56 protein-coding genes, 1 tRNA gene and 4 pseudogenes (1 of these 61 cut by a window edge) are annotated in these 56329 nt (G+C 51.1%); 28 read left to right on the forward strand and 33 right to left on the reverse strand.

Annotated features, from left to right (window positions below; all coding sequences use genetic code 11):
* Window positions 1-240 precede the first annotated feature (240 nt).
* Window positions 241-1752, reverse strand: a complete 1512-nt coding sequence (pepA, locus tag RT197_RS20540; protein WP_312953043.1) for a leucyl aminopeptidase — start codon at window positions 1750-1752, stop codon at window positions 241-243.
* A 263-nt stretch (window positions 1753-2015) separates the two neighbouring features.
* Between pepA and lptF the strand changes: the two genes are divergently transcribed.
* The 3 genes from lptF to RT197_RS20555 all read left to right on the forward strand — a co-directional run bounded on the left by lptF (window position 2016) and on the right by RT197_RS20555 (window position 5939).
* A complete protein-coding gene (gene lptF / locus RT197_RS20545) occupies window positions 2016-3116 on the forward strand; it encodes an LPS export ABC transporter permease LptF (RefSeq protein WP_312953044.1) in 1101 nt (366 codons plus the stop codon).
* Window positions 3116-4198: an LPS export ABC transporter permease LptG gene (gene lptG, locus RT197_RS20550; RefSeq protein ID WP_312953045.1), complete on the forward strand. Its 1083-nt coding sequence runs from the start codon at window positions 3116-3118 to the stop codon at window positions 4196-4198. Before lptF ends, lptG begins: the two co-directional genes overlap by 1 nt.
* A gap of 100 nt (window positions 4199-4298) precedes the next feature.
* Entirely contained in the window at window positions 4299-5939 is a 1641-nt protein-coding gene (locus tag RT197_RS20555) for a dihydroxyacetone kinase subunit DhaK (protein WP_312953046.1), read from the forward strand.
* Window positions 5940-5975: 36 nt separating this feature from the next.
* On the opposite strand, the gene RT197_RS20560 is transcribed toward RT197_RS20555, so the two are convergent.
* The 4 genes from RT197_RS20560 to RT197_RS20575 all read right to left on the reverse strand — a co-directional run bounded on the left by RT197_RS20560 (window position 5976) and on the right by RT197_RS20575 (window position 10338).
* Window positions 5976-7391 (reverse strand): Na+/H+ antiporter NhaC family protein, encoded by a 1416-nt coding sequence (locus RT197_RS20560; RefSeq protein ID WP_312953048.1) that lies wholly within the window; start codon window positions 7389-7391, stop codon window positions 5976-5978.
* Window positions 7392-7647: 256 nt separating this feature from the next.
* The gene (locus RT197_RS20565) at window positions 7648-8667 is read right to left on the reverse strand and encodes an NAD(P)-dependent alcohol dehydrogenase (RefSeq protein ID WP_312953049.1); all 1020 of its coding nucleotides are present in this window, start codon (window positions 8665-8667) and stop codon (window positions 7648-7650) included.
* Window positions 8668-8749: 82 nt separating this feature from the next.
* Window positions 8750-9328, reverse strand: a complete 579-nt coding sequence (locus tag RT197_RS20570; RefSeq protein WP_312953050.1) for a class I SAM-dependent methyltransferase — start codon at window positions 9326-9328, stop codon at window positions 8750-8752.
* Complete coding sequence (locus RT197_RS20575) at window positions 9328-10338, reverse strand: HNH endonuclease domain-containing protein (RefSeq protein WP_312953051.1); 1011 nt, start codon at window positions 10336-10338, stop codon at window positions 9328-9330. The genes RT197_RS20570 and RT197_RS20575 overlap by 1 nt, the downstream gene beginning before the upstream one ends.
* A 252-nt stretch (window positions 10339-10590) precedes the next feature.
* Here RT197_RS20575 and RT197_RS20580 point away from each other — a divergent pair.
* Together RT197_RS20580 and RT197_RS20585 are read left to right on the forward strand one after the other, a co-directional pair.
* A tRNA-Leu gene (locus tag RT197_RS20580) sits at window positions 10591-10675 on the forward strand.
* Between the two features lie 163 nt (window positions 10676-10838).
* Window positions 10839-12126: pseudogene (locus tag RT197_RS20585) on the forward strand (tyrosine-type recombinase/integrase).
* Between the two features lie 34 nt (window positions 12127-12160).
* On the opposite strand, the gene RT197_RS20590 reads toward RT197_RS20585, so the two are convergent.
* The 4 genes from RT197_RS20590 to RT197_RS20605 form a co-directional block, all read right to left on the reverse strand.
* Entirely contained in the window at window positions 12161-13054 is an 894-nt protein-coding gene (locus tag RT197_RS20590) for a Kiwa anti-phage protein KwaB-like domain-containing protein (RefSeq protein WP_312953052.1), read from the reverse strand.
* An 8-nt stretch (window positions 13055-13062) separates the two neighbouring features.
* The gene (locus tag RT197_RS20595) at window positions 13063-13578 is read right to left on the reverse strand and encodes a hypothetical protein (protein WP_312953054.1); all 516 of its coding nucleotides are present in this window, start codon (window positions 13576-13578) and stop codon (window positions 13063-13065) included.
* 222 nt (window positions 13579-13800) lie between these two features.
* Window positions 13801-14136: a hypothetical protein gene (locus RT197_RS20600; protein WP_312953055.1), complete on the reverse strand. Its 336-nt coding sequence runs from the start codon at window positions 14134-14136 to the stop codon at window positions 13801-13803.
* 97 nt (window positions 14137-14233) lie between these two features.
* Window positions 14234-15390, reverse strand: a protein-coding gene (locus RT197_RS20605; protein WP_312953056.1) for an IS3 family transposase whose coding sequence is annotated in 2 segments (ribosomal slippage) — window positions 14234-15129 and window positions 15129-15390 — 1158 coding nt in all. Because the reading frame shifts where the segments join, the coding sequence is not laid out codon by codon here.
* 67 nt (window positions 15391-15457) lie between these two features.
* Between RT197_RS20605 and RT197_RS22050 the strand changes: the two are divergent.
* The 3 genes and pseudogenes from RT197_RS22050 to RT197_RS20620 all read left to right on the forward strand — a co-directional run.
* Window positions 15458-15544: pseudogene (locus RT197_RS22050) on the forward strand (dipicolinate synthase); the annotation flags it as partial.
* A 19-nt stretch (window positions 15545-15563) separates the two neighbouring features.
* Window positions 15564-15878: a hypothetical protein gene (locus tag RT197_RS20615; RefSeq protein WP_312953057.1), complete on the forward strand. Its 315-nt coding sequence runs from the start codon at window positions 15564-15566 to the stop codon at window positions 15876-15878.
* Between the two features lie 479 nt (window positions 15879-16357).
* Window positions 16358-16561, forward strand: a complete 204-nt coding sequence (locus RT197_RS20620; RefSeq protein ID WP_312953058.1) for a hypothetical protein — start codon at window positions 16358-16360, stop codon at window positions 16559-16561.
* Between the two features lie 552 nt (window positions 16562-17113).
* Here RT197_RS20620 and RT197_RS20625 read toward each other — a convergent pair.
* Both RT197_RS20625 and RT197_RS20630 read right to left on the reverse strand, forming a co-directional pair.
* Window positions 17114-18004 carry a hypothetical protein gene (locus RT197_RS20625; protein ID WP_312953059.1) on the reverse strand — a complete coding sequence of 297 codons (891 nt, stop codon included), beginning with the start codon at window positions 18002-18004 and terminating at the stop codon, window positions 17114-17116.
* A complete protein-coding gene (locus RT197_RS20630) occupies window positions 17994-18236 on the reverse strand; it encodes a helix-turn-helix domain-containing protein (RefSeq protein WP_064358203.1) in 243 nt (80 codons plus the stop codon). The genes RT197_RS20625 and RT197_RS20630 overlap by 11 nt, the downstream gene beginning before the upstream one ends.
* A 129-nt stretch (window positions 18237-18365) precedes the next feature.
* On the opposite strand from RT197_RS20630, the gene RT197_RS20635 reads away from it, so the two are divergent.
* Window positions 18366-19622 carry a site-specific DNA-methyltransferase gene (locus RT197_RS20635; protein WP_312953060.1) on the forward strand — a complete coding sequence of 419 codons (1257 nt, stop codon included), beginning with the start codon at window positions 18366-18368 and terminating at the stop codon, window positions 19620-19622.
* A gap of 64 nt (window positions 19623-19686) precedes the next feature.
* Here the strand turns inward: RT197_RS20635 and RT197_RS20640 are convergent, their stop codons facing one another.
* Window positions 19687-20103, reverse strand: coding sequence for a hypothetical protein (locus tag RT197_RS20640; RefSeq protein WP_409529708.1), 417 nt, complete (start codon window positions 20101-20103; stop codon window positions 19687-19689).
* A gap of 463 nt (window positions 20104-20566) precedes the next feature.
* Between RT197_RS20640 and RT197_RS20645 the strand changes: the two are divergent.
* Window positions 20567-20840: pseudogene (locus RT197_RS20645) on the forward strand (Arm DNA-binding domain-containing protein); the annotation flags it as partial.
* A gap of 146 nt (window positions 20841-20986) precedes the next feature.
* On the opposite strand, the gene RT197_RS20650 reads toward RT197_RS20645, so the two are convergent.
* Both RT197_RS20650 and RT197_RS20655 read right to left on the reverse strand, forming a co-directional pair.
* Complete coding sequence (locus RT197_RS20650; protein WP_312953062.1) at window positions 20987-21160, reverse strand: hypothetical protein; 174 nt, start codon at window positions 21158-21160, stop codon at window positions 20987-20989.
* A gap of 25 nt (window positions 21161-21185) precedes the next feature.
* Window positions 21186-21887: a pirin family protein gene (locus RT197_RS20655; RefSeq protein WP_312953063.1), complete on the reverse strand. Its 702-nt coding sequence runs from the start codon at window positions 21885-21887 to the stop codon at window positions 21186-21188.
* 105 nt (window positions 21888-21992) lie between these two features.
* Between RT197_RS20655 and RT197_RS20660 the strand changes: the two genes are divergently transcribed.
* A complete protein-coding gene (locus tag RT197_RS20660; RefSeq protein ID WP_312953064.1) occupies window positions 21993-22889 on the forward strand; it encodes a LysR family transcriptional regulator in 897 nt (298 codons plus the stop codon).
* Window positions 22890-23111: 222 nt separating this feature from the next.
* On the opposite strand, the gene RT197_RS20665 is transcribed toward RT197_RS20660, so the two are convergent.
* The 12 genes from RT197_RS20665 to RT197_RS20720 all read right to left on the reverse strand — a co-directional run bounded on the left by RT197_RS20665 (window position 23112) and on the right by RT197_RS20720 (window position 30824).
* A complete protein-coding gene (locus RT197_RS20665; protein WP_312953065.1) occupies window positions 23112-23480 on the reverse strand; it encodes a DUF805 domain-containing protein in 369 nt (122 codons plus the stop codon).
* Between the two features lie 99 nt (window positions 23481-23579).
* The gene (locus tag RT197_RS20670; protein ID WP_312953066.1) at window positions 23580-23942 is read right to left on the reverse strand and encodes a DUF805 domain-containing protein; all 363 of its coding nucleotides are present in this window, start codon (window positions 23940-23942) and stop codon (window positions 23580-23582) included.
* Between the two features lie 86 nt (window positions 23943-24028).
* Window positions 24029-25015: a glutathione S-transferase family protein gene (locus tag RT197_RS20675; protein ID WP_312953068.1), complete on the reverse strand. Its 987-nt coding sequence runs from the start codon at window positions 25013-25015 to the stop codon at window positions 24029-24031.
* Window positions 25016-25091: 76 nt separating this feature from the next.
* Window positions 25092-25484 carry a DoxX family protein gene (locus RT197_RS20680; RefSeq protein ID WP_181012933.1) on the reverse strand — a complete coding sequence of 131 codons (393 nt, stop codon included), beginning with the start codon at window positions 25482-25484 and terminating at the stop codon, window positions 25092-25094.
* Between the two features lie 223 nt (window positions 25485-25707).
* The gene (locus tag RT197_RS20685; RefSeq protein WP_312953070.1) at window positions 25708-26004 is read right to left on the reverse strand and encodes a YqjK-like family protein; all 297 of its coding nucleotides are present in this window, start codon (window positions 26002-26004) and stop codon (window positions 25708-25710) included.
* Window positions 26001-26399: a phage holin family protein gene (locus RT197_RS20690; protein WP_312953071.1), complete on the reverse strand. Its 399-nt coding sequence runs from the start codon at window positions 26397-26399 to the stop codon at window positions 26001-26003. Before RT197_RS20690 ends, RT197_RS20685 begins: the two co-directional genes overlap by 4 nt.
* A 2-nt stretch (window positions 26400-26401) precedes the next feature.
* Window positions 26402-26707, reverse strand: a complete 306-nt coding sequence (locus RT197_RS20695) for a YqjD family protein (protein ID WP_312953072.1) — start codon at window positions 26705-26707, stop codon at window positions 26402-26404.
* Window positions 26708-26747: 40 nt separating this feature from the next.
* Window positions 26748-27116 carry a DUF1090 domain-containing protein gene (locus RT197_RS20700; protein ID WP_312953073.1) on the reverse strand — a complete coding sequence of 123 codons (369 nt, stop codon included), beginning with the start codon at window positions 27114-27116 and terminating at the stop codon, window positions 26748-26750.
* 138 nt (window positions 27117-27254) lie between these two features.
* Window positions 27255-27638 (reverse strand): EnvZ/OmpR regulon moderator MzrA, encoded by a 384-nt coding sequence (mzrA, locus tag RT197_RS20705; protein WP_312953074.1) that lies wholly within the window; start codon window positions 27636-27638, stop codon window positions 27255-27257.
* Complete coding sequence (gene yqjA, locus RT197_RS20710; protein WP_312953075.1) at window positions 27638-28306, reverse strand: DedA family general envelope maintenance protein YqjA; 669 nt, start codon at window positions 28304-28306, stop codon at window positions 27638-27640. The genes mzrA and yqjA overlap by 1 nt, the downstream gene beginning before the upstream one ends.
* A gap of 324 nt (window positions 28307-28630) precedes the next feature.
* Window positions 28631-29407: a transcriptional regulator ExuR gene (gene exuR / locus RT197_RS20715; RefSeq protein ID WP_312953076.1), complete on the reverse strand. Its 777-nt coding sequence runs from the start codon at window positions 29405-29407 to the stop codon at window positions 28631-28633.
* A gap of 115 nt (window positions 29408-29522) precedes the next feature.
* Window positions 29523-30824: an MFS transporter gene (locus RT197_RS20720; RefSeq protein WP_312953077.1), complete on the reverse strand. Its 1302-nt coding sequence runs from the start codon at window positions 30822-30824 to the stop codon at window positions 29523-29525.
* 475 nt (window positions 30825-31299) lie between these two features.
* On the opposite strand from RT197_RS20720, the gene uxaC reads away from it, so the two are divergent.
* The 6 genes from uxaC to RT197_RS20750 all read left to right on the forward strand — a co-directional run bounded on the left by uxaC (window position 31300) and on the right by RT197_RS20750 (window position 37679).
* Window positions 31300-32712 carry a glucuronate isomerase gene (uxaC, locus tag RT197_RS20725; RefSeq protein WP_312953078.1) on the forward strand — a complete coding sequence of 471 codons (1413 nt, stop codon included), beginning with the start codon at window positions 31300-31302 and terminating at the stop codon, window positions 32710-32712.
* 18 nt (window positions 32713-32730) lie between these two features.
* The gene (locus tag RT197_RS20730; protein ID WP_312953079.1) at window positions 32731-34218 is read left to right on the forward strand and encodes an altronate dehydratase family protein; all 1488 of its coding nucleotides are present in this window, start codon (window positions 32731-32733) and stop codon (window positions 34216-34218) included.
* Between the two features lie 164 nt (window positions 34219-34382).
* Entirely contained in the window at window positions 34383-34937 is a 555-nt protein-coding gene (locus RT197_RS20735; protein WP_312953080.1) for a YgjV family protein, read from the forward strand.
* Between the two features lie 148 nt (window positions 34938-35085).
* On the forward strand, window positions 35086-35556 hold the full coding sequence (locus tag RT197_RS20740; protein ID WP_312953081.1) for a MarR family winged helix-turn-helix transcriptional regulator: 471 nt from the start codon (window positions 35086-35088) through the stop codon (window positions 35554-35556).
* Between the two features lies 1 nt (window position 35557).
* Window positions 35558-36625, forward strand: coding sequence for an HlyD family secretion protein (locus RT197_RS20745; RefSeq protein ID WP_312953082.1), 1068 nt, complete (start codon window positions 35558-35560; stop codon window positions 36623-36625).
* A complete protein-coding gene (locus tag RT197_RS20750; protein ID WP_312953083.1) occupies window positions 36615-37679 on the forward strand; it encodes a DUF2955 domain-containing protein in 1065 nt (354 codons plus the stop codon). The genes RT197_RS20745 and RT197_RS20750 overlap by 11 nt, the downstream gene beginning before the upstream one ends.
* Here the strand turns inward: RT197_RS20750 and RT197_RS20755 are convergent.
* Both RT197_RS20755 and RT197_RS20760 read right to left on the reverse strand, forming a co-directional pair.
* Entirely contained in the window at window positions 37666-38553 is an 888-nt protein-coding gene (locus tag RT197_RS20755; RefSeq protein WP_312953084.1) for an SdiA-regulated domain-containing protein, read from the reverse strand. The two genes, RT197_RS20750 and RT197_RS20755, sit on opposite strands and share 14 nt — an antisense overlap.
* 156 nt (window positions 38554-38709) lie before the next feature.
* Window positions 38710-39993, reverse strand: a complete 1284-nt coding sequence (locus RT197_RS20760) for a DUF445 domain-containing protein (RefSeq protein WP_312953116.1) — start codon at window positions 39991-39993, stop codon at window positions 38710-38712.
* Between the two features lie 256 nt (window positions 39994-40249).
* Between RT197_RS20760 and RT197_RS20765 the strand changes: the two genes are divergently transcribed.
* The 6 genes from RT197_RS20765 (at window position 40250) to RT197_RS20790 (ending at window position 46994) form a co-directional block, all read left to right on the forward strand.
* Entirely contained in the window at window positions 40250-41458 is a 1209-nt protein-coding gene (locus RT197_RS20765; RefSeq protein ID WP_312953085.1) for an ester cyclase, read from the forward strand.
* 213 nt (window positions 41459-41671) lie between these two features.
* Window positions 41672-42931 (forward strand): MFS transporter, encoded by a 1260-nt coding sequence (locus RT197_RS20770; RefSeq protein ID WP_312953086.1) that lies wholly within the window; start codon window positions 41672-41674, stop codon window positions 42929-42931.
* The gene (locus RT197_RS20775) at window positions 42928-43146 is read left to right on the forward strand and encodes a hypothetical protein (protein WP_312953087.1); all 219 of its coding nucleotides are present in this window, start codon (window positions 42928-42930) and stop codon (window positions 43144-43146) included. The genes RT197_RS20770 and RT197_RS20775 overlap by 4 nt, the downstream gene beginning before the upstream one ends.
* 16 nt (window positions 43147-43162) lie before the next feature.
* Complete coding sequence (locus RT197_RS20780) at window positions 43163-44737, forward strand: sodium:solute symporter family protein (protein WP_312953088.1); 1575 nt, start codon at window positions 43163-43165, stop codon at window positions 44735-44737.
* Window positions 44738-44892: 155 nt separating this feature from the next.
* Complete coding sequence (locus tag RT197_RS20785) at window positions 44893-46266, forward strand: NAD-dependent succinate-semialdehyde dehydrogenase (protein ID WP_312953089.1); 1374 nt, start codon at window positions 44893-44895, stop codon at window positions 46264-46266.
* A 308-nt stretch (window positions 46267-46574) separates the two neighbouring features.
* Window positions 46575-46994, forward strand: a complete 420-nt coding sequence (locus RT197_RS20790; protein ID WP_312953117.1) for a ricin-type beta-trefoil lectin domain protein — start codon at window positions 46575-46577, stop codon at window positions 46992-46994.
* A gap of 47 nt (window positions 46995-47041) precedes the next feature.
* Here RT197_RS20790 and RT197_RS20795 read toward each other — a convergent pair whose 3' ends face one another.
* Complete coding sequence (locus tag RT197_RS20795; RefSeq protein ID WP_312953090.1) at window positions 47042-48454, reverse strand: PLP-dependent aminotransferase family protein; 1413 nt, start codon at window positions 48452-48454, stop codon at window positions 47042-47044.
* Between the two features lie 177 nt (window positions 48455-48631).
* On the opposite strand from RT197_RS20795, the gene RT197_RS20800 reads away from it, so the two are divergent.
* The 3 genes from RT197_RS20800 (at window position 48632) to RT197_RS20810 (ending at window position 49481) form a co-directional block, all read left to right on the forward strand.
* Complete coding sequence (locus RT197_RS20800; protein ID WP_312953091.1) at window positions 48632-48796, forward strand: DUF1127 domain-containing protein; 165 nt, start codon at window positions 48632-48634, stop codon at window positions 48794-48796.
* Between the two features lie 108 nt (window positions 48797-48904).
* Window positions 48905-49192 (forward strand): BrnT family toxin, encoded by a 288-nt coding sequence (locus tag RT197_RS20805; protein WP_312953092.1) that lies wholly within the window; start codon window positions 48905-48907, stop codon window positions 49190-49192.
* The gene (locus RT197_RS20810) at window positions 49179-49481 is read left to right on the forward strand and encodes a BrnA antitoxin family protein (RefSeq protein WP_312953093.1); all 303 of its coding nucleotides are present in this window, start codon (window positions 49179-49181) and stop codon (window positions 49479-49481) included. The genes RT197_RS20805 and RT197_RS20810 overlap by 14 nt, the downstream gene beginning before the upstream one ends.
* A 144-nt stretch (window positions 49482-49625) precedes the next feature.
* Here the strand turns inward: RT197_RS20810 and yjiA are convergent, their stop codons facing one another.
* The 3 genes from yjiA to RT197_RS20825 are packed head-to-tail and all read right to left on the reverse strand — an operon-like array spanning window position 49626 to window position 52990.
* Window positions 49626-50582, reverse strand: a complete 957-nt coding sequence (yjiA, locus tag RT197_RS20815; RefSeq protein ID WP_312953118.1) for a GTPase — start codon at window positions 50580-50582, stop codon at window positions 49626-49628.
* A 12-nt stretch (window positions 50583-50594) separates the two neighbouring features.
* On the reverse strand, window positions 50595-50789 hold the full coding sequence (locus tag RT197_RS20820; RefSeq protein WP_312953094.1) for a YbdD/YjiX family protein: 195 nt from the start codon (window positions 50787-50789) through the stop codon (window positions 50595-50597).
* Window positions 50790-50839: 50 nt separating this feature from the next.
* Window positions 50840-52990, reverse strand: a complete 2151-nt coding sequence (locus tag RT197_RS20825; protein ID WP_312953095.1) for a carbon starvation CstA family protein — start codon at window positions 52988-52990, stop codon at window positions 50840-50842.
* Window positions 52991-53342: 352 nt separating this feature from the next.
* Here RT197_RS20825 and tsr point away from each other — a divergent pair, with 352 nt between their 5' ends.
* Both tsr and RT197_RS20840 read left to right on the forward strand, forming a co-directional pair.
* The gene (tsr, locus tag RT197_RS20830) at window positions 53343-55001 is read left to right on the forward strand and encodes a methyl-accepting chemotaxis protein (RefSeq protein ID WP_312953097.1); all 1659 of its coding nucleotides are present in this window, start codon (window positions 53343-53345) and stop codon (window positions 54999-55001) included.
* Between the two features lie 556 nt (window positions 55002-55557).
* A pseudogene (locus tag RT197_RS20840) lies at window positions 55558-55821 on the forward strand (SIS domain-containing protein); the annotation flags it as partial.
* 49 nt (window positions 55822-55870) lie between these two features.
* On the opposite strand, the gene opgB reads toward RT197_RS20840, so the two are convergent.
* Window positions 55871-56329, reverse strand: partial view of a phosphatidylglycerol--membrane-oligosaccharide glycerophosphotransferase gene (gene opgB, locus RT197_RS20845; RefSeq protein WP_312953099.1) — the 3' portion only. It continues 1833 nt past the right edge of the window; the window shows 459 of its 2292 coding nt (coding positions 1834-2292); its start codon lies beyond the right edge, outside the window; the stop codon is at window positions 55871-55873.

Raw genomic sequence — 56329 nt, forward strand, 5'->3', positions numbered from 1 at the left:
CTCACGTAAACGCCCTCTCCCTAACCCTCTCCCCCAGGAGAGGGAACTGTCCGCGTTCGTGATGACGTTCGGTTTTCTCCCTCTCCCCCAGGAGAGGGAACTGTCCGCGCTCGTGATGACGGTCGGTTTTCTCCCTCTCCCTTGAGGGAGAGGGCCGGGGAGAGGGGGCGCGTTTATCCTCCTTACCCTACAAAACAGACCGTAACGGCAAACGCCTTCTCACTGGGGAAAAGTGAACACTCACTCTTCGCCGCTAAAACCCGCGCGATTCAACAAAAACTGCGACAGCAGCGCGACCGGGCGACCGGTGGCCCCTTTCGCCTTCCCTGAGCGCCAGGCCGTACCGGCGATATCCAGGTGCGCCCAGTTGTATTTACGGGTAAAGCGCGACAGGAAGCAGCCTGCGGTAATTGCCCCGCCCGGACGCCCGCCGATATTCGCCATGTCCGCAAAATTGGATTCCAGCTGATCCTGGAACTCATCGCCCAGCGGCAAACGCCAGGCGCGGTCACCCGCCTGCTCGGATGCGCCAATCAGCTCGTGCGCCAGCGGGTTATGGTTCGACATCAGCCCGGTAAGATGATGCCCCAGCGCAATCACACACGCGCCGGTGAGCGTTGCCACGTCAATCACCGTTTCCGGCTCAAAACGCTCGACGTAGGTCAGCACGTCGCACAGCACCAGACGGCCTTCGGCGTCGGTGTTCAGCACCTCAACCGTCTGCCCGGACATGGTGGTCAGCACATCGCCCGGACGATAGGCACGCCCGCCCGGCATGTTTTCACATCCCGCCAGAATACCGACAACGTTAATCGGTAGCTGTAGCTCTGCCACCATGCGCATCACGCCGTAAACTGCCGCCGCGCCGCACATATCGTACTTCATCTCGTCCATGCCTTCGGCTGGCTTGATAGAGATGCCGCCGGAGTCAAAGGTCAGCCCTTTGCCGACCAGTACAATCGGACGCACGTTTTCATCGGTGCTGCCTTTATACTCAATCACCGACATCAGCGATTCGTTCTGCGAACCCGCGCCGACCGCCAGATAGGATTGCATCCCCAGCTCGCGCATCTGCTGCTCGCCAATCACTCGCGTGACGACGTTTTTGCTGTAGCTGTCCGCCAGTTGACGCGCCTGCGATGCCAGGTAAGCAGCGTTACAGATATTCGGCGGCATATTGCCGAGGTCTTTCGCGGCCTTGATCCCGGCGGCAATCGCCAGACCGTGCTGAATGGCGCGCTCACCGCTGGTCAGCTCGCGGCGGGTCGGGACGTTAAAGACCATTTTGCGCAGCGGACGACGCGGCTCGCTCTTGGTGGTTTTCAGTTGATCGAAGCTGTACAGCGTTTCTTTCGCCGTCTCGACCGCCTGACGCACCTTCCAGTAATTGTTGCGCCCTTTGACGTGCAGCTCGGTCAGGAAACAGACCGCTTCCATCGAGCCGGTATCATTCAGGGTATTGATGGTTTTCTGGATCACCTGCTTATACTGGCGCTCGTCCAGCTCGCGCTCTTTGCCGCAGCCAATCAGCAGAATACGTTCTGACAGGACGTTCGGCACATGATGAAGCAGCAAAGTCTGCCCCGGTTTTCCCTCCAGCTCGCCGCGACGTAGCAGGGCGCTGATATAGCCGTCGCTGATTTTATCGAGCTGTTCGGCAATCGGGGAGAGGCGACGCGGTTCGAAAACGCCGACGACGATACACGCGCTCCGCTGTTTCTCCGGGCTACCGCTTTTTACACTGAACTCCATGCACTACGCTCCTGAATCTTAAAGACAACAGCGGAAGCTGCGGCTAGAATTGCAAGCTTTCGTAACTCATGTCCGCTGTTGCGGTGACTTCGTGATAATCTTACTGTGACGGTTTAAACACCTCAGAGCGTTCCTGAAGCGCATAGCCGCTAAGTAAAACTATCTTAGCGATGTTTTCAACGACTCAAGAGCATAAATGACGTTTAAGCCATGAAACAAGCGATTTTCCAGCAAAAAGACGGGTTTTTACAGGCGTATTTAAAGTGATAATCATAAGATATCTGGTGCGGGAGACGCTCAAAAGCCAGCTGGCGATCCTTTTCATCCTGCTTCTGATCTTCTTCTGTCAGAAACTGGTACGAATTCTGGGCGCAGCGGTGGACGGCGAAATTCCGACAAACCTGGTGTTCTCGCTGTTAGGACTGGGCGTGCCTGAGATGGCGCAGCTTATCCTGCCGCTGAGCCTGTTCCTTGGGCTACTGATGACGCTGGGCAAGCTCTACACCGAAAGTGAAATTACGGTGATGCACGCCTGCGGCCTGAGTAAAGCCGTGCTGGTGAAGGCCGCGATGATCCTCGCCCTGCTGACCGGCATCGTGGCGGCGGTTAACGTGATGTGGGCGGGGCCGTGGTCCTCCCGGCATCAGGATGAAGTGCTGGCGGACGCCAAAGCCAACCCAGGCATGGCGGCGCTGGCGCAGGGGCAGTTCCAGCAGGCCACCGACGGTAACTCTGTGCTGTTTATTGAGAGCGTCAGCGGCAGTAGCTTCAACGACGTTTTTCTGGCCCAGCTACGCCCGAAAGGCAACGCGCGCCCGTCGGTGGTGGTCGCAGATTCCGGTCAGATGGCCCAGCATAAAGACGGCTCCCAGAGCGTGACCTTAAATAAAGGCACCCGTTTTGAAGGCACCGCGATGCTGCGCGATTTCCGCATTACCGATTTCCAGAACTACCAGGCAATTATCGGCCATCAGGCGGTGACGCTCGACCCTGACGACACCGAGCAGATGAACATGCGCACCCTGTGGAACACCGATACCGATCGTGCCAGGGCCGAGCTGCACTGGCGCTTCACTCTGGTGGCGACGGTATTCATTATGGCGCTGATGGTTGTGCCGCTTAGCGTGGTGAACCCGCGTCAGGGCCGCGTACTTTCCATGCTGCCCGCGATGCTGCTGTATCTGATTTTCTTCCTGTTACAGACCTCGCTGAAGTCTAACGGCGGCAAAGGCAAGCTGGACCCGATGCTGTGGATGTGGGCGGTGAACCTGCTGTACTTCGCGCTCGCCGTCGGTCTGAACCTGTGGGATACGGTGCCGATGCGCCGTCTGCGCGCCGGTTTTACGCGTAAAGGAGCGGTATAATGCAGGCATTTGGCGTACTCGACCGCTATATCGGTAAGACCATTTTCAACACCATCATGATGACGCTGTTCATGCTGGTGTCGCTCTCCGGCATCATCAAGTTCGTTGACCAGCTTAAAAAAGCCGGGCAGGGGAGCTACGACGCGCTGGGTGCCGGGATGTTTACCGTGCTGAGCGTGCCGAAAGATATCCAGATCTTCTTCCCGATGGCGGCGCTGCTTGGCGCGCTGCTGGGGCTGGGGATGCTGGCGCAGCGCAGCGAGCTGGTGGTGATGCAGGCTTCCGGCTTTACCCGTCTTCAGGTGGCGTTGTCGGTGATGAAAACCGCGATCCCGCTGGTGCTGCTGACCATGGCGATTGGCGAATGGGTCGCGCCGCAGGGTGAGCAGATGGCGCGTAACTATCGCGCGCAGGCGATGTACGGCGGTTCGCTGCTGTCCACGCAACAGGGCCTGTGGGCGAAAGACGGCGACGATTTTGTCTACATCGAGCGCATCAAAGGCGACGATGAGCTGGGCGGGGTGAGCATTTATGCTTTCAACGAACAGCGCCGGTTACAGTCGGTGCGCTACGCGGCGTCGGCAAAATTTGATAAAGAGCACGGGCAGTGGAATCTGTCGCAGGTGGATGAATCCAACCTGAAAGATCCGAAGCAGATCACCGGCTCGCAGACCGTCAGCAGCACCTGGAAAACCAACCTCACGCCTGACAAACTTGGCGTGGTGGCGCTGGAGCCGGATGCGCTCTCGATCAGCGGTCTGTACAGCTACAGCCATTATTTGCAGGCCAGCGGCCAGGACGCCGGGCGCTATGAGCTCAGAATGTGGAGCAAAATCTTCCAGCCGCTGTCCGTGGCGGTGATGATGCTGATGGCGCTGTCGTTTATCTTCGGGCCGCTGCGCAGCGTGGCGATGGGCGTGCGGGTCGTCACCGGTATCAGCTTCGGCTTTCTCTTCTACCTGCTGGATCAGATTTTTGGTCCGCTGACGTTGGTGTATAACATCCCGCCTGTCTTTGGCGCGTTGCTGCCCAGCGTGCTGTTCTTCATCATCAGCCTGCTGCTGATGGTCAAACGGTCCTGACGCTATTCCCTTCATTCGCTGATGCGGATGAAGGGTTTTCTCGGTTTATCCCGCTATGCGGACTATGCTTTTCCTGTGATCCACTTATAACAGGGAAATTATGTCCAGATTCTTTTTTAATGACCGCAAACAGCTGGTCAACGACGCCATTGAGGGCTTAGTCCTCTCCGCCCCGCACGCTAACCTCGTGCGTCTTGATATCGATCCGGCTATCCGCGTGGTTGCCCGGGCCGACTGGGATAAAAGCCGCGTGGCGGTGATTTCCGGCGGCGGCTCCGGGCATGAACCTGCGCACGCAGGCTTTGTCGGCAAAGGGATGCTGACCGCTGCCGTTTGCGGCGATCTCTTTGCCTCGCCGAGCGTCGATGCCGTTCTCAATGCCATCGTTGCCGTCACCGGCGATCGCGGCTGCCTGCTGATTGTCAAAAACTACACCGGCGACCGGCTTAACTTCGGCCTCGCCGCCGAGAAAGCCAAACGCCACGGACTGAAAGTCGAGATGGTGATCGTCGCCGACGATATCGCCCTGCCGGACAACAAACAGCCGCGCGGCATTGCGGGCACGGCGCTGGTGCATAAAATCGCCGGTTACGCCGCCGAGCACGGTAAAAGCCTGAGCGAAGTCCGCGCGATTGCGCAGGAAGCCTGCGATAACCTGTACAGCCTCGGCGTGGCGATGCAGACCTGCAACCTGCCGGGCAGCGACGATGAAGAAGGACGCATCGCGCCAGGACAGGCCGAGCTGGGGCTGGGCATTCACGGCGAACCGGGCGCATCGACGCTCGACACGCATAACAGCAAGGCGATTATTGATGCGCTGGTCACGCCGCTGCGCGAACAGGCCGGCGACGGGCGCTTTGCGGTACTGATCAACAACCTCGGCGGCGTTTCCGCGCTGGAGATGGCGCTGCTCACCAAAGAGCTGGCGCACTCGGCGTTAAAAGAGCAAATTGCTTATCTGATCGGCCCCGCGCCGCTGGTCAGTTCGCTGGATATGAAAGGCTTTTCCCTCTCGCTGCTGCGTCTTAACGAGCGCTTTGAACAGGCGCTAAACGGCAGCGTTGAGACCGTCGGCTGGCAAAAACCGGTGGCTTTCGCCCCGTTAAAAACCGTGCCGCACAGCAAAATTCATGACAGCGTGGAGACGCAGCCCTCGGAGAACCTGCTGGTCGGCGCACAGGTCAACGCCGCCACGCGCACCCTGATTGAGCTGGAAAGCCGTCTTAATGCGCTGGATGCAAAAGTCGGCGATGGCGACACCGGCTCCACGTTTGCCGAAGGCGCACGCGATATTGCGCAACTGCTGGAGCACGGCAAACTGCCGCTCAACAACAGCGCGCAGCTTTTGCAACTGGTCGGCGAACGTCTGGCGACGGTGATGGGCGGCTCCAGCGGCGTGCTGATGTCGATCTTCTTTACCGCTGCCGGACAGGCGGTTGAGAAGGGCGCTAAGCTGCCGGACGCGCTGCTCACCGGGTTGAATCAGATGAAACACTACGGTGGCGCTGAGCCGGGCGACCGCACGCTGATCGATGCGCTCCAGCCTGCGCTGGAAGCCCTGCGCGACGGCGACCTGCACGCGGCGGCACAAGCCGCACAGCGGGGCGCGGAAAGCACCGCCAGTATGCAGAAGGCGGGCGCGGGGCGCTCCTCCTACGTCAACAGCCAGAACCTCGACGGCGTGACCGACCCTGGCGCAGTGGCGGTGGCGGAAGTGTTTGCGGCGCTGGTTAAACAGTAAGAGGGCAATGGCCGGGCTGACCCGGCCATTTTCAGGTTAAGCGCTAAATCCCAGCACCAGATATACCAGCAGGGTGATCAACCCGGTCACCAGCGCGTACGGGAATTGCGTTCTGATATGCTCAATATGATCGCAACGGGTTGCCATGGACGCCACGATGGCATCGCTGGAGATGGGTGAGGTCATATCGCCAAAAATTGACCCGGCGATAGCGGCCCCGATCATATACTCCGCCGGAATGCCCACCGAGACGCCTGACTGTACGCCAATCGGGATCATAATCGCGAAGGTGCCCCACGATGTGCCGGTCGCCAGCGACATAATGGCGGCGATCACAAAAATAAATCCTGTCGCCACACCGCCGGGTATCACCCCGGACGTCACCGCCGCAATGTACTGTCCGGTATTCAGATCGGCAGACACCTGCCCCATCAGGAACGCCAGCACCATTACCGAACTGATTTTCACCATGCTGGCGTAGCCGATGTACAGTTCCTTAAAGAAGTTTTCAACGCTCAGGATGCCGCGCAGGGTAAACCAGATAAACGATACCACGGTGCCGAACATCACCCCGGCGTACACCGACATCGAGCCGCTGCCTCTGGAGAACTGCCCGTCGCCGGTGATATACAACGCGATCGGCACCATCACCACCGTCGTCAGGATCGGGATAAAAAAGTTCCACAACGAGTTGCAGGCCGGGTGATCGATAACCTCTTCGTCCTGCTCATCCTGAAGGCTGACGTGCTCCTCCACGCACTCGTTAAAGCGCACTTCTGCTTTTTTCATCGGCCCCCAGGCGAACCCGGAGATAATGTAGAACAGCACTGAGGCCAGCGACAGCCACGCCATCACGTTCCACACCATCGAGCGGGCGAGGATTTCGAACGGCTCGCCGGTGATATAACCTTTGGCGATCTGCACGCCGATCACGCCCATCATCGCCGCGCCCCAGCCGTTAATCATTACCGATGAGCATACCGAGACGCAGGATGTCTGGATAATATAAGCCATCTTTTCCGGCGATACGCGATAACGGCGGGCCAGATCCTTCGATGACGAACCGGCAATCAACTGGTTGATGGAGCTTTCAATAAAAATCAGCGAAGTGACCAGCATCGCCAGCAACTGCACGGAGCGTTTGCTGGTGATGTAATTATTCTTTTCCGTTAAAAACTGCACCAGTCGCCGCACGCCGCTGGTCACGACAATAAGGCGCATAATACCGCCTGTAATCACCATAAATATCACCGTGCGGGTATTTCCCGGTGAGGCGAAGGTGTCAATAATACCATTCAGCGTGGCACCGATACCGCCGAACAGACTGTGTGTCATCACGATAAAACCGACGATAATACCGGACAGCAGCGAGAGAATAACCTGACGAGTAAATATCGCTAAAAAAATAGTCACCAGCGGCGTAATCACCGTCCATATTCCATAATCGTGCATTTGTAAATCCCTTTATTTTCAAAACGGTCAGGCCAGTTTTTTTAGCTTATCCGCTTCATACGGGAAGGCATAATTCTTTTCAGCGTTATTAAAAAGAGTTATTCAGACCGTGAGGTTATTTGCGGGTATTATAATATTCGCGGTGAATGAATTGTGTGTATTAATAATTGAGGGTTATGTATTTAAGGCGTAATTATAGTTCCAGCGGTACAATAATTCCCGACGCGCCAGGCGTCGGGAACGTGATTTCAGACGATTAAAAATCCGCTTTCAGCACCACGCGATAGCGGGCTTTGCCCTCGCGTACATGTTTCAGCGCTTCGTTAATCCGCGACATCGGGTACTCTTCGGTAGTGGGCGCAACTTTTGCGCGTCCGGCAAACTTCATCAGCTTGCGCAGCTCATACGGCGTACCGGTTGCAGAACCGGAGATGCTGCGATCTCCGCCAATCAGGGTAAAGGCAGGCACCGGCAGCGGCTTCAGCACCGCGCCGACGGTGTGGAAATTGCCGCCGTAGGCCAGCGCTTCGAAGTACGGCTGCCAGTCAAGATCGACGTTCACGGTGTTAATGATCAGATCGAACTGACCCGCCAGCGCTTTCAGGGCTTGCGGATCGCGGCTGTTCACCACTTTGTCCGCTCCCATCGCCAGCACTTCCTGTTCTTTCGCCGGGTTTGAACTGAACGCGGTCACTTCGCAGCCCATTGCGTGCAGCAGCTTGATGGCGATATGCCCCAGCCCGCCGATACCGATCACCCCGACGCGGCTGGTGGCGGTGACGTGATGCATCAGCAGCGGTTTGAAGACGGTGATCCCGCCGCACAGCAGCGGGCCTGCAGATTCAATATCAATACTTTCCGGCAGCGGAATGACCCATTGCCAGTCGGCGCGCAGCTTATTCGCAAAACCGCCACGGTTCAAAATGGTCGGCACCGCGCCTTCCAGACAGTTAATCTGATTACCGCTAATACAGGCATCGCAGTGCCCGCAACTACGCGCGGTCCAGCCGATCCCCACGCGCTGGCCCACTTTCAGCCCTTTATCCTGCGCTGCGCTGCCGAGCGCCGCCACGCGGCCAATCACCTCATGACCGGCAACCAGCGGATACTGCGACATGCCCCATTCGTTATCGATCATCGACAAATCCGAGTGGCAGATCCCGCAGTAATCAACCTCAACCTCGACATCCCCCGCCTTCAGTTCGCCCGCGTCATACTCGTACAGTTCCAGATCGCTACCGGCTTCTTTTGCGGCATAGCTTTTGATTGTGGACATGGTTTACCCCTCGTTTGGTGTTGAATGGGAAGTGTAGAGCATCAGGGGGCAAGTCGCTTGGCTGAAGAGGGGATTGTGGGGATCAGGCTTTGCGCAGCAGCGCGTTAAGCCACTGTTCGTGGCGATCCGGGCGTTTATCCTCCGTCTGCCACTGCGAGACGATGCGCACCGCGCCGAGTGGCGCAACCAGCTTCGCCAGCGCGATTTCATTCAGATCGGTAAAATGCCGCCCCTCATGAACCCGCTCTCCCGCGCCGTATTTAAACGAGACGTACCAGATGCCATCAGGTTTCAGGGCACGCGCCAGCCGCTGCATTACTGCCGGTAAATCGTGCTGGCTGATGTGCAGAAGCGACGCGCAACACCAGATCCCATCATAACGATTCACTTCTGCGAGATCCTGGAACGTTTTTTGCTCAACCGAGATCCCGGCATAGCCCGTTGCCAGCGCCACCATTTCCGGCGACGCATCAAAGGCATCCACCGCATAGCCCCGCGCTTTAAATGCTTTCGCGTCGCGCCCGGAACCACAGCCCGCGTCCAGGATCTTCCCGCCGACGGGCAGCGCTGCTAAAAAAGGCTGATACAGGGAAGACATATCCACCGTGGCGGTGGAGTTAAAAAAGCGTTCAGCGTGTTGCTGATAGTAATTAAGCGTCATCAGAACAGATCCGGCCCGACCACATCAGGCTCCCATTGGTGGAAAAGACGGTTAAGAGCAGTGTTCCAGTTTTGGTTTAAAAAGTCACTCCGTGCTTTGGGCGTTTTACCCGTCTGACGGATCAGCGTTTCGCGCAGCGGCAGGTGGCTGGTGATAAAATACTCATTGCGATTGTACAGGCGTCTTAGCAACCGCAACGAAGGCAGACGCGCGAACTTGCCTCCTTCACCGCGATTGCAGCTTTTACAGGCCAGCACCAGATTCCAGATGCCGTTGATATTGGGGATATCCGCCTGCGCGCTCCACGGGATAAAATGATCGACATCCGCCAGATTAACATCGCCGCTCGCCAGCATTATCGGCGCGTCGCAGTAAAAGCAGCGGCCTTTCTGGTAGCCGTTCAGGCTGTCGCGACAACGGGTGATCGTCACCCGTCGGGTATTCACCATGCTGTACAGCATCTGCTGCTCATCGCACTGCACATCCAGCAGATTCGCGGATATCTTCAGCGCCCATCCCTGTTCAACCAGCTTCCAGCGCGATTCCGTTTCATACCGCAGGTTTTGATACTGAAGACGCTCGCCCAACCGAAAGAAGTTTTCCGTCAGGCGGATGCCTTTATGGGTTTTGCGCTCATCAATAAAAAAGCGTTTGTCGATTTCACCCTGATTCACAATATGGAAGGCATCGATCACATTATTAAAGCCGCGCCGCACGGTGATGTCCGTCAGCGCATCGCGAGTAAGCTCGCCTGCGTTATGCTGCGCGCAGGCCGCTAAAAACTGACTTCTCTGCGAGGTGATTTGCTTTGGCGCATCTTTCAGATGACGGCACAGATGCTCGCTAAACGGCACCGCCAGGTCTTCCAGTAAAATCAGATCGCTGCCGTCGCGTCGGGTGTCATACAGCGCCTGGGCCAGCGCGAACTTATAAGAAGCCACATTTTTGCCAAAGAGGATAATCCCGCGCCAGTAGTTCTCAAGCGTCGGCTCCACCCGATAATAATGCATAATCTGTCCTGGGGTTACTTGCCGGGGTTAGTCGTTGGGGTTAGCCAAACCACTGTCAGGATCAGATATCAAACGCTGGTAAATGTAAACGACCCAAGTCACGTTGCAGAATTTTACGAGGCAGATTCCAGAATTTCGCCGAGGAGCAAAGTGTTGATTTTTTCGACGTTTAGCATGGGGGAGACGGGGGAGTGCTTGCGCGCGAACCTGCAACGGGTATAATGCAACCCGCTATCAGCAATCCCTTTCCGTGCCGGAGTGGCGAAATCGGTAGACGCAGTTGATTCAAAATCAACCGTAGAAATACGTGCCGGTTCGAGTCCGGCCTTCGGCACCATTAGTACTTCCAAGACCATCCGAGAAAGTCCAATTATTCCTTAAAAATCAATGCTTGCAGCGATTTTTACGTCCTGAGTCGTCCGAGGTTGTCCGTTGAAATCCGGATGTCATTGGGGGCATAATTGGGGGCATCTTAACTTCGATTAGAAATGTGCCCCCAAATGAAGCTCAACGCCAGACAGGTCGAGACCGCAAAGCCAAAAGACAAAACCTACAAAATGGCCGATGGCGGCGGTTTGTACCTTGAGGTTTCGGCCAAGGGGTTCTAAATATTGGCGCATGAAATACCGACGTCCCTCTGACAAAAAAGAGGATCGCCTCGCTTTTGGTGTTTGGCCTACCGTGACGCTTGCTCAGGCAAGAGCAAAGCGCGATGAAGCTAAAAAGCTGTTAGTGCAGGGCATTGACCCAAAAGTCGAACAGAAAGAAGCTCAGGCCGAGAACTCGGGGGCATATACTTTCGAAACTATCGCTCGTGAATGGCATGTCAGTAACAAGCGCTGGAGTGAAGACCATCGATCGCGCGTTCTTCGCTATCTTGAGCTTTATATCTTCCCTCATATCGGTTCGTCCGACATTCGCCAGCTCAAAACCAGCAACCTGTTAGCCCCGATTAAAAAAGTTGATGCCAGTGGTAAACACGACGTCGCTCAGCGCCTGCAACAGCGCGTTACGGCCATTATGCGTTATGCCGTAAAGAACGATTACATCGACTCAAATCCAGCCAGTGATATGGCCGGTGCGCTATCTACAACCAAAGCGCGATACTATCCAGCTTTACCCTCTAGCCGCTTCCCAGAGTTTCTTGCTCGTCTTGCTGCATATCGCGGCCGTGTAATGACACGGATCGCGGTTGAGCTTTCCTTACTCACTTTTGTGCGTTCCAGTGAGTTACGTTTCGCGCGTTGGGATGAATTCGACTTCGATAAATCTCTTTGGCGAGTACCTGCAAAACGAGAAGAAATTAAGGGTGTGCGTTATTCATATCGTGGCATGAAGATGAAAGAAGAGCATATCGTTCCGCTTAGTCGGCAGGTGATGATTTTGTTAGACCAGTTAAAGCAGATTAGTGGTGATAAAGAGCTGCTTTTTCCGGGTGATCATGACGCAACAAAGGTTATGAGTGAAAACACGGTAAACAGCGCATTGCGTGCTATGGGGTATGACACGAAAACCGAGGTTTGCGGACATGGTTTTAGGACGATGGCGCGTGGTGCAATGGATGAGTCAGGGTTATGGAGCGATGACGCGATAGAGCGGCAGTTTAGCCATTCAGAGCGAAATAACGTACGTGCGGCATATATTCACACTTCCGAGCATTTGGATGAACGGCGTTTAATGGTGCAATGGTGGGCTAATTATTTGGAAGAGAATAAAATAAAAGCGATAACACCGTATGATGTGGTAAAAAAATATAAACAACATATAAGATTGTTATATTCTAATTGAAGTGGAAGCTTTCAAGTCTCCACTTCATAAAAATTTAAACATCTTCTCGACGTTTAGAATTTGCTCGGTATAGTGTTCTGGTTATATGTGAAGTGAAATAGTCTTCATCCAAAAAATGCAATAACCTTTTCACATCTTTTCTTATCTGTGGCATTTTTATTTTTTCAAGCTCACCATTGTTTTCAGTATCTAAAGCGACACCAATTTCAGCTGCTGAAACCCTTAATTCGGTTACAGAGTAATCTTCAAGTATTCTTGATTTGTTAATCAAGGAAACCTTCTTTCTGATGACTGAATCAGCAATTGTTGTTAAATCAAATCCTTGTGCAACTGAAAATTTTTCATGGGAAGAAAAGGTTGTTAATTCTTCATTCGTAGCTTCTCGGAAATATGCATCCACATCGAATATTCTACGTAGCATATGGAAGCTTTTAAATTTTAATTCTGTTCCTGTCAGAATTGCAGTTAGCTTATTATCAATTACAATGCCATGTTCAGCAGACTGACAAAAGGTATTACCTGCTTGAAAAGGTTTGTGGAATATTGTTCTTTTATTATCAATAACTTGCCTTTTATCAAAGCTTTGAATCAAGGCGATTGCAGGTTTTTCATTCTCTTCAGGATAGCCTGAAAAAAGAGCAATAATATTGAATACAGATATCTCCTCTGGTTCCCATTCAGTAATTGCTGTGGGATTATTAATTGCGTCTAGTACAGCGATAACATCATCAAAATCAGGAATTATAAAAAATTCATTACTACTTGTAATATATCCACCTGAAAATTCCACACCTTCTGTATAACGCTCTTCAAAGAATGCTTTTTGCTCTTCGAATAACTGAGATATTACACCTTGTGTTGGTCTATCAGTAACAATTTTAACAATGCGGGTGCCAACCGTGTTATCTGTTAGTGCGAATAATTCCATGTTTATTCCTATATTGCTATATATGTATAATCAGTAAGCTTAATCAAATCAATACGATTTCCCGATGCATTTAGCAATGGTTTTTTTGATAATATAACAAAGCTTACTCCTGTATCATCTTCGGCCTCATAATATTTATACCCCCAAAATGACAACAATGGGTTGAAGCTGTAAGAACCTGAAAAACTAATGTAAAAAAACAAGCTTAAAGCAAAGAATAATGCAATTCTAATATCCATAAAAGCTTCTGGCCCGCTAATTAAAGGGAACAGATATGTTAAGAAGTAATTTGTTATCTCTTTATCTGCTGGAGAAGCGTTACTTAATTTTTTGTTGGTGATGGAATTATTATTTATTGCATACTTGACAATTAAAACACATAATAAAAGGATGATCACACCCAGAGACAGGTAAGAAACCATGAATTTGTAGTGCTTTGATATATAGGACAGAAAAGCTAAGGTGAAAAATACTGGAGCTACTGAGCTTGCAGTAAGAAGATATTTGGCAAGCTTATTTAACATTTAATCCTCCTTATCTGCATTGATATCTGTATATAAAAACAGTATAGCATCTATCATTACATCTAAGAAGATAATAAAGATCTTTTTAATCAACTAGTTACTTGTTATCAATAATCGCATTCGAACTGGGTTTTCTGGAGGAAGGCTTGAGTTTGAGGTGGGGTGCTTGCGAACATTATTAAAAAAATAGCCTTGAAAGGCTACGTTTGTAGCCTTATTTAATTATGAGTATTGCCCCCAGTCTCTAGCGATAAACCAGTTTGGTGTCCAGCTAACAAATTCCTGTGGCTGGAATTTTTGGTCGATTACCACCAAAGATTTAATGACTTCAGGTTGCAAACTGAGAACATGATTTTTTTTGTCACTTTCGTAATCCCAAAAATGAAATCTATCACTTTTATCATGTGCTCTGCGACTAGGGCCAAAGTCCATCGGAGCCGTTAATCTCGTGATTGTCTCGTTATCTTCTTTTGAGTAAAAGGTTAATTGGATTTTAGAGCGACTGTGGATCGCATCAATAAATTTATCGCGTATATACTCTCCTTCGTAGTTACTCAAATAATATCCAACATCGACCTTTCATTGTGTGTGATCGCCGTAGCATTTAAAAAAAATGGCATGAGAATTATGTACATTATTAAATAATGTTGTTTGTCTAGAGTGCGATGCTCACCCCGTCACACTGTAAATAGACCCGTTTTAGTTCCATGCATTTTTTTGAGATCCCGGCCAAATAATGGTGCTGTCGGTATTCCTCCGGTGTCATATTGTTCAGTGACTCATGCGGGCGTTCACAGTTATATTCTGATAACCATTTCTCCGTGATTTCCTGCACTTCATTCAGCGTTTTGAACAGATAAAAATCGAGTATTTCTGTACGGTATGTTCGGTTAAAGCGCTCAATAAAAGCGTTCTGTGTCGGCTTACCCGGCTGGATAAACTCCAGTTTTACTGCATGTTTCTCTGCCCATTCAGCCAGTGCCAGTAAGATAAATTCTGGACCATTATCCATGCATAGCATGACGGGATAGCCGCGATTTGCCGCGATCCTGTCGAGCACACGGACCACGCGTAGAGCTGGCAGATTCAGATCGATTTCAATCGACAACGCCTCAAGGTTAAAGTTATCAACGACATTGAACGTGCGAAAACGACGGCCACAGACCAGGGCATCATGCATAAAGTCGACAGACCAGCTCTGGTTCAGCGCTTCCGGCGTGGCCAGTGGCGAGGGATTACGCACCGGCAACCGCTGTTTGCCCTTACGGCGAAAATTCAGTTTCAGCAGACAGTAAATACGGTGGATCCTTTTGTGATTCCACGGGTGTCCCTGCCGCCTCAGAACCTGAAAAAGTTTCGGAAAACCGTATCGTGGGTATCGCTCGGCCACTGCCTGCAACGCGACAATAACGGGTTCGTCCCGCGTGGTATCCGGATGGTAATGGTAAACCCTTCTGCTCAGGTTCAGACTCCGGCAGGCCTGACGGAGTCTGAGTCCAAATGTCGTTATCAGATGAGTGACCAGCTCACGCTTAAAGGCTGGTTTTAAAGCTTTTTTTCGATAATGTTTTTCAGTGCCCGGTTCTCCAGGCTAAGGTCGGCAAACATCTGTTTGAGATGGCGGTTTTCGTCCTCAAGATCCTTGATTTTTTTTATATCAGAAGCTTCCATTCCGCCGTATCTGGACTTCCAGTTGTAGTAAGTGGCTTCAGAGATACCGCCCTCCCGGCAGACATCTTTAACGGTTCGTCCGGCTTCAACCGACTTAATCACAGCGATGATCTGATGCTCAGTAAAACGGGCTTTACGCATAGCGATCTCCTTCGTTTGCAGATTGATTATGCCGGATGATCTCTAAATATGAATGGCACGATTATGCGGGATACTTACAGTAGCTTTCGTCGAAAGTGAGATTGATGCCTGGATTCAGTCTGTTATCGAAACAAGCCGAAATAATGTTGCTTAATTAATTGGGGAGACATTGTATGAATATCGAAGAATTTGTGAGTGAAGATAACCATATGTGTAATCTGGGCCAAAATCTTTTCTTTAGAATTTTCGAACCCGGAGCGATTTATGATTTACCGGATAATGAATTTAATAGAAAGATTTTTTACTGGTTAAGCCAGTATTTAGTGGAGAATCTAAGAGAACCGTTAGATGCGATCTCTAAGCTTGATATCTTCGATCAGTTTTATGTTTATGAGACATGGCTCTCGCTAATCAAATGTCCTGTTGAAATGAAAAATATTTCAAAACGGATAATTCAATATCACATTGGATTAAGAACACTTTTGTGAAAATGTAAAGTTTGATTCCATATTTTAGTTTAAAACTTTACAAAATTACTTACATTATTTTGGTTGCCGTTTATAAGCAAGGCAGTGAGATCGTTTTCGAAGTATTAGGTGTACATAATGTATATTATGGTAAAACTTAAATATAACGGCGAAAATGAAGTTATTAAACTCCCCTCTTTATTAAAAGTATGATATGAATGTTCTGCCTTGGTTTTGGATAGGAACCTCTTAACTGGTTTATTACTATCTTTTGAAATTATAAAATAAAAAGGTATATATTTATCATCAATACTAAAAAACTTTAAGTGCTTCGTCAAAAATTCAGCAATTAAAATTAAAGGGTGATAAACGACTACAAAAAATATACTTTGATGAGGTTAACACTATTTTCACTTAAACACCTTTAATTAATCACCGTAGTATTAACGTAATAAAGTTATGATATAAAACTAAACGGTTAAAATATCGGGAGAGCATAAATGATAAAAATAATATTTGAAGATAACATATCAGAAATCCTTAGAGGTGTAAACAAAGTATTTGGCAATTATAAGGTGTTTGTAAGTGAATATAATGTGGTGTTTACTAATAAATTCCCCATAGGTATAAAACTATATAATGTAAAAGAACACGCAATTGGAGAAAGTGTGATTAATGGAATAATTAGGTTGAAAGAAAAATAAGAAATAAATGTTATCTATTTATAATTGATAAATCGAGAATTACGAAAAATTGACTATTGGCACAAGAGTCATAAACTTAGTGATGAATATTTTTCGAATATTACAGTTGATCTTAAGCATGTTTTAAAGGAAATGAAGGTTTCAACAGGAGATAAAATAATTGAGATTTTGACAAATATCAATATTATCAATGCTATGAAAGCAATCCAGTATGCAATATATACTAACTATATAGATCCAGCTTTGATTAGCTATATATTAAATGAGTACTTGTCATTATTAAATAAAAGTACGAATTTTAGAGAAATGAATAACTTATTTTATTTAAGATACCTTTGTGTTAATGCTTATGATCTGGGTAATTTCAAAATCTCGGTGTTTAAAATTAATAAATAATTAAAGAATATATTTCAAGAGGATTGTACTGATTCGAGCGTTCTTCAGCCCCTTTTGGGGCATCGGTTATGCCCCAGTTAATTTTATTAATTCATAAAATATAACAAGAAATCTATTATATTTGAGATATCAGCATCGTAGGGGTTATTTTTATAATCATTTAAATGGGGCCTTCAAAAATTCTAATCCATCTTTTTTAGTGAATATTTTAAAATTAGTTTCAAGATCTCTTCGATATGTATTCTCTAATTCGTAAAGTTCACCATTTGCTCCTAAAAATGGGGCTGTTTGTGAAAATTCATCAGGTGCAAAACCAATGCAAATTAGTGGTAAGGATATTTGAGATATGTAGGCTCTATTTTTTAGTTCTTGAAATGAACCATTTCTATTTGATACTGGCCAAATTCTAGTGGCCGAGTTTTTCTTATCAATACTTGTAATGAAGCAACCTCCGTCAATATGACCATCGTGGAAGAGATTGTTTAATTTGTTGATGGCTCTAAAAGAACTAGCAACATTTCCTGTTTCAAATTCGATACCAATTTTATAGTGATAATTTACCTTTTCAATATCAAATAAATGTTCTATGTCATTAAGTTCTGGTATGCTAAAGCATAATCTATCTACATACATCCCATAAAACATAGGGAATAATGTGTATATTACATTGTTGGGGAGTTTTTTGGACTCTATATATTTGAATGCTACTTCCAGTATTTTATTTTTATCTTTTATTCTATACGCAAATCCATTATATTTAACTTTTATTAGTCCATCTATTCTTTGTTGGTTTAAACTATTTTCACCCAAACAATTAGGCAATAAACTTAAATTATGTTGAAATTTACTGGAAATAAATGATGCAGAGTTCATTACACAAGGTGTTATTCGATTGTTGCTTTGCTTTCGCATGAATGAACTATCATTAATAATGAATTTATCATCAATAGTTTTTATTTCATTTAGAGAGTGAATCACATTTCTCTTTATAACTTGTGATATAGTGGCGGGTAAAAACCCATCATCTAATTCAATTTCAGTTATCATTATCTACCTCTATATCTTTAAGAAACTCTGCTATATCCATATTTAGAACTGATAAGATCTGAAGCAATTGATAGAGGGCTATGTGTTGTTTACCATTCTCTATCCGTGATAAGGTTGCTCTATCAATACCAGTAGCATTTTGGATATCGTTTTGACTGAATCCCTTCTGTACTCTTGCTACAAGCAATCTGCTACCAATCATAGTTGCGAAAGATTTTCTCTTTATTTTCATCCACCTATCAGCCCTGTAAGTGATTTTAGGTAAGATGGTAACAGGCTATGGTTAGTTAGGGAGTGACAGATTCTCACGACTATGAGATGCTATGTTTAAGTGAATGCTATAATAGAGTGGTTATTTTAAATGAGTTATTCGGATCAGTTTCTTAAAGCTTTAGGAGTAGTCGATGTTTCGGCTAAGTCTTATAATGAAATTAGCAAACGTACAAAAATACCGACTGACAGACTTAAATATTATAATCTAAGAAATATTATGCCAAGCGGGAAGGATCTAGGCATCCTTTGTGAAGAATTTAGTATATCACCTGTGTATTTTCAATTGATGATGGGGCATATGGATATGCATACATTGGAACTTATCCAAGAAAATGCTTCTATCATATATGAAAAAATACAATCGCAAAATATAACCGTTACTGGTGAACGTTCCTTTGAAAAAGATGTTGAACTGGTATTGCAGACCAAAAATGGTGAACTTTATAATGGGGATTGCTTAAAGGTTTCGAAAAATATTGATGCTGATTCTGTGGACATGATTTTTGCAGATCCTCCATTTAATTTAGATAAACTTTATCCATCAAAAATGAATGATAATTTAAAGGAAGAAGAATATATTAAATGGACTCATGACTGGTTAAATGAATGTATTCGCATTTTAAAACCTGGTGGTTCATTGTTCCTATGGAATCTACCTGTGTGGAACAGTAAGATAGCTAATTTTTTACATGGCAGGCTTAATTTCAAACATTGGATAGCGGTCGATATGAAAAATAATATGCCGATCCAAGGTAGGTTATATCCTTCCCATTATTCTCTTCTTTATTTTATCAAAGGAGAAAAGGCTAATGTTTTTGAGCCTGACAGATTAGCTGCACAGACTTGCCCAAAATGTTTTGGTGATCTGAAAGATTATGGTGGATATAAAAGCAAAATGAATCCACTTGGAATTAATCTAACCGATGTCTGGTATGACATTCCTCCTGTAAGACATAAAAAATATAAGAAAAGGAATGGTGCTAACGAATTAAGTATAAAAGTTTTAGATAGGGTGATCGAAATGGCCACAAAAGAGGGTGATCTAATTTTTGATCCGTTTGGAGGCTCTGGGACAACTTATGTAATAGCTGAGATAAAAAATCGCAGATGGATTGGCTCTGAAATTGATGACTGCGAAATAATTAAGGATAGGTTTAGCAATCTTTCTGAAGACAAAGAACACTTAGTCGAGGTACGAGGTAAGCTTAATTCTTTGTTTCCTTCGACTATAAAAAGAGAAAGAGAGAAGCGGGGATTGTGGACAGTAGAAAGTGTAAGAATGAAAGATTACGGCAAGAAACTAGCTAACGAGCAGTTTGGTCTTCTTCAAAATGAAGAAAAATGATTTTTGAATGTCTTTTTAGTAGAGAGTAGTATAATTGCTCTCTACTAATTAATTATTTGAAGGCTTATCTTTGCCATAGCCTTCGCAGTTTCATTGATTCAAGAGAAAATAACAATAAGGTTGTGCTATAAATAAATCCTGAGTTAGTTAGTAACCTGAGATTTAAAGCATCGGGTTGCTCACTTAAAAAATGAAATGCATAAACCAAATAAACTGCTAATGTTGCCGTTCCAATCGTAGGGCCGATATCGCCCTGATCATGAGGTTCCAATGTGACATTGAACCTAAATATGAGCCATTCATATCCCCATGTTAAAAAGACAACCATTATCATTGCAGATAAAAGATATAGTATGTTTTCTATGTTAGGACTTTTTAATGCTGACTCTTTTTGTATAAATTCACATGCTGATAAACCAAAGAAAATAAAATAAAGCGGTCTTGAACTAAATTTTTCAAAAATCTTAAATAAAGTATCCAAGCTCATTTCTCCAAGCGATATATTTGTTGTTTTATATTACCATACCTCAAGAATGCTTATAGCTTGTATACAAATTATCCTGTTTTTTAAATGGATGAAAAAATAAACATACAAGTTATTTTGGTGTTCTTTAAAAAATTCCTGCTAAAAATACGTGAATTAACTTACATTCATAATGTTCGTCATCATTTTTTATAGTGTTCGATTATCATCAATCGGGACTGATGGTATCAATGATGGTATCATGTCCAATATGAAAAACTTTAATCTCTTAAGATCATAAGGATAGTTGCGATGTTCAAGTCCGGCCTTCGCCTTCAAATCCGCATCACACAAGCATTTTCCTTTTAACATACGTCACCCCGAATCAACCCATATCAAGTCACTTGTAAGTACAGAACCGAGTTATACGCTAATTCGATAACGGTTGTATTTCACAGGGGCACATGGAAGAAGAACTCTTATGGCTCCGACAGATATCAATGTGCGTTCTGCAAAACCACAGGAAAGGGAGTACACCCTTTCGATGGGGATGGCATATTTTTGCTCATTCACCCTAACGGCTCAAAATACTGGCGGTTCCGTTGTCGCTTTGGCGGTAAGCAGCACCTGATGGTGTTTGGTATTTACCCTGACACATCCTTAGCTGATGCTCGTCAAAAGAGGGCAGAAAGCTGGTAGCTGCTGGAATCGATCCCCACGAACACAAACGTGCTGTGAAAGTGGATCTGGTGAAAGTGGAATGACCCCGTTCCAACAGGGCAGGATCGTCTACTGTCGTGGAAGCCATTCATGTTTTGTATAAGGATTCGACACCCATATCAAAACCGGTAACTCTCAACCTTTCAACGTCCTGTGTCAGATCGCGTCGTGACTAATACAATTAATCGCGGCTGAGGGCTGTTTCATCGGGGACCGGGCGATCCGTTTGCTTCACCCCGGCGTCGACCACAATCGCCTCCAGTTCCGCCAACATCTCTTCATAACCAAATGCTGGCGGCACGACGGCGGCAATATTCTTTGCGGGCTGCTGTTTTTTTATCGTTTTTTTGCTCATTGACTTGCTCTCCTGCTAAGTAAAGCTATACCGGTAAATCTATCAGTAAAGCGCGCAGCGGCGTACCTGCGACCAGCGTTATGTTAGCCTCATCACGAATAAAAGCACCGTCGCCGCAGGTGAGGGATTGCGGTTCCTGCTGGCGCGTTTGCGCATGAAAAGTGCCATGAATGGATTGCAGATAGGCGCGCGGGCCGTGGATCTGAAAGCTCAGCTGCTCGTCTTTCTCCAGCTTAATATGATGCACCCACACCTGCTGGCGCAGTTGCAGACTTTCTCCGCTGCCATCCGGCGAGGCCAGCAATTGCTGCGCCGTATCGGCAATGGTGATTTTTTGCAGCAGCGGATTTTCACGTTCCGGGCAGGCGTCGAGCCAAAGCTGCATACGGGTAAGGGATTTCTCTTTACTCAGGTTATGCTCGCTGTAGCTTACGCCAGGCTGGGTGGCTATCAGCAGCGCTTCGCCCGCCTTCGCCTGAATATGGTTGCCTTCGCTATCGCGGTATTCCGCCGTGCCTTCCAGAATCAGGTTGAGAATATCGACTTTCGGGTAGGTACGCGGCTGGAACGATGCGCCGGGTGCCAGCACTTCCTGGTTAAGTACGCGCAGGGAGGCATAGCCCAGCAGTTTCGGGTCAAAGTAGTGTCCAAAGGAAAAGGTGTAGCGGGCCTGTAGCCATCCGAAGTCTGCTTGCCCACATTGTTTAGCGGTTCGGGTAGTAATCATAATTCTTGACCTCTTTTTACACTAAAACAATGTTAAAGGGATGGACGCTGCAATGTAAGCCAGATATTCTGCCCGGTATGTTCAAATTTCCTGAACGAGATCACCATGTCTAAAGAGAGAGCATTAACGCTCGAAGCGTTGCGCGTTATGGATGCCATCGATCGCCGTGGCAGTTTTGCGGCAGCAGCGGATGAGCTGGGACGCGTGCCTTCTGCCTTAAGCTACACCATGCAGAAGCTGGAGGAAGAACTGGATGTCATCCTGTTTGACCGCTCCGGCCACCGTACCAAATTTACTAATGTAGGGCGAATGCTCCTTGAACGTGGGCGCGTGCTGCTGGAAGCCGCCGATAAGCTGACAACCGATGCTGAAGCGCTGGCGCGCGGCTGGGAAACGCACCTGACGCTGGTCACCGAAGCGCTGGTTCCGACGGCGGATATTTTCCCGCTGGTGGAAAAACTGGCGACCAAATCTAATACCCAGCTGTCAATCATCACCGAAGTGCTCGCCGGAGCATGGGAACGCCTGGAGCAGGGCCGGGCGGATATCGTCATTGCGCCGGATATGCATTTTCGCTCCTCCTCGGAAATCAATTCGCGCAAGCTGTATAAAGTGTTAAACGTGTATGTCGCTGCGCCGGATCATCCCATTCATAATGAGCCGGAACCGCTTTCTGAAGTCACCAGGGTGAAATATCGTGGCGTGGCGGTAGCGGATACCGCGCGGGAGCGTCCGGTGCTTACCGTACAGCTCCTGGATAAACAGCCGCGCCTGACGGTGAGTTCCATTGAAGATAAGCGCCAGGCGTTGCTGGCCGGTCTGGGGGTGGCAACCATGCCGTATCCGCTGGTAGAAAAAGATATTGCCGAAGGGCGTTTGCGGGTCGTTAGCCCGGAATATACCAGCGAAATTGACATTATTATGGCCTGGCGACGCGACAGCATGGGCGAGGCAAAATCGTGGTGCCTGCGCGAAATTCCGAAATTATTTATGGGACGCTAAAGAACGCTTAGCGATCGCTATCGGGCGCTGGTTGCCCGGGATAAACCATCGCTTCGCCCCAGTGATTGGCCCTTTTTTTGCTGTCCAGACAGCATATAAAGAGTTCGATAGTAATTGCAAATGTCACAACATTAATTCATTTGATATTTAGATAATTGCGGCAATAAAACAATCTTTCTGCAAAGATAAAAACGGCTCCTTCTGACCAGGAGCCGAGATTTTTTAATGTGAGGTCTGTTTAGGATCGGGACCAAAACGGTTAACGCCTGGCGTCCCGTCCTGGCAGTTGAAAATCAGGATCACCAGCCAGCCAACCAGCGGGATCAGCAGCAGCAACAGCCACCATGCCGAACGGTCGGTATCGTGCAGACGACGGAACTGAAGCGCCCACCAGGGTAAAAAGATCAGCACCCCATAAACGGTGGTCAGAATGCCTTCACCTCCGGCACGCTGCCAGCCCAGCAGTTTATCCAGCACGCCCAGCACGAAAGTCAGGATGATATTGACCAGCACGAACATCCAGTACTCTTTACGTCGCGCCCGGCCATCAAAGCCAATGTAGTTTTTTACTGCCTTCAGATACCAGTCCATGTCAAACCTCAGTCAGCTATCAATCAATTGTTTTATCACCATAATATTAATAGTTTTTATGGAAATGGCGAAACTATTTAGCTGATCAGTGTATTGCGATTAACGGGGCGGTGCACCAAAACGGTTCATGCCCTGAGTACCGGGCAGCAGTGACAGGGTGAGCGTCAGGAGAATGCTTCCGAGGGGAAACATGCCGAGCAAGATAATCAAAATTGTCCACCAGCCAGACCAGTTAAGATCGTGCAGCCGACGAATATGTGAACAGACAACAGGAACAATGAGCAGAACGCCAACAATGAGCCAGATTAGGACAAAATTTAAGAGGAGATCGAGCGGCATTAGCATCGTTGAAAGAAAAGAGATGACGGCGAGTGTGATATTAAAGCACGCATACTCCCGGCGGTGTCCCCGGCAATCCCAGGTGGCGTAATTTTTAAGACAGTACCAGAACCATTTCATCATGACTTCCTTATCTTTTTTCCTCACGGAAGGATACGCGTTTACGGGCGAACAATAAACACCCGCTGGCGTGTGCCAGCGGGTGAGGGTCAACCAAAACGCGTATCGCGTCCGTGTGGCTCGTCCAGATCCTGCCACGGGCCGAGAGAAATAATCCCGGTCGGATTAACGTTTTTATGACTACGGTAATAGTGGTTACGGATGTGGGCGAAATTAACCGTTTCTGCAATGCCCGGCGTCTGGTAAAGATCGCGCAGGAAGCCATGCAGATTCAGATAATCGCTGATTCGGTGTTTGTCGCATTTGAAGTGGGTAACGTACACCGGATCAAACCGGATCAGCGTGGTCCACAGCCGGATATCCGCCTCGGTAAGCTGGTCGCCGGTCAGATAGCGATGCTGGCCGAGGATCTGCTCCAGCCGGGTCAGCGAGGCGAATACTTTTTCCACCGCCTCATCGTAAGCCTGCTGGCTGGTGGCAAAGCCTGACTTATAGACGCCGTTATTCAGATCGTTATAGATCCAGTCGTTCAGCTCGTCGATCTGCGTGCGCAGCGCGGCAGGGTAGTAATCTCCGGCTTTGGCACCCAGCGCATCAAACGCGGTATTAAACATGCGGATGATCTCCGCCGATTCGTTACTGACGATAGTCTGATTCTTTTTATCCCACAGCACCGGCACCGTTACGCGCCCGGAATAGTGCGGATCGGCATGGAGATAAAGCTGATAGAGGAAATCGTGCTGATACAGCGTATCGCCGGTGGCGTCGGGAAAATCATCGCCGAAGGTCCAGCCGTTCTCCAGCATCAGCGGATGCACCACGGAAACGGAGATAAACGGCTCCAGTCCTTTCAGCGCGCGCAGGATCAGGGTGCGGTGTGCCCACGGGCAGGCGAGGGAAACATACAGATGGTAGCGATCTTTCTCTGCGGCAAAGCCTCCCTGACCAGACGGGCCCGGTTCGCCATCGGCGGTCAGCCAGTTGCGGAACGCCGCTTCGGAGCGTTTGAATTTTCCGCCGGTCGATTTGGTGTCATACCACGTATCGTGCCAGACGCCGTCAACAAGTTGTCCCATCTTCTCCTCCTGGTTAAAACACGAAAGCGAGGTATAAACCTCGCTTCTTTGTTTCTTTCTGTTCAGTATAGAGTGCTTACCACTTTTTATTCAGCAGGCGGTCGATGCTGAACGCACCCGGACCGGTGATCCCCAGCAGCAGGAAGCCACCGGCAATAGTCAGGTTTTTCATAAACATCAGCGAGTTTACGCCTTCAGCAAAGTTGCTGTGGAAAATGAACGCCGTCAGCAGCGTGAAGCCTGCGGTAAACAGCGCGGTGGTGCGGGTCAGGAAACCGAACAGGATAGCCAGACCGCCGCCAAATTCCAGCAGGATGGTCAGCGGCAGCAGAAAGCCCGGCACGCCCATCGCTTCCATATATTGCTGGGTGCCCGCATAGCCAGTGATTTTCCCCCAGCCTGCGGTGATAAACAGGATTGGCATCAGAATACGTGCTACCAGTACGCCAACATCTTCTAATTTTTTCATTTTACTCTCCAGGAAGCCTTATTGTCTTTTATGTGTTATTAACCAGCAATGACGCGCTTTACTGCATGTTTGCTGTCGATGGAGAGAATCATAAGCGGGTGGGGAAACAATTGTTAGCAAGGAAAACTGTCAATCTTCTTCAAAAAATATGAGTGATATTCACAAGATGAATAAAAAAGCCCGCGCGCCGAAAGGCGGACGGGCTTAATCAGGCCAGCGTGGCTTAACGCAGATGCTGAGTGCGCAGCGTCGACTGTACCAGACGCCATGCGCTCCAGATGCCGAAACCGCGTTTAGCCCAGCGAACAAGGAAATTCGGGTTACGCACGCTCCAGATGGCCATTACGCTGCTACCGACCAGCGCCCACGCACGCACGTTAAGAAGCATATTCCAGCTGCGGTCATATCCACCGGTGACTTCCAGCCAGTCGCGACGGCTGGAGGATAAATCCAGCCGCTGTTGTTGGATCTGACTGAGCAGCCAGGCTTTACGCTGTTGGCGTTCCTGCTTGCTACTCAAGACTTATCCTCCTCCAGCAAGGAACGGTCGTTAGCCAGCTCCTGACGGGTGTGACGTAAGAATGTCGAACGACGGGCTTTCACCAGCGTCCAGATGCCGCCAGTAACAGCCAGCAAAAGCAGGACTACGGTAGTGCCAATCATGACATTCAACCGATATTGCGGATCGACCGCCCAGATGATCAATACCATCAGGCTCATCAGGCCAAAGGCGGCAAAAAGCATTGTCAGTCCCAGCATCAGCAGAAGCTGAAAGAGGTTTGCTTTCTCTTCTTCCAGCTCTACTACCACCAGCCTCAGCCGCGTTTCCACCATCTCTACGACGATAGAGACGATCCGCTGCCCGATTCCCAGCACGCTTTTCCCGGGCCCCTGTGCTTGACGATAATCAGCCATAATTATCGACGCGCCAGCAGAACACCCAGTACCACGCCTACGGCGGCACCGATGCCCACACTCGCCCAGGGATTTTCACGCACGTACTCATCGGTACGCTCAGCCGCCACGCGGGTCTGCTTCGCCAGCGCATCGCCTGTTTCACCCAGGCTCTTACGGCTATCTTTCAGCGCGCGCTCCGCTTTGCTGCGAATTTTGCTAAATTCTTCTTTTGATTTATCACCTGAAGAACTCAGCACTTCCTCCAGCGTATCGGTCAGCGATTTCAACTCGGCGCGCAGATGATCGGTATTGGTATCTTTAGACATAGTTTTTCTCTCCAGATGAGTAAGTAATATTTCCGTAAACTCAATAATCCCGCGATTCCAGCGCTTTTAACTCGTCCTGCGCTTCCTTGAGTTTATTCTCACGTTTGGTGACTTTTTCCGCATCGCCTTTCTGCTTCGCTTCTTTCAGATCGTCCTGCCGTTCAGCAACTTCTTCTTTCTGCTCAGCAATTTTCTTCTGATGATCGGCGCGCAGCTTGCTGTCGCTACAGTTTTCCTTTACTTCACTCAGCGCTTTCTTCAGGCCGTTAATACGACTCTGATTGTTGTGCTTTTCGGCGTAGCTAATCTCACGCTGGATATCCTGTTCTTTTTCCTGGCAGGGCGTTTGTGCCCATGCACCCGCGCTGACAGATAAAAGGGCTAAAGCGATAACGATGCGGTTTTTCATAAATGAAATTTTCCATTGTGTTGCGGCGCATAAAAGCTGTGCCTGCGCGTCCAGGCAACTGCCCTGCGCATACTTAAGAATAGTAAGTAAACGAGAAATCACAAAAATAAGTTAAACGATTCAGAATCCTGGAAGAAATTAGCCGAACCGACTGGAGGTGTCGCGCAGGCGGGTAAGCCAGAGCGACGCCTGGCTGTCGTCGTCCTGCTGGGCGATGATATAGCCATGAGGGAGAGAGCGATCGAGAACTTCTTTCGCTGCCGCACTTTGCGCGCTGGAATCAAATTTGATTAACAGCGTATCGGCATGAGGGGTAATGCTTTTAAAGCGGATGCCGTTAGCATCAAGCTGATGCCAGACGGAAAAACCGTCAGGCACGCTGACGCCTTCCATTGACGGACGGATCGCCAGCGTAGATTCATGGCGCTGAAGCGTGACGCCCGCATAAAACAGGCAGGAGAACAGCGCCAGCCCGCCCAGGCTCCATGCGAATCGACGTACTACGGGGTGTTTCATTTCCATTATTTGTCCTCGATCCGCTGGTGTTTCTTCTTCCATAGCACCACCAGCGATCCAATCAGGCCGAATACCAGCAGTACCACCGGCAACAGCATCAGGCAGGACATCAGCTTATCTTCATATTTCAGGAACACCGGGCTTTTCCCGAGCAGGAAACCCAGCGTCGTCAGGATCAGCACCCACAGCAGGCCGCTCATCCAGTTAAAAAACTGAAAGCGCGCGCTGCTCAGGCCGGACAGTCCGGCGATGGTTGGCAGCAGCGTACGCACAAAGGCGATAAAACGGCCCATCAGCAGCGCGGACAGCCCATGTTTATGAAAAAGGTGATGCGCCCGCTGGTGATAGTGTGCAGGCAGATGCGACAACCATTTCTGCACCAGCCGCGTATTGCCGAGCCATCGCCCCTGAATATAACTTAGCCAGCAGCCGAGACTCGCGGCTACGGTCAATAAAATAACGGTTTGTGGGTATCCCATTGCGCCTTTGGCAATCAGGACGCCAACCAGCACCAGTAAACTATCGCCCGGCAGAAAGGCGGCGGGCAGTAATCCATTCTCAAGAAACAGGATCACAAATAAAACAAAATAAAGCATCCCAATCATCGACGGGTTGGCCAGGGTCTCGTAGTCCTGGCTCCAGAGGGCGTGCATCAATTGAGTAAAAAGTTCCATTCACTATTCCTGGTACATCGGTTAACGTCGCGGCTGAACGCGGTTTAACTGCCGGGCGACCGTGTATTTATAGAGGTATGGTCGCTGAAAACGCGTTCTGACGGTTCCTTGTCTTAAGCGATGTGAGCAGTAACTCAATCACTAATGTGCAAAATGCATCTAATTGTAACAAAGGTGCGGGTAATCGTCACAGTAATTACAGACTGATTTTGCGGTGTGAGACAGTGGGTGGCGAGGAGATTTACACTCGCTGACACAATATGTGTTTTGCTTACGGGAAACGGGATACAGCGGAGCGAAACCGATCCGCTGGATGAGAAAATGTTATTTTGCGCCAGCAACGGCGGGATCGAGATGAACGACCGGATTTTCCGCAAATAAGTAGCGGTCAGCATTAAACTCAAAGTCATCGCTGGTTTCGTTAAACAGCATTTGCTTGGTGTTCTCAAGGTGCTGCCACATCGCCAGTTTTGCCGCGTGCGGATCTTTACGAATCAACGCTTTGAGAATTTGATCGTGATCGTCGCACCAGTTATCCACGGTGCGCAGATCGATGTGATCGTGCAGTTTTTTCCAGTACGGGTTATGAACGCGCTGGGTCCACATTTTTTCGACAATAGCGGCGAGGGCGGAATTCTGCGTGGCAAGCGCGACCTGGACGTGGAACTGAAGATCCCATTCGGAGTCGCGGAAACATTTTTCTTTGCGCGCCATCTCCTGAATTTCCATCAGCTTCATGATGTCCTGCTTGGTCACCTGGGTTGCGGCAAACTCGGCAATATTGCTTTCTATAAGCTGACGCGCCTGTAACAGCTCAAACGGCCCGTAGTTAGCAAATTCCTGCGTTTCATCCGGCTCATGATGATATTTAGCCTGACTGGAGATGACATGAATGCCCGACCCCTTGCGCACTTCAACGTAGCCTTCAACTTCCAGCATAATAATGGCTTCACGAACCACCGTGCGACTGACGCTTTTTTCATCGGCAATAAAGCGCTCAGCAGGCAGTTTGTCGCCAGGGAGATAAACACCCTGTTCGATACGCTGCTTGAGATCGGCGGCAAGCTGTTGGTAGAGACGACGTGAGTCGGTAATTTCCATATGGATCCCGGAAGGAAGAGGCACCTTTATTTGTTATACCACTTTTAGCGGTCTGGCACCACTTATGCCACAAAAAAGCCGCCTCGTGGGCGGCCCCTTTGCGTTACAGCAAACGCTAGTTTTGTGTCGCCGGATCGTTCCTCGGCGGCGTCTGCACAATTTCTGCGGCGGGTTTATTCTTCAGTACCGTCCAGATTACCAGCGCACCCAGCAGGTCGAACACGGCCAGCACCGCAAACAGCGGGCTAAAGCCAATGGTATCGGCCAGCGCACCGACGACCAGCGCAAACATGGTACTTGCCATCCATGCCGCCATCCCGGTTAAACCGTTCGCCGTGGCGACTTCGTTACGGCCAAAGACGTCGGAAGACAGGGTAATCAGCGCGCCGGACAGTGACTGGTGAGCAAAACCGCCGATGCACAGCAGACCGATCGCGACGTACGGGCTGGTGAACAAGCCGATCATCCCTGGGCCAATCATCAGCAGCGCGCCCATGGTAACAACCATTTTACGGGACACAATCAGGTTGACGCCAAACCAGCGCTGGAACAGCGGTGGCAGATAACCACCCACGATGCAGCCCAGGTCAGCAAACAGCATCGGCATCCAGGCGAACATAGCGATTTCTTTCAGGTTAAAGCCGTAGACTTTAAACATGAACAGCGGGATCCACGCGTTAAACGTTCCCCATGCGGGTTCAGCCAGGAAGCGCGGCAGCGCGATACCCCAGAACTGACGGGTGCCGAGGATCTGCCATACGGTCAGCTTCTTGCCGTTATTGGTCTGGTGCTGAGCTTCCTGACCACCAATAATGTATTCGCGTTCTTCTTCCGTTAATTTTTTCTGATCGCGCGGGTGCTTGTAGAAAATCAGCCAGGCCATTGCCCAGATAAAGCTCAGTACGCCGGAGATGATAAATGCCATCTGCCAGCTATGCATCACGATAGCCCATACCACCAGCGGCGGAGCAATCATCGCGCCAATGGAAGAACCTACGTTAAAGTAGCCTACCGCGATAGAACGTTCTTTCGCCGGGAACCACTCGGAACTGGCTTTGAGGCCAGCGGGGATCATTGCCGCTTCCGCTGCACCGACCGCACCACGCGCCAGTGCCAGACCGCCCCAGCTTCCCGCCAGCGCCGTAGCGCCGCAGAAAATAGCCCAGGTAATCGCAAAGAAGGCATAACCAATTTTAGTGCCGAGAATATCCAGCACGTAGCCTGCGACAGGCTGCATGATGGTATAGGCCGCTGAATAAGCCGCGATGATATAGGAGTATTGCTGCGTGGAAATATGCAGCTCTTCCATTAAGGTCGGAGCAGCGGCCGCCACGGTATTACGTGTCAGATAACCCAGAACAGTGCCCAGAGTCACCAGGGCAATCATGTACCAACGTAAACCTTTAATTTTACGCATTTAAAACCTCTTCATTATGGTATGTCCGCGTCAGGCGCGGTCACATCTCACTGTTTGTCATGGGATGTGCTAGTAACGGAGGGGCGTAACGAGTAAAGCAACCGATACGACCTGCTCCTTGCTATGTAAAGACTTCATAAGTCATCGGCGTCCATACCGGTAAATCTGATGAATAAGTCATCGTGAATGCATTCGTTTAATCAATGTCTTTGCGACGGCAGAAAGATAACTTGTCATACAACTTTAAAAGGTGAGTGCCGTCACAAAAGTGTGAATCTTTGTATGGATATTGTTTAAGCGATGAATTTTCTTATGAAACAGAGGCTTGACATAGGTTTACCCTGTAGGGGGTAGTTTATTTATCATTTTTTATTGATCCAACTCACGAAAATACGCTCGGTCTATAGAAATTGGTGTGATAACTTTGTCAGCATTAAACATAAGCATCAGACGCACTCGCTGAGAGGAAGACGAAATGACCCCGTTTATGACCGAAGATTTCCTGCTGGACACTGAATTTGCACGCCGTCTCTATCATGACTACGCCAAAGATCAGCCTATTTTTGACTTTCACTGCCATCTGCCGCCGCAGCAGATTGCAGAGAACTACCGTTTTAAAAACCTGTATGATATCTGGTTGAAAGGTGACCACTACAAATGGCGCGCGATGCGTACCAATGGCGTGGCTGAACGCTTGTGTACCGGCGATGCCAGCGACCGTGAGAAGTTTGACGCCTGGGCTGCTACCGTTCCGCATACTATTGGCAACCCGTTATACCACTGGACGCATCTGGAGCTCCGTCGCCCGTTTGGTATTACAGGTAAGCTGCTTTCGCCAACCACCGCCGATGAAATCTGGGAGCGCGGCAATGAACTGCTGGCGCAGGATAAATTCACCGCGCGCGGCATCATGCAGCAGATGAATGTGAAAATGGTCGGCACGACTGACGATCCGATCGACTCACTCGAGCACCATGCCAGCGTTGCCAAAGACACCAGCTTCAGCATCAAAGTGCTGCCGAGCTGGCGTCCTGATAAAGCCTTCAACATTGAACAGGCTACGTTTAACGACTACATGGCAAAGCTGGGTGAAGTTTCTGATACCGATATCCGCCGCTTCAGCGATTTGCAATCCGCGCTGACCAAACGCCTGGATCACTTTGCCGCCCACGGCTGTAAAGTCTCTGACCACGCGCTGGACGTTGTACTGTTTGCTGAATCTAACGAAAGCGAGCTGGACAGTATCCTGGCGCGTCGTCTGAGCGGTGAAGCGCTGAGCGAGCATGACGTTGCCCAGTTCAAAACCGCCGTACTGGTGTTCCTCGGCGCGGAATACGCGCGTCGCGGCTGGGTACAGCAGTATCACATTGGCGCGCTGCGTAATAACAACCTGCGGCAGTTCAAACTGCTGGGGCCGGACGTCGGTTTTGACTCCATCAACGACCGTCCGCTGGCAGAAGAACTTTCTAAACTGCTGAGCAAACAGAACGAGCAAAACCTGCTGCCGAAAACCATCCTGTACTGTCTGAATCCGCGCGATAACGAAGTGCTGGGCACCATGATCGGCAACTTCCAGGGCGAAGGGATGCCGGGCAAAATGCAGTTCGGTTCCGGCTGGTGGTTTAACGATCAGAAAGACGGCATGGAACGTCAGATGACCCAGCTGGCGCAGCTTGGCCTGTTAAGCCGCTTCGTCGGTATGTTGACCGACAGCCGCAGCTTCCTGTCTTATACCCGCCATGAATATTTCCGCCGCATTCTGTGCCAGATGATTGGCCGCTGGGTGCAGGCAGGTGAAGCACCGGCGGATATCCAGCTGCTGGGCGAAATGGTGAAAAATATCTGCTTTAACAATGCGCGTGACTACTTCGCCATTGAACTGAACTAAGCCTTGAGGTTGGTTGATATGCAATACATCAAGATCCATTCGCAGGACAACGTCGCTGTCGCGCTGGCTGACCTGACAAACGGGACCGAAGTCACCGTTGACGGTCAAACCGTCACGCTGCGTCAGGACGTGGTGCGCGGGCATAAATTTGCCCTGAGTGCCATTGCGAAGGGGGAAAACGTCACTAAATATGGTCTGCCTATTGGTCATGCGCTGACGGATATTGCGCCAGGGGAACACATTCACTCCCACAATACGCGCACTAACTTAAGCGATCTGGACGAGTATAGCTATCAACCTGATTTTCAGGGAGAAGAGGTACAGCCTGCGGATCGCGAAGTGCAGATTTACCGTCGCGCGAATGGCGAGGTTGGCGTGCGTAACGAGCTGTGGATCCTGCCGACCGTCGGCTGCGTCAACGGCATCGCGCGGCAGATCCAGAACCGTTTCCTGAAAGAGACCCACGACGCCGAAGGCACCGATGGCGTCTTCCTCTTCAGCCACACCTACGGCTGTTCTCAGCTCGGCGATGACCACATCAACACCCGCACCATGCTGCAAAACATGGTGCGCCACCCGAACGCGGGCGCAGTGCTGGTGATTGGCCTTGGCTGTGAAAACAACCAGGTTGACGCATTCCGTGAAACGCTCGGTGATTTCGACCCTAACCGTGTTCACTTCATGGTCTGTCAGCATCAGGACGACGAAGTGGAAGCGGGAGTTGAACATTTACACCAGCTGTACGAGGTAATGCGTCACGACCAGCGCCAGCCGGGTAAGCTCAGCGAACTGAAGTTTGGCCTTGAGTGCGGCGGCTCTGATGGCCTCTCCGGGATCACTGCCAACCCGATGCTCGGTCGTTTCTCCGACTACGTAATTGGCAACGGCGGCACCACCGTCCTGACTGAAGTGCCGGAAATGTTTGGCGCGGAACAACTGCTGATGAGTCACTGCCGCGATGAAGCCACCTTTGAGAAGCTGGTGACGATGGTCAACGACTTCAAACAGTATTTCATCGCCCACAATCAGCCGATTTATGAGAACCCGTCGCCGGGTAACAAAGCGGGTGGCATCACCACGCTTGAAGATAAATCGCTGGGCTGCACCCAGAAAGCCGGGTCCAGCCAGGTGGTTGACGTGCTGCGCTACGGCGAGCGACTGAAAACCCACGGCCTTAATCTGCTGAGCGCACCGGGTAACGATGCGGTCGCCACCAGCGCGCTGGCGGGGGCAGGGTGTCATATGGTGCTGTTCAGCACCGGACGCGGCACGCCTTACGGCGGTTTCGTGCCAACGGTGAAAATTGCCACAAACAGCGAACTGGCAGCGAAGAAAAAGCACTGGATCGACTTCGACGCCGGACAGCTCATCCACGGCAAAGCGATGCCGCAACTGCTTAACGAATTTGTCGATACCATCGTTGAAATCGCCAGCGGCAGACAAACCTGCAACGAGCGTAACGATTTCCGCGAGCTGGCCATTTTCAAAAGTGGCGTAACGCTGTAAAAAAGTTGTTTGATTTATTAAAACGGTGTTTCATATACTACTGACTCTGCGAGTTGCAGGAAGGCGGCAGGCCACATAATGGAGCCTGACCAGCGCACCAGCAGTCTCAGGCATAATGAGTAGCGTGTGAGCACCGTTTCTTTTTTGTCCGCTAAGGATTTTCCATGACCGCGTATTGGCTGGCCCAGGGCGTAGGTGTCATCGCCTTTCTGATTGGTATTACGACCTTTATCAACCGCGACGAACGTCGCTTCAAGCTCCAGCTATCGATTTACAGCGCGGTAATCGGGCTGCATTTCTTCCTGATGGGCGCATATCCGGCAGGCATGAGTGCCGAACTGAACGCCATCCGCACCGTCATTTCAATGCGCACCCGCAGACTCTGGGTGATGGGGATTTTTATCGTCCTGACGCTGGTACTGGGCTTAAGTAAACTGGAACACGCGATGGAACTGCTGCCGATTATCGGCACCACCGCCAGTACCTGGGCACTGTTTCGCTGTACCGGACTCACCACCCGCTGCGTCATGTGGTGCTCCACCGCCTGCTGGGTGACGCACAATTTCTGGCTGGGGTCGATCGGTGGCACGCTGATTGAGGGCAGCTTCCTGGTGATGAACGGCCTGAATATTATCCGTTTCTGGCGGATGCAAAAACGCGGGATCGATCCGTTTAAGGTAGAAAAGGCAGTGGAAGAAGAGAAGGCGCGGGCGGGGTAAACCGCACCTTTGGGGGAAGGGACCCGCCCGACTGCCCAGCCCCTCCAGCGCTTCCCTCCATTTTCGCAATCCATGCTCTTAACCCTGCTGTTTCTTGATACTTACCCTGATAAGTATTAGTTTACCTTGCGTAACGAGAGGGAAACACATGACCGAAGACCAGCTATTTGCCCGCCGCCCTTTGGGGATGCGAATGGCGATGGTGGTGCGCCAGTGGCGCGCGATTATCGACCATGCCATCACCGACACCGGATTAACCCAGTCAAGCTGGACGGTACTGATGCAACTGCATCAACTGGGTGATAACGTCTCGGTCAGCGAACTGGCGGAAGTGCAGGGCATTGAACTGCCGCCGCTGATGCGCACCCTCACGCTGCTGGAAAAACAGGGATATTTACTGCGTACCATGTCGCCTTACGACAAGCGCATCCGCCTGCTGGCGCTGACGCCCGCCGGAAAAACGGTGCTGGAAAAGCTTACTGAGGTGATTGAACACTTTCAGGAACGCGTTACGCACAATATTCCCGCGCCGGACAGGGAGATGTTCAGCGCCACGTTAAATCAAATCGCCTGCAATTTGCGGTCAATCCGCGAAGAAGATAATAAGACCAAACCATAAAATGATGACCCCGGAACAAAAATTTGCCCGCTGGGTAAGGGTGAGTATTGCCTCTTTCCTGCTGATGTTCGCCTACTTTATTGTGGCGGATATCTGGATCCCCCTGACCCCGGACTCCACCGTTATGCGCGTGGTGACGCCGGTTTCCGCCCGTGTCTCCGGCTACGTCGCGGCGGTCCATGTGCACAACAACAGCATCGTGAAAAAAGGCGATCTGCTGTACGAACTGGACGCAACGCCGTTTATTAACCGCGTGGAGGCGGCGCAGATCGCGCTGCATCAGGCCCGGCTGAGCAATCAGCAGCTTGATGCGCAGCTTGCCGCCGCCCGTGCGAATCTGAAAACCGCCCAGCTCACCGCCCGCAATGACCAGGTGACTTACCAGCGCTATCAGCACCTGAGCGCCATGCAGAACGTCTCGCAGCAGGATCTGGATAAAGTGCGTACCACCTGGCAGACCAGCGAGCAGTCGGTGGCTTCGCTGAACGCCACTATCCATCAACTGACTATCGAGCGCGGCGAGCGGGACGATAACCGCAACGTGACCCTGCAAAAATACCGCAATGCGCTGGACGAGGCGCAGCTTAACCTCGGCTGGACGCAGATCCGCGCGGAGGCGGACGGCACGGTGAGCAACCTTCAGCTTAGCCCTGGCCTGTACGCGGCAGCAGGTTCGCCGCTACTGGCGTTAGTGAGCACTCACACTGATATTGTGGCGGATTTCCGTGAGAAGAGCCTGCGCCATACGCGCCCCGGCACCGATGCGGCGGTCGTCTTCGACGCCATGCCGGGCAAAGTCTTCCGCGCCCACGTCACCAGCAGCGACGCCGGAATACTGGCGGGACAGGAAGCGGTGAATGGTCAGCTCTCGCAGCCTGAACAGTCAAACCGCTGGGTGCGTGACGCCCAGCGGATGCGTATTCACGTTGCGCTGGACGAGCCGCTGGCCGTGGCGCTGCCCACCGGCGCGCGCGCCACGGTGCAGCTTTATAACAGCGAGGGCGCGTTTGCCCATTTCTTCTCCGGGCTGCAAATTCATCTGGTGAGCCTGCTGCACTATGTCTATTAACACCCTGGCACGCGTTTTTACGCCGCACGATAACATCACCTACACGGCAAACGATTTTCGCCAGACGCTGCGCATCGTGGTGGCGGGCACCCTCGCGCTGAGCGTCTCCACTTTTTACAACGTTCAGTACGGCGTGTTTTTTGTCGTCTATCCGATCATGTTGCTGTCGCTGGTGCCGGTCTTTAACCGCCACGTTGCCAAACAGTTTGTGTTCAGCGCGGTGCTGAACTGTATCGAAATGGTCTTTATCATCGGCTATCTGTCACGCTGGCCGGTGATTATGACGCTGGTGGTCTTTGCGCTTTACGTGATGCGCTTTCGCTTTATGAGCAAAGGGCCGCTGTTTTTATTCGGCTCGATGGGCGTCGTCTGCCAGAGCGTCATGCTCAACTTTATGAGCTATCCGGGCAACGACTGGCACACGCTGATGTTCTCCAACGTTGAAGCCAGCATCATGGCAGTCTGTTTAAGCGCGCTGATGAACTACCTGATCCCCGATGTCGAGCCGCGTGGGCGCCCCCCGTTGATTGAAAAAGATGCCGCGCGGGTGCGCCACGAATCGCTACTCGCCGGGACGGTGGCAACAATGATCTTCGTGGTGTTTCAGATAAGCGATTTAAGCGACTCGCTGTCAGCGCTGATGGCAGGCATTCTGATCCTCTTCCCGATGAACTATCGTGGGGCGGTGATGAGTTCGCTATGGCGCGTGGTGGGCGTGGTGCTGGCCTGCCTCTATATTCTGCTGGTGCAACTGGTGCTTTACGATCACAGCAGTCATATGCTGCTGATGATGCCGCTGATCGGTCTCGGACTGGCCTTCAGCGCGCGGCTGCACGTCATGGAAAAAGTGGGGGCGGGCGTCGGCTTTGCCAGCATCACCACTATCGGCATTATGTTCGGGCAGAATCTGCACCCGGAACAGGATCTGGTGTTTAGCGATCTTTATCGCATCACCTCCGTCACCGTCGCGCTGCTGGTGACGCTGACGATGGTGTTTCTGGTGCATCTGATCCTCAACCGCTTTGCCGCCACGCGGTATGTTATTGACCAGTAGGGCGCGGCGTTTTACTGAACTTCCAGAACAAATTAGGCTCGCCGACGATGTACAAATTGCCCTCGTTATCCTGGGTAATTCCCTCGGCCTGCCTGATATCCTGCTTCAGCCCCTGCGCGCCTTTTTCAAGCGACATGGAACCAGCGATCTCGCCGGATAACGTCACTTCCTCCAGCGCCTGGGATTCATGGGATAAAATCAGCAACGTATTATTTTGCGCATTAAATTCCGCGCCGGAGATATCTTTCAGCGTCAGTTGCTGGCGAAGCTGCTTATCGTCGGAAATTTGCAGATCGTCCTTTTCGAGGAAGCCTTCAACTTTATAAATCGCGATAGGCTTTTTCTCCTTAAAGAAATAGAACGCGCGATCTTTATGCGAATAGGCCAGCCCTTCAAAACCGGTGTTGGTCGGTGTCTTTTGCAGCGCGATCTGTAATTTCTTCAGGACAGTAATTTCTGAATGGTCATTCAGGCTGAGGGCATAAATGGAGTAGTCTTTTTCATCGGTGATGACGAAAACCCCGTCGTCAACGTACTCAATCGTCTCCGCATCTTTAACAAAATCAAGGGGAATAGTGCGGATCAGCTCGCCCTGCTTGCTTAGCTCGATAATAGCCGGAGGATTATTAATGGTGCTGAATAAAGTATCGCTGGCGGGGGACCAGGTGAGCGAGGAAATATTCTCCGCCACGCCTGCAATTTCCTTACCGTCGATGGCGACATGATAGCCATGCAGCGACGAATTTTCGTCGGCAAAACGGGTTTGCTGGGTGCAGGAATAAAGTCCTGAAGCGATAAAAATAATAACGATGAGCGCCAGCAGACAAAAGAAAAATTTTTTCTGCTGACGGCTTAGTGCCAGTCGGCTGCGCATTACGGCCCCACAGGGAAATGTTAAAAAGCTCTTAAGTATTATATCGCGTAATCTTAAATTATTCTTAAAAGCTCTGATAAATATCAGAAAACTGCTCAACGGCGGCACGGCGCTTTTGCGATGTTGCCGGTGCCTTATGCCCTGCCGTTGATAATTTTACTGCTGCTGATATAGCGTCAGCAGCGCGGGAATTTGCGACAGCAGATATAAAATCAGCCCGATCGCTCCGCCGACCAGTGTGCCGTTGACGCGGATAAACTGCAAATCTTTGCCAATATTCAGTTCAATTTGCTGCGACATATCGCGGGTATCCCAGCCTTTCACCGTATCGCTGATATGACGGGTGAGGAAGGTAGCGAACTCCGGGGCAACGCGGATCACCGCCTGCTCCAGATGGCCGTTCAGCGAGGTGCGCAGCGCCTCATCGGCGACCAGTGCTTCGCCGAACCACAGCCCGGCCTCACTGATGCGCTGATGCACGCGCGAGTCTTCGCTGTGCATATCCGCTTTCAGCCAGCCGCGCAGATCCGCCCACAGCTCGCTCAGATAGCGGTTAAAAGCTTCATCGTTTTTGATATAGCTTTTAATGTTTTCCGCTTTGGTCAGCATTTCAGGATCGGTTTTCAGATTGTCGATCAGTTTTAGCGTGGCGCGATCGAACGCCCGGCGGATCTGATGGGTGCGATCCTGGCTGATATCATCAAGCAAAGAGTTTACCGCATCAGAAACCAGCTCCGCGCTGTGCTCGCCGAGCCATTCCGTCGGCAGCAGCTTTGCCTTACGCGGATGCTCGGTTTTCAGCCAGTGGACGATCTGGCGGGCGATAAACTCCCGCGAGCCATCGCGCTTAAGCAGGGCAACCATCTGGGCGATAAGCGAATCCAGCAATCGCTGATGGCGGCTGTTTTTGGTCATGCTTTCCAGCATCATGGCGCTGGTCTGGGTCAGATCGACCTTATCAATCGCTTTATGCACCGCGCGCTTCAGCAGTCGCTGAATGCGGTCATCGTCGGTCAGTTCAAGAAAGCCGCTTATCACCTGAAGCAGATGCTGCCCGACCCGCCGCGCGTTCTCCGGCTGGCTGAACCAGGTGCCGATCATTCGCGCCGGTTCGTGACGGCGGATCAGCATCAGCAGCGATTCAGTATCAAGAAATTTCTCCTGCACAAACTGGCCGAGATTATCGCCGATGCGGTCTTTGTTACGCGGGATAATCGCCGTATGGCGGGAGATGAAGGGGATCGGCACGCGGTGAAACAGCGCGGAAACGGCGAACCAGTCCGCCAGCGCGCCCACCATCGCCGCTTCCGCAATGGCTTTCACCCCGCTGACCCAGAAATTTGGCGGCAGGAATAGCGTAGTGACGAAAATCGCCGCTGCAATCAGCAGCAGCGACAGTGCCAGGCGCTTAGCGCGTTTGAGTTCGGTCATTTTGTCCATAGCATTAAGCATATAGCCTGACGGCAACTTCGTGCAATGCGGGGGGCGATAACGGCTTTATTATTCTGGTGAATCAATGAATATTCACACAAATTATAATGTGATTAATCGCGCAAAAAAGGAGAAAAGACGGCAGGTAAATATTGCTGTGGATATTCGAAGCGAGTACGGTTTTGGGGTCAATTCAAAGGGTTAATGGATTGATTTAGCAATATAAATGATGTTTTGCGATGCATTAATAATGGAGAGTTATAGTATGTCAGAGCAAAAAAAGCAGGAGCCAGCCGCCGTTGTAAAAGATGTCGCCAGTGCCGCTAAGAAATCCCCGAAGGAACATGATGGTATCGTCTATTATGGCAATTCGGCGCAGGTCAATAGCCTGGGATATCTGGATTATAACGATTTTGCGAAAATCACAGAAAGGAAACAAAAGCTTGAAGGCTTTGACCCAAAATACCGGGATATTGTGGATTACATCCTCAGGATTACGCATGAAATCTGGGAGGAACGCGGTGTGGGAGTCATTTTTGATACATACCATAATAATACCATTGCGCATAATTGCTCATTAACCAGCAGCGGCGTACTTCCCGTTATTGCCGGAACCTTATCGCATTTACATGCTTTTCCCGATCGCAGAATCGTTGGCGAAAGCGTGATTTGGTCGGAAGATCATCCGGGATATTATTTTAGTTCCCATCGCAGCGCCTCCACAGCCACTAATCTTGGCGACAGTAATTTTGGCCCGGCGACGGGTAAGAAAATTCATTTCCGGGCAATTGCCGACTGCGCCATTCATAAAAACAGAATTTATGAAGAATGGCTGGTGCGGGATAACTTGTGGGTAGTGAAGCAACTGGGATTCGATCCCTATGACGTCGCCCGTCGAATGGCGAAAACCGCGCCTGTTGCTGGCTCTCCTGCGCTGAAATCACCTTTCGGCCTTGCTGAATCGGTCGAAGGACAATTCTATCCTCAGCGCTATACGGAAAAAGATAATAGCGTCGGGGAGATGATTAAAGGCATGTACCAGAATATCTTCCAGTGCAAACTGATTAATCTGGTTAAACAGTATTTTGACGCCAACGCCAAAGTTCACTTTATCTGCGATAAAGACCTGTGCGGCAGAGAAGAAATTCAGGGCACTATCATCAGCTTCCTCGCCTCTTTCCCCAATGCGCTGCATGTTGTCGAACGCGTCACGTATAACGATCGTCCGGGCCAGTCAGGATATGACGTGGCGGTACGCTGGCGGTTACGAGGGCTGCATGAAGGCATCGGCATGTTCGGTAGCCCTGGCGGCAAATACGTTGAGATTATGGGTATCGATCATTTCTGGGTGGATGATAATAAAATCCAGGAAGCATGGGTGATGTTTGATGGTTTAGACGTTATCCGCCAGATTATTCAGGACGACGACGAAACCACCGCGTCCGGGCATAATGACTGCGAGCTTTGCTCATAGCCCGTTAAATGTGAGCGTGAGCTGCGGCTAAAATATTATTTCGGTAACAGACTGCGATATTAGCCGCAGCTAACGGGCCGCCATCAAGCGGGTTGCCTTATATTGATAACTTTATATATGCCACATGATTATATTTTCACTGTATATAATTTGCCGCTATTTTCGCTTTTATCACGATAACGTCTTTGTTGCAAAAATGAGAGAAGAAAGTATATGAAAAATTCAGAGACCATAGAACTGGGGAGAGAAATATCTGATGTCCACAGGTTTACGGCCTACATCGCTATTTTACTGATCTACTTTTTCTATTGTTATAATTTCAGCCTGCTGAGTATCCTCGGGCCATTGTTAACCTCCGATTATGGGTTTACGCAAACGCAATTTTCGTTTCTGTTTTCAGTTCAGTCCTGGGGCTTATTAGTCGGTACGCTTATTGCCGGGACGTGCTGCGTCCGTTTTGGCAAGAAACGCACGCTCATGGGGCTGGGGATTGTCTTTGCGCTCTGCACGCTGATGCACATCATTATGGTTGATAACTATCCGGTGTGGGTGGCTTTTCGGCTTATTGCGGGCATGGCGCTCGGTGGAACCTACGGCACCAGCGTGGGATTAATTGTTGATCTTTTCCCGGCTCATTATCGCGGACGGTTGACCGCCATTGCTTCCAGCTTATTCGCCCTGGCCGGAGCGCTCGCCGGGTGGATTGCGAGCCGGTGGCTGGGAACAGACTGGACCATTGTGGTGTGGGCGGGAATTATCCCGGTGTTTTTCGGCGTCTTGCTGGTACTGTTTTCCGTACCCGATGACCTGGCGTTAACGCGCGAACGTAATGCCAAAGTGCTGGAGGTTTCGGCGGAAAAAGTCTCGTATCGCAGCATGGTTAAAGGCAAATACCTGGGGATCGCGATGATGTGTATCCTGATGTCGGGCATGAACTTTAGCGGATTTTCCGGCTTCACGCAGTTCGTTCCTATTTATCTGAAAGATGAAGTGGGAATGTCTACCGAACAGTGGGGTCAGTTGATCGCCACCCAGAGTATGGGGCAATTTTTTGGCTTTTTAATCTTTGGGGTGATCGGGGATTTCTTCGGGCGCAAGAAAACGATGGTGGGGATGGTGCTGTGCGGGGTGATGATCCCGGTTTATATGGCGCTGGATATTGAAATGTTCACCGCCTTTAATATTTGCGCGCTGCTGTTTGGGGCCGGGCTGGGATATTCCGGGGTATGGGGCGCCTATTACACCGAGCTGTTCCCGGAACGTTACCGCTCCATGGCCGCCGGTTTTTGCTTCAACATGGGACGGATCATTTCCAGCTTTGTGGTGCTGTTCATTGGCATGATTGCGGATTCCGGCATTGGCTTAAAAACGGCGCTGTTTTTCCCCACGGCATTTTTCTTCATTGGCGTCGTTATCTGGATGTTCCTGCCAGAAACGCTACAACGCAAAAAAAATGAGATCGTGGCTAAATGAGTAAAGTCAGATGGGTAGCTGTGACGGCTACCGTCTTTTTATATTTGTGCGGTATTTATCCGCCCCTGATGTTTTTTTATAACCGGGTGGCGGTGGTTGCGGGGTTGCCGCTTTTTATGGTGGGATTATTAGCGGTGTCTTCAGGGATGCTTCTAATCACCTTCCTTCTTTACAAATATGAATACCGTCAACAAAAGTCGGAGAGGGATCTTTAATATGACGGCCAGGCTAATGACGACTCCGATCCCTTTTATTATGATGGGGATCTATATAGTCATTGTGCTCTGTCTTTCCTGTAAATCGGTCATCGCAGGACGACTCATTCGTAAAGGTAAGGCACAGACGTTTGAGGATTTTTTTACCGGTAATAAATCGATGTCCGCAGTGGTGGTCGGACTGGTGACTATTGTGACGTTTTATTCGGGCACCACATTTACCGGGCGGGTCGGCTTTTTTTATCATTACGGGGTCATTGCGTTAACCACGGTTTTTTCCTGCGCGGCCTCCGGGATCGTCATGTTCTTTCTGGCTGAAAAAATCTGGCCGATGGCGAAAAAATACCATTGTTCTACCCTGTCCGATATTCTGGAATTACGTTATCAAAGCCGCTATGTGAAGCTACTTGCCGCATTTATTATCATTAGCTTTAATATTATCTGGCTTATCACCGAAATTCGTACATTGGGCATTATTGTCCATATTGCTTCCGGGGGAATCATCGCCCAGGCGACAGGCGCAGGTCTGGCGTTCAGTATTGTGATTTTGTATGTCTGTACGGGCGGGGTCCGCTCGGTAGCCATGGTGGATAGCTTCTCTGCGCTGGTGATGCTTTGCGGTTCGGCGATCTGCGTGATTTTTTTAATCGTCTGGTATTACGACGGCAGCATTCAGCAAATGACCTGGCGGGCCATTGCCAAAGATCCTCAGTTGTGGGTCGTGGGCGATAACGAATTCGGCTTTCCTTACTGGATTTCCAGCATTACGGTGAGCACGCTGGTTATGCTGATCTATCCCTCAAACTATATGAGCATCTGTATGGGGAATAGCGTCCGGGCAGTTAAAAAAGCCGCGTTAGCCGTTTCCTGTTCCGGGCCGTGGCTGATGGTGTATGGCATTATCGCGATGGCGGCTTTAGGGCTGGGCGGCGGGGCAATTCACAATCCGGAATCGGCGTTACTGGAGATGATCTCGTATAGCGGCTGTGGGTTAATGCTGGGGATCGTCACAACATTTATTTTTGCGGCATCATTAGGCACGCTGGATTCAACGTTAATTTCCCTGTCGGGGATTTTATCAAATGATATTGTGATCAATATGAATCATATTGCGACGCACAAAGCCTGTATTGGTCAACAGGAAGAAAACCCCGCACAGCCAAAAAAAATAAAAAGCAGCACCGGGGCGGAAGTCAAACTCACCCGCTGTTTTATTCTGTTGTTAGGTATTTCCGCCTGGTTTTTAAGCTTACGCGATTTACCGCTGTTAGTTCTGCTGGCGAATTATGCCAGCAACGGCATTTTGCAAATTTTACCGGCGACCATTGGCGGGCTGTACTGGAAGAAGGCGACGCCTGCCGGTGCGATGACGTCAATGGTCGCGGGCGTAAGTGCTTTTCTGCTGCTTAATTTTATCAAAGAGAATTTTTATCAGAACAGCGAACATTTTATGGGCGGGTACTTTCTGGGATTACCCGCGCTTCTGGTCGGACTGATTGTTTTTATTGCGGTTTCATTACTGACCTGGCGTAAATTCTATGCCGCTGAAGAAAACAGGCGCAGCATTGTCAGCCAGTTATTTATGGAATAGCATCCGTCACGGTTCTGAAGCGCCATCGCCTGATAAGCATTCAGAACCGTCTGTTTCTCTCCCTTTTCCCGGCATGACAGCGTGTATTGACTACCCTTAATACTCTTTGCAGTACCTTTTACTGCACCAGTGACGAGTATAAGGAGCGTTGTAAAATGGCTTATCAGACAGTAAATCCTTTTACCAATCAGCTTATTAAAGAGTATCCGCCGCACAGTGATGCGGACGTTGAAGCCGCGCTGCAAAAAGCAGATGCGCTATATCATTCTGACTGGGCGAAGGGAGATATCGACCAGCGGCTGCCCGTTCTGCATAAACTTGCCGATCTGCTGGACAGCCAGACCGAGGCGCTGGCTAAAATTGCCAGCCAGGAGATGGGCAAGCTGATAGCGCAAAGCCGTGCCGAAGTGAAATTATGCGCGCAGATCGCGCGCTACTATGCGGATAACGCCAGCGGCTTTCTGGCTCCGGTGAAATATCCGTCAGAACTCGGCGAAGCGTGGGTGGAACATCACCCCATCGGCGTGTTGATGGCGGTGGAACCGTGGAACTTCCCGTACTATCAATTGATGCGCGTGCTGGCCCCGAATCTGGCGGCAGGGAATCCGATTATCGTTAAACATGCGAGCATCGTGCCGCATTGTGCGGAGACCTTCGCGCATCTGGTACGTGAGGCGGGCGCGCCGGAAGGGGCGTACACCAACCTGTTTATCTCCTCCGATCAGGTGGGGAAAATTATTGAAGATGACCGGGTGCAGGGCGTTGCGCTGACCGGCTCTGAAAAAGCAGGCGCTATCGTGGCGTCGCAGGCGGCGAAGAAGCTGAAAAAATCCACCCTTGAGCTGGGGGGGAATGACGTTTTTGTGGTGCTGGACGACAGCGATCTGGAGAAGGCGGTCAGCGTGGGCGTGCAGGCGCGTCTGCAAAACGCCGGTCAGGTCTGCACCGCCGCTAAGCGGTTTATCCTGCATGAGAACATCGCCGATGCCTTCCTCGCTAAATTCACCGCCGCGTTCGGCCAGGTGAAGCTGGGCGACCCGCTGGATGAGAGTACGACCCTGGGGCCGCTGTCCTCGAAAGACGCGCAGGAGACGTTAACGAAACAGGTTAACGAGGCGGTGAAAAACGGTGCCAAAATCCACTATGGCGGCAAGCCGGTCGAGGGGAAAGGTAATTTCTTCGAGCCGACGATCCTCACCAACATTACCCGCGATAACCCGGCGTACTTTGAAGAGTTCTTCGGCCCGGTCGCACAGGTTTATGTCGTCGAAGACGATGACGCGATCGTGCGCCTCGCCAACGATTCCCACTACGGACTGGGCGGCGCGATCTTCAGCCAGAACATCGAGCGTGCTAAACGTCTGGCTTCGCGGATTGAAACGGGGATGGTGTACATCAATTCCCTGACCGATACCGCAGCGGAACTGCCCTTTGGCGGCGTAAAACGCTCCGGCTTCGGGCGCGAGCTGTCTGATTTAGGCATTAAAGAGTTTGTGAATCAGAAGCTGGTGGTCGTGAGCAATAAGTAATTAACCGTAATTCTCCTCCCGATCCGGGAGGAGAATTAAATCAATGCCCTTTTTTTAAATTACTATTTCTTTTTCGTTACGCTATAACGCTTAAACCTAAACGCTGATTTTATTGGCGGGTTTTAATAAGTTGATCGCGGTCACATTTATGCATTCCCGATTAAACCATTCTCTATCCGCAGCGCAGCGATGAGTTATTAACGGTGCTGCGAATTTTCGCTGGACGATCTTTTAATTTCACTAATACATATTAATGATACAAGGAGTTTATCATGATTGGTTTTTTTAAATATGCTGCGTGTCCGAACATGGTTCTGGGTATTTCCGATCAACAGACGGGTGCCCAGGTAGTGTTAAAATCTGTGAATTCAGAGATGAGAATGATTCTGTGGTCGGTCAATGACCGGACCGGCGAGATCAAGCTGGCGGCCAGCGAAGACCTGGTGATGGATGCCAGCGGAACATATCTGACATTACAGACGCGCGATATCAATAAAGCGTCGCAGAAATGGGATATGGCCACCACGCGGGGTTTCATCCGCAGTAAACAAAATAGCAACTATGTGATTGATAGTTTCAATCGTGGAACCTACGAAAGAAATCCGATTATTATTTATCCTTTTAACGGCTCTGAAGCCCAGCAGTGGAAATTCGTGCCGATGGATATGCTGAGTATTAATAATGTTGCTGAAGAAGTGATGGCAGAAGACGATCCGCTGCACGCCTGATAATAAAGGCCGAAGGCTTCAGTCATTTCTGAAGCCTTCGTTATTCATTATTCCATCGCAATATGCACCGCTTCACCCAGTTGTTGCAGCGCCTCACGATTTTTTTCGGTCAGCGGTAGGGCGCAGTTAATGCGCAGGCAGTTACGGTATTTCCCGGAGGCGGAGAACAGCGATCCGGGGGCCACCTGAATTTTCAGACGGCAAAGCTGCTTCGCTACGCAGACCATATCCACGATTTCCGGTAATTCTACCCACAGCATAAAACTGCCTTGCGGCCGGGTTACGCAGATGTCGCAGGGAAAATACTGGCGCACCCAGCAGGTCCAGGTTTCCATATTATTCTGATAAAGCTGGCGGATCCGCCGCAGGTGTCGGTGATAGTGTCCGTCACGGATAAACGCCGCCACCGCCATTTGCATGGCCGGAACGCTGGTGCTGCTGGTGGCATATTTCATATGCAGCACGCGGTCGCGGTAGCGTCCGGGGACGATCCAGCCAACGCGCAACCCCGGCGCGATGCTTTTGGTGAAGGAGCTGCACAGCAGCACCCGCCCGTCGATATCCCAGGATTTAATCGTGCGTGGACGTGGATATTCGCGTGCCAGCTCGCCATAGATATCATCTTCAAAAATCACGATATCGTGACGCTGGGCGAGCGACAGCACTGCCCGTTTACGCGCGTCCGACATGGTAAAACCGAGTGGATTATTACAGGTCGGGACGAGGATCACCCCTTTGATCGGCCACTGTTCCAGCGCCAGTTCCAGCGCTTCAATGCTGATCCCGGTCTGGGAGTCGGTCGGGATCTCAATGGCTTTAATGTCAAAGCCGCGCAGCATTTGCATGGTGCCGTAATAGGAAGGGGATTCCACCGCCACAATATCGCCAGGTTTGCAGACCGCGAGCAGGGCGATAGCCAGCGCGCTGTGACAGCCATTGGTGACGACAATATCGTCGCTGGTGATCGCGGTCTGGCTGTCAAGCATCACGCGGGCGATCTGTTCGCGCAGATCGCGTCGGCCCGCCAGTTCATCATAGCCGAGCACCCCGGCGGGATTATGCTGCACGATGCGGCTCATCTCGCGCCACAGCGGTTTAAGACTCGGCTGGCTGACGTCCGGCGCGCCGCTGCCAAAAGCAATCAGCGATTTGTCATGGTGATCGTCAAGCAGGGTGTGCACCTGGTCCCATTGGGTGATGTCTACCGGACGCTGCACCGGCTTACTCATCGCAGGCACCGGCGGCTGCGCTTTATGCGGCGCAACAAAATAGCCGGAGCGCGGCTGCGGCGTAATGAGCTGAAGATTTTCCAGCGTCTGATACGCCTGCTGCACGGTGCTGATGCTGACTCCGTGCTCCTGACTCAGCGTGCGCACCGACGGCAGTTTTTCGCCGTGGCGATACAGCCCCTGCTCAATGCGCTCCGCCAGAAGATTTGCCAGATGTTGATAACGCGTCATGCTGTATCCTTTTTTTGTGCCATAAAGACGATTAAATCAGTACAGATTAAAAGTAAAAGTGCCATGCAGACGGGGTTATCGTCAATCTGTATGTTAAAGAAAAGTGTTTTTTGTGGCTGTATTGTCGTGGCTGTTTTAACGGAAGATAGCGTCTCAGACACAGAGAGGAGAGACGCGATGGAATTTCATGAGAATCGGGCCAGACGGCCTTTTATCGGTTTTGTGATGCTCTGGCAGGCATTTACCCGCTGGCGTCGGCAGGCGCGGGCGAAGCGGGTATTGCAGAGGATGAGCGATGCGCAACTCAGGGATATGGGACTGGAGAGGGATGATATTTGCTAGGGCGGCAGTGGCCTGCGCTGTCGAAAACGTGATGTTATTTCCAACAATGTCAGTATAATTGCAGGATAATTGTCTATACTTTTTTGTATATACAATAAGGGAAATGATATGCCGATGGAGTTTGAATGGGACGCAAACAAGGCAAAAATCAATCAGAAAAAACACGGTGTCCGTTTTGAAGATGCAGTACTGGTATTCGACGATCCCCGGCATTTGTCCCGTCAGGATCGCTATGAAAATGGTGAATATCGGTGGCAGACCATCGGTCTGGTGCACGGCATAGTGGTTATTCTGGTTGCTCACACTATCCGGTTTGAAAGTGGGCAGGACGTTATCCGTATCATCAGCGCTCGAAAAGCGGATCGTAAAGAGAGGAATCGTTATGAGCATGGTTAAATATAAACGCGGCAGTGGCCCTGCGCTCGATGCTCAGCATGAGGCTGAATTAACGGCGCTGGTGCAAAAATCTGATGACGATATTGACTACAGTGATATCCCTTCTTCGCGGGATGAGCAGTGGTCAGATGCGGTTCGCGGAAAGTTTTTTCGCCCGCTAAAAACCCAGGCGTCGGTACGTATAGATGCAGACGTGATGGAATGGCTAAAGCGGCCGGGGAAAGGGTATCAGACTCGCCTGAATGCCATCCTGCGCGAAGCGATGCTGCGTGAGCAGAATAAGAAATAACATCGGTCAGCCTGGCGAGTTATGGAATAAGACCCCTCTCATCAGTGATACAGGGCTGAACGATGGCGACGGAACGACAAGGTTTAACCTGGGATGCAAGCGGCGTAACTCAATGCCGGATGCTGTTTCATCCGGCACCGTTTTTTACTTCTTCAGTCCCGCAAACGCGGTTCTAATCTCTTCTTCCGGCAGTTGTACCCCGATAAACACCAGCGTGCTGCGCGGCGTTTCGTCGCCCCACGGACGATCCCAGTCGGCGCTGTAGAGACGCTGGACGCCCTGGAACAGCAGGCGATTGGGCGCGCCATCGATCCACAGCATCCCTTTGTAGCGCAGCAGCTTTTCGGCGGACTCGAGCAGCAGGTTTTCCATAACCCGGGAGACATCGCTGATGTCCACCGGGTAGTCCAGCTCGACGACAATCGAGGAAATCTCATTCTGCTTATCCGCCATAAAATGAAAGCGCGGCTTCGCGGCCACGACGTTCTCTTCCAGCATAAAGCCGTTGGTGTTGAACAGCAGCGCGAGGTCAATGGCACCAAAGGTAACGGTGTAAACCGGGGCGCGGGCGTTGATACGCGCCAGACGCTCGCGCAGTTTTTCACTGTCGCCCGCGACGTCGGTTTTGCTGAGCAGGATGCGATCGGCATAGCCGATTTGTGACTGGGCGAGGGTGAACTGGTTCATCTGCTCGTCGGCGTGTACCGCATCAACCAGCGCGATCACGCCGTCCAGTAGATAGCGCTGGCAGAGGATCTCATGGGAGAAAAAGGTCTGAATAATCGGGCCGGGATCGGCCATGCCGGTGCATTCAATCACCAGACGGTCAAACTCGATATCGCCCCGGTCAAGGCCGTCGAGGAGATCCAGCAGCGCGTTTTCCAGTTCGTTCGAGCGCGAGCAGCAGATGCAGCCGTTGGTCAGCGTTTTGATCTGGGTGGCGCGGTCGCCGATCAGCTGATCGTCAACGGAGACTTCGCCAAATTCGTTTTCGATGACGGCGATTTTAAAGCCGTGCTGTTCGTTAAGAATGTGGCGCAGCAGGGTGGTTTTGCCCGCGCCGAGAAAGCCGGTGAGGAGGGTGACAGCAATCGGAGTCATCATTTTTCCTTCTTAGCAACAACTGCTTCCGCCGCTACCGTAGCGCGCTTCCTGACGCTCGCGGAAGAATTCGTTGTAGGTCATGTAAGGTTTACCCGGATGGTTGGTTTTCATGTGATCCACATAGTTGTCGTAATCCGGGATGCCAATCAGCATCTTTGCCGCCTGGCCGAGGTATTTTTTTGCTTCGCCTAAGTTACCAAACATAACGTCATCCAGAAACAAAGGCGGGCAACGAAAGCTGCCCGCCATTTTACTTAATGGTGTGAAGAGGTCTTCACGCCGCCTTCCGGCACCGGAACGTACGGGGTTTCTTTATCCGTGCGTTCTGTGGTGTTGCGGGCATTGAGCCACGTCCGCAGGCCGTAGAAAATAATACTGTACACCACGATCAGGAACAGAATGCTCAGACCGGCGTTGGTGTAGTTGTTGACCACGATGTGGTTCATGTTAGCGATTTCCTGCGCGGTCAGTTCACCACCGGCGGCAATACGTTCTTTGTACTGGTTCGCCATGTAGAAGAAACCTTCCATCTGCGGGTTGCTGCTGAACAGTTTCAGGCCCAGCGCCCAGGTGGTGCAGATCAGCAGCCATACCGCCGGGATCACCGTTACCCAGATGTATTTGGTGCGCTGCATTTTGACCAGCACCACGGTGCCCAGCACCAGCGCGACGGCTGCCAGCATCTGGTTAGAGATACCGAACAGCGGCCACAGGCTTTTCACGCCGCCCAGCGGATCGACCACGCCCTGATACAGCAGGTAGCCCCACAGACCCACGCAGCCCGCCGTACCGATGGCACCGGCCACCAGCGAGTCGGTTTTTTTCAGGAACGGCACGAAGTTGCCCAGCAGATCCTGAAGCATAAAGCGGCCAGAACGCGTACCGGCATCCAGCGCAGTCAGGATAAACAGCGCTTCAAACAGGATACCGAAGTGATACCAGAAGCCCATGTCCATGACCGGGACGATTTTATGGAAGACGTGTGCAATCCCTACCGCCAGCGTCGGTGCGCCACCGGCGCGGTTCAGCACTGAAGGTTCGCCAATGTCTTTCGCGGTTTGCAGGATCTGTTCAGACGAAATCACAAAGCCCCACGAACTGACGGTCGCTGCCGCGTGGGCAGTGACATCTTTCAGCTGCGCCATAATCAGCGGCGCGTTATCGCCGCCCAGCTCGTGCAGGTTCGGCATGGTGATGCCGAGGCCCGCAGGCGGGGTGTTCATCGCGAAGTACAGGCCCGGTTCGATGATCGACGCTGCGACCAGCGCCATTACTGCCACGAAGGACTCCATTAACATCGCGCCATAGCCGATGAAACGCGCGTCGGTTTCACAGGCCAGCAGCTTCGGCGTTGTGCCGGAGGCGATCAGCGCGTGGAAGCCGGAGACCGCGCCGCAGGCGATGGTAATAAACAGGAACGGGAACAGCGCCCCTTTCCACAGCGGACCCGTACCGTCAACGTACTGGGTCATGGCAGGCATTTTCAGTTCCGGGTTAAGGATGACAATACCGATTGCCAGACCGACGATCACGCCGATTTTCAGGAAGGTGGCGAGGTAGTCACGCGGCGCCAGAATCAGCCACACCGGCAGCAGCGCGGAAACAAACGCGTAGCCAATCAGGGTAAAGGTGATGGTGGTGTCTTTGAAGGTCAGCGCCGGACCCCAGTACGGGTCGTGGGCGATCACGCCGCCGAAGTAAATCGAAGCGACCAGCAGCACGATACCAATCACCGAGACTTCACCTACCCGGCCGGGACGCAGGTAACGCATGTAAATGCCCATAAACAGCGCAATCGGCACCGTTGAGCACACGGTAAAGACGCCCCACGGGCTTTCCGCCAGCGCTTTTACCACGATCAGCGCCAGCACCGCGAGGATAATGATCATAATCAGGAAGCAGCCGAACAGCGCGATGGTGCCAGGCACCGGCCCCATCTCTTCTTTGATCATCTCGCCAAGAGATGCGCCGTTACGGCGAGAGGAGATAAACAGCACCATAAAGTCCTGCACCGCTCCGGCGAGCACCACGCCCGCCAGCAGCCACAGCGTGCCGGGCAGGTAGCCCATCTGCGCTGCCAGAACCGGACCGACCAGCGGGCCTGCTCCGGCAATTGCCGCAAAGTGGTGGCCGAACAGAACGTTACGGTTAGTCGGCACGTAGTTCAGGCCGTCGTTGTTAATGACCGCAGGGGTGGCGCGAGTCGGATCGAGCTTCATCACCTTCTGCGCGATGTAGAGGCTGTAATAACGGTATGCCACCAGATAGACCGACACGGAGGCAACCACAATCCACAGTGCGCTGACGTGTTCGCCCCGACGCAGGGCAACCACTGACAGACAGAAAGCACCGATGATCCCAATGATCACCCAGGGTATATGCTTAAAAAGTTTTTTGGTATCCATAGTAAAACCTGGCCGTTTGCAATAAAAAGCAGCCGTAGCTGCGCGGGTATGTGTAAGAAATGTTCTGGAATTGCTATGTCAGCGGCGATGATGCCAGAGAGACGCGCGCGAAAAGTGGTCGATCTGGATGAGTGGTCGTATGCGTCGTTAAGCGGTCAGGGGGGAAAGTGAGTGGTTATGGGGAAAGTTACCCCACAGGGAAATATGTGATTGAGATCACAAGAAAAATCAGGCTCATAGCCGCACAGACGGCGCGGTCATTCTTGCATCTGACGCCTTCGCAGGACGATTATCGGTAAAGTTTTCGCTTCTCAGGCCGAAAACCCGGTATCAGTTCAATGGAAGAGAAAACATGTTAAACCGTATCAAGATTGTCACCGGCCTGATGCTGGTGTTAGGACTTTTTGGCCTTTTACAACTCACCTCAGGCGGCTTGTTCTTTAACGCCCTCAAACACGACAAAGAAAATTTCACCGTTTTACAGACCATCCGCCAGCAGCAGTCCACGCTGAATGAAAGCTGGGTTGCGCTGTTGCAGACCCGTAACACGCTTAACCGTGCCGGGATCCGCTACATGATGGATCAGAATAATATCGGCAGTGGCGCGACCGTCGCGGAGCTGTCGCAGATCGCCAGCCGCACGCTGAAGCAGGCCGAGCAGGCGTGGGCGCAGTATGAAGCGCAGCCGCGCGATGCGCGTCAGAGCGACGTGGCCGCGATGGAAATCAAGCGCAACTACGGCATTTACCATGATGCGCTGGCGGAGCTGATTGGCCTGCTGGGTGCGGGCAAGATCAACGAGTTTTTCGATCAGCCGACCCAGGGTTATCAGGACGGCTTTGAGAAGCAGTACCGGGAATATTTGCAGCAGAACGACGCGCTGTATCGCCAGGCGGTAGAAGAGAACCAGGTATCCTATAACCAGACGCTATGGGTGCTGGGCGGTACGCTGCTGGTTGTTCTGCTGGTGATCGTGGTGGTGTGGATGGGAATTACCCGTGCGCTGCTGACGCCGCTGCATCGTTTGATTGCAAGCATCCGTCATATTGCGGGCGGCGATCTGGTTAAACGCATCGACGTGGAAGGCTCTAACGAAATGGGGCAACTGGCAGACAGCCTGCGTCATATGCAGGGTGAGCTGGTGCGCACCGTTGGCGATGTCCGCGACGGCGCGGATGCCATTTACAGCGGTGCCAGCGAAATCGCGATGGGCAACAACGATCTCTCTTCCCGTACCGAACAGCAGGCTGCCTCTCTGGAAGAAACCGCGGCCAGTATGGAAGAACTGACGGCTACCGTGAAGCAGAACGCCGAAAACGCCCGTCAGGCCAGCCAACTGGCGCTGAGCGCGTCAGAAACCGCGCAGAAAGGCGGTAAAGTGGTGGATAACGTGGTGCAGACCATGCGCGATATCGCCGGAAGCTCGCAGAAAATTGCCGATATTATCAGCGTGATCGACGGCATTGCCTTCCAGACCAACATTCTGGCGCTGAACGCCGCCGTGGAAGCGGCGCGTGCTGGCGAGCAGGGGCGTGGTTTTGCGGTGGTGGCAGGCGAAGTGCGTAACCTCGCCCAGCGCAGCGCCCAGGCCGCCCGCGAAATCAAAAGCCTGATTGAAGACTCGGTTAACCGGGTTGACGTTGGCTCGACGCTGGTGGAAAGCGCCGGTGAAACGATGGATGAAATCGTCAACGCGGTAACCCGCGTCACCGATATCATGGGCGAGATCGCCTCGGCGTCCGATGAGCAAAGCCGTGGCATCGACCAGGTGGGTCTGGCCGTTGCGGAGATGGATCGCGTGACCCAGCAGAACGCCTCGCTGGTGGAAGAATCCGCCGCCGCCGCCGCCGCGCTGGAAGAGCAGGCCAGCCGCCTGACGCAGGCCGTTGCCGTGTTCCGTATTATGCAGGCGCAGCAGCGTGACGTGACCACCGCGAAAGCCGCCCCGGCTCCGGTGCTGGCGCGCAACGTTCCCGCCACGGAAAACGGCGAGAACTGGGAAACCTTCTGATAAAACGGCCCGGCGCATGCGCCGGGCTTTTTTTATTCTTTACCCCCCTCAACCGACACTCTTCGCGCCATTTACCGTGCCCTGCGTCATAGAAAGCAAAATCAACGAACGAAAAAAAGCGTTTTGACAGCATCATATCCTCCTGAGCATTCAACAGGACAGGCCAATGCGCAAAGAAGAATTGCTGACTTTTCCTGGCAACCAGACAGATTTTTTTAATCCGCAGGCAATAAGCGAGGTCTTTACGGCGCGCTATCTGGCGGAGCGTTTCGCCAGATAGCGCAATACCGCCAGCCATTATCTTAATCAACGGGTTACGGAAGGGGCGCTGGTGAAGATAAATACCCGCCCGGTCTACTTTCTGCACAAGCTCACGTTTTGTCAGCACTACTTTCCTTTGAGCCGCAACGAATACGCCAGCGTGGCGGATCTGCTGGCGGAAGGCGAGCAGGATCTGCCGCCGCCGGATCATTTTTCGTTGCTTATCGGCCATGATGAAAGCCTGAAAAAACCTATCGAACAGATGAAAACCGCGCTGTTCTACCCGGATGGCGGCCTGCCGCTGTTCCTGGTGAAAGGAAAAGGGAAATGCCGCGAACTTGACGACCGCGTGGAGCGCTTCGCGCAAAAGATCATCGACCATCTGGTGGTGATCGACCCGCGCGAATACCCGCTGGACGGTATTGACGATGCTTTCCGCTGGCTGCTCGCGCCCTGCGTGGTTTCAACGCTGCTGGTGGATCGCCTGGCGGCGCACTTTGAACATCAGACCGGGCACGATCTGAATATTCGCCGTTATTACCGGCAGTTTGACGACTAAGTCGCATCGCCCGGCTCGCCGTAAGACCAGCCGGGCAGTGCAGGAGCCATTACCCTTCCGGGTTCACCACTTTGATATCCACCATCCCGATGCCTAACTGGCGCGGTGAATGACCGAGAATATTGCCTTCATTGGTCGACTGCGGCTCCGGCGGCACGATGACCAGCGTATTACTGCGCGTCGGATTGTCAAAATGCAGCGTGGTAGTGGAAACCTCATTCGTTAAGGTCAGCGTCTGCTCACTTTTACCTACCCGCACCGGGATCGGCCGGTTGGCGTTTGGCCCCCAGGCTTTGGCGGTGATCACCAGATCGAATTTCTCCGGCAGCGGCGCTTTGTATTCAATTTTCACCTCTTTACCAAGCTGCGCATTGGACCAGCGCCCCCAGGTTTCAGGCCGTGAAATGCCGCTAAACTGCTGTACCTCTTCCGGCGCGCCCGCGACGTTGAAGATAAAGCTGTCCGCTTTATAACGAATATCGTTATCGACGATCTTCAGCAGATCAAC

Source organism: Superficieibacter sp. (assembly GCF_032071645.1).
Taxonomy (GTDB): domain Bacteria; phylum Pseudomonadota; class Gammaproteobacteria; order Enterobacterales; family Enterobacteriaceae; genus Superficieibacter.

What these genes read in the sequence shown, in the direction of transcription:
- pepA (WP_312953043.1), bottom strand. Translation starts at nt 1,752, where the DNA reads ATGGAGTTCAGTGTAAAAAGCGGTAGCCCGGAGAAACAGCGGAGCGCG.
- lptG (WP_312953045.1), top strand. Translation starts at nt 3,116, where the DNA reads ATGCAGGCATTTGGCGTACTCGACCGCTATATCGGTAAGACCATTTTC.
- RT197_RS20555 (WP_312953046.1), top strand. Translation starts at nt 4,299, where the DNA reads ATGTCCAGATTCTTTTTTAATGACCGCAAACAGCTGGTCAACGACGCC.
- RT197_RS20560 (WP_312953048.1), bottom strand. Translation starts at nt 7,391, where the DNA reads ATGCACGATTATGGAATATGGACGGTGATTACGCCGCTGGTGACTATT.
- RT197_RS20565 (WP_312953049.1), bottom strand. Translation starts at nt 8,667, where the DNA reads ATGTCCACAATCAAAAGCTATGCCGCAAAAGAAGCCGGTAGCGATCTG.
- RT197_RS20570 (WP_312953050.1), bottom strand. Translation starts at nt 9,328, where the DNA reads ATGACGCTTAATTACTATCAGCAACACGCTGAACGCTTTTTTAACTCC.
- RT197_RS20575 (WP_312953051.1), bottom strand. Translation starts at nt 10,338, where the DNA reads ATGCATTATTATCGGGTGGAGCCGACGCTTGAGAACTACTGGCGCGGG.
- RT197_RS20590 (WP_312953052.1), bottom strand. Translation starts at nt 13,054, where the DNA reads ATGGAATTATTCGCACTAACAGATAACACGGTTGGCACCCGCATTGTT.
- RT197_RS20595 (WP_312953054.1), bottom strand. Translation starts at nt 13,578, where the DNA reads ATGTTAAATAAGCTTGCCAAATATCTTCTTACTGCAAGCTCAGTAGCT.
- RT197_RS20615 (WP_312953057.1), top strand. Translation starts at nt 15,564, where the DNA reads ATGAATATCGAAGAATTTGTGAGTGAAGATAACCATATGTGTAATCTG.
- RT197_RS20620 (WP_312953058.1), top strand. Translation starts at nt 16,358, where the DNA reads ATGATAAAAATAATATTTGAAGATAACATATCAGAAATCCTTAGAGGT.
- RT197_RS20625 (WP_312953059.1), bottom strand. Translation starts at nt 18,004, where the DNA reads ATGATAACTGAAATTGAATTAGATGATGGGTTTTTACCCGCCACTATA.
- RT197_RS20630 (WP_064358203.1), bottom strand. Translation starts at nt 18,236, where the DNA reads ATGAAAATAAAGAGAAAATCTTTCGCAACTATGATTGGTAGCAGATTG.
- RT197_RS20635 (WP_312953060.1), top strand. Translation starts at nt 18,366, where the DNA reads ATGAGTTATTCGGATCAGTTTCTTAAAGCTTTAGGAGTAGTCGATGTT.
- RT197_RS20650 (WP_312953062.1), bottom strand. Translation starts at nt 21,160, where the DNA reads ATGAGCAAAAAAACGATAAAAAAACAGCAGCCCGCAAAGAATATTGCC.
- RT197_RS20655 (WP_312953063.1), bottom strand. Translation starts at nt 21,887, where the DNA reads ATGATTACTACCCGAACCGCTAAACAATGTGGGCAAGCAGACTTCGGA.
- RT197_RS20660 (WP_312953064.1), top strand. Translation starts at nt 21,993, where the DNA reads ATGTCTAAAGAGAGAGCATTAACGCTCGAAGCGTTGCGCGTTATGGAT.
- RT197_RS20665 (WP_312953065.1), bottom strand. Translation starts at nt 23,480, where the DNA reads ATGGACTGGTATCTGAAGGCAGTAAAAAACTACATTGGCTTTGATGGC.
- RT197_RS20670 (WP_312953066.1), bottom strand. Translation starts at nt 23,942, where the DNA reads ATGATGAAATGGTTCTGGTACTGTCTTAAAAATTACGCCACCTGGGAT.
- RT197_RS20675 (WP_312953068.1), bottom strand. Translation starts at nt 25,015, where the DNA reads ATGGGACAACTTGTTGACGGCGTCTGGCACGATACGTGGTATGACACC.
- RT197_RS20680 (WP_181012933.1), bottom strand. Translation starts at nt 25,484, where the DNA reads ATGAAAAAATTAGAAGATGTTGGCGTACTGGTAGCACGTATTCTGATG.
- RT197_RS20690 (WP_312953071.1), bottom strand. Translation starts at nt 26,399, where the DNA reads ATGGCTGATTATCGTCAAGCACAGGGGCCCGGGAAAAGCGTGCTGGGA.
- RT197_RS20695 (WP_312953072.1), bottom strand. Translation starts at nt 26,707, where the DNA reads ATGTCTAAAGATACCAATACCGATCATCTGCGCGCCGAGTTGAAATCG.
- RT197_RS20700 (WP_312953073.1), bottom strand. Translation starts at nt 27,116, where the DNA reads ATGAAAAACCGCATCGTTATCGCTTTAGCCCTTTTATCTGTCAGCGCG.
- mzrA (WP_312953074.1), bottom strand. Translation starts at nt 27,638, where the DNA reads ATGGAAATGAAACACCCCGTAGTACGTCGATTCGCATGGAGCCTGGGC.
- yqjA (WP_312953075.1), bottom strand. Translation starts at nt 28,306, where the DNA reads ATGGAACTTTTTACTCAATTGATGCACGCCCTCTGGAGCCAGGACTAC.
- exuR (WP_312953076.1), bottom strand. Translation starts at nt 29,407, where the DNA reads ATGGAAATTACCGACTCACGTCGTCTCTACCAACAGCTTGCCGCCGAT.
- RT197_RS20720 (WP_312953077.1), bottom strand. Translation starts at nt 30,824, where the DNA reads ATGCGTAAAATTAAAGGTTTACGTTGGTACATGATTGCCCTGGTGACT.
- uxaC (WP_312953078.1), top strand. Translation starts at nt 31,300, where the DNA reads ATGACCCCGTTTATGACCGAAGATTTCCTGCTGGACACTGAATTTGCA.
- RT197_RS20730 (WP_312953079.1), top strand. Translation starts at nt 32,731, where the DNA reads ATGCAATACATCAAGATCCATTCGCAGGACAACGTCGCTGTCGCGCTG.
- RT197_RS20735 (WP_312953080.1), top strand. Translation starts at nt 34,383, where the DNA reads ATGACCGCGTATTGGCTGGCCCAGGGCGTAGGTGTCATCGCCTTTCTG.
- RT197_RS20740 (WP_312953081.1), top strand. Translation starts at nt 35,086, where the DNA reads ATGACCGAAGACCAGCTATTTGCCCGCCGCCCTTTGGGGATGCGAATG.
- RT197_RS20745 (WP_312953082.1), top strand. Translation starts at nt 35,558, where the DNA reads ATGATGACCCCGGAACAAAAATTTGCCCGCTGGGTAAGGGTGAGTATT.
- RT197_RS20750 (WP_312953083.1), top strand. Translation starts at nt 36,615, where the DNA reads ATGTCTATTAACACCCTGGCACGCGTTTTTACGCCGCACGATAACATC.
- RT197_RS20755 (WP_312953084.1), bottom strand. Translation starts at nt 38,553, where the DNA reads ATGCGCAGCCGACTGGCACTAAGCCGTCAGCAGAAAAAATTTTTCTTT.
- RT197_RS20760 (WP_312953116.1), bottom strand. Translation starts at nt 39,993, where the DNA reads ATGGACAAAATGACCGAACTCAAACGCGCTAAGCGCCTGGCACTGTCG.
- RT197_RS20765 (WP_312953085.1), top strand. Translation starts at nt 40,250, where the DNA reads ATGTCAGAGCAAAAAAAGCAGGAGCCAGCCGCCGTTGTAAAAGATGTC.
- RT197_RS20770 (WP_312953086.1), top strand. Translation starts at nt 41,672, where the DNA reads ATGAAAAATTCAGAGACCATAGAACTGGGGAGAGAAATATCTGATGTC.
- RT197_RS20775 (WP_312953087.1), top strand. Translation starts at nt 42,928, where the DNA reads ATGAGTAAAGTCAGATGGGTAGCTGTGACGGCTACCGTCTTTTTATAT.
- RT197_RS20780 (WP_312953088.1), top strand. Translation starts at nt 43,163, where the DNA reads ATGACGACTCCGATCCCTTTTATTATGATGGGGATCTATATAGTCATT.
- RT197_RS20785 (WP_312953089.1), top strand. Translation starts at nt 44,893, where the DNA reads ATGGCTTATCAGACAGTAAATCCTTTTACCAATCAGCTTATTAAAGAG.
- RT197_RS20790 (WP_312953117.1), top strand. Translation starts at nt 46,575, where the DNA reads ATGGTTCTGGGTATTTCCGATCAACAGACGGGTGCCCAGGTAGTGTTA.
- RT197_RS20795 (WP_312953090.1), bottom strand. Translation starts at nt 48,454, where the DNA reads ATGACGCGTTATCAACATCTGGCAAATCTTCTGGCGGAGCGCATTGAG.
- RT197_RS20800 (WP_312953091.1), top strand. Translation starts at nt 48,632, where the DNA reads ATGGAATTTCATGAGAATCGGGCCAGACGGCCTTTTATCGGTTTTGTG.
- RT197_RS20805 (WP_312953092.1), top strand. Translation starts at nt 48,905, where the DNA reads ATGCCGATGGAGTTTGAATGGGACGCAAACAAGGCAAAAATCAATCAG.
- RT197_RS20810 (WP_312953093.1), top strand. Translation starts at nt 49,179, where the DNA reads ATGAGCATGGTTAAATATAAACGCGGCAGTGGCCCTGCGCTCGATGCT.
- yjiA (WP_312953118.1), bottom strand. Translation starts at nt 50,582, where the DNA reads ATGACTCCGATTGCTGTCACCCTCCTCACCGGCTTTCTCGGCGCGGGC.
- RT197_RS20820 (WP_312953094.1), bottom strand. Translation starts at nt 50,789, where the DNA reads ATGTTTGGTAACTTAGGCGAAGCAAAAAAATACCTCGGCCAGGCGGCA.
- RT197_RS20825 (WP_312953095.1), bottom strand. Translation starts at nt 52,990, where the DNA reads ATGGATACCAAAAAACTTTTTAAGCATATACCCTGGGTGATCATTGGG.
- tsr (WP_312953097.1), top strand. Translation starts at nt 53,343, where the DNA reads ATGTTAAACCGTATCAAGATTGTCACCGGCCTGATGCTGGTGTTAGGA.